Source organism: Dapis purpurea BLCC-M126 (assembly GCF_050015975.1).
Lineage (GTDB): Bacteria > Cyanobacteriota > Cyanobacteriia > Cyanobacteriales > Microcoleaceae > Trichodesmium.
Genome location: NZ_JBNHER010000087.1, coordinates 1 through 57456, shown reverse-complemented (window position 1 = coordinate 57456; position 57456 = coordinate 1). Strand labels below are relative to the sequence as shown.

At 34.3% G+C, this 57456-nt stretch carries 34 protein-coding genes; 12 read left to right on the top strand and 22 right to left on the bottom strand.

Going from position 1 to position 57456, the window contains the following annotated elements; all coding sequences use genetic code 11:
- Positions 1–199: hypothetical protein (locus ACP6PL_RS08285; RefSeq protein ID WP_426544433.1), on the top strand; the 199-nt coding region annotated here is incomplete at its 5' end.
- Positions 200–220: 21 nt separating this feature from the next.
- Here ACP6PL_RS08285 and ACP6PL_RS08280 read toward each other — a convergent pair.
- Positions 221–394 carry a hypothetical protein gene (locus ACP6PL_RS08280; RefSeq protein ID WP_426544432.1) on the bottom strand — a complete coding sequence of 58 codons (174 nt, stop codon included), beginning with the start codon at positions 392–394 and terminating at the stop codon, positions 221–223.
- Positions 391–3591 (bottom strand): leucine-rich repeat domain-containing protein, encoded by a 3201-nt coding sequence (locus ACP6PL_RS08275; protein WP_426544430.1) that lies wholly within the window; start codon positions 3589–3591, stop codon positions 391–393. The genes ACP6PL_RS08280 and ACP6PL_RS08275 overlap by 4 nt, the downstream gene beginning before the upstream one ends.
- Positions 3592–3812: 221 nt before the next feature.
- Between ACP6PL_RS08275 and ACP6PL_RS08270 the strand changes: the two genes are divergently transcribed.
- Complete coding sequence (locus ACP6PL_RS08270; protein WP_426544428.1) at positions 3813–4286, top strand: hypothetical protein; 474 nt, start codon at positions 3813–3815, stop codon at positions 4284–4286.
- Between the two features lie 232 nt (positions 4287–4518).
- Positions 4519–5379: a class I SAM-dependent methyltransferase gene (locus ACP6PL_RS08265; RefSeq protein WP_426544426.1), complete on the top strand. Its 861-nt coding sequence runs from the start codon at positions 4519–4521 to the stop codon at positions 5377–5379.
- A gap of 233 nt (positions 5380–5612) precedes the next feature.
- Here ACP6PL_RS08265 and ACP6PL_RS08260 read toward each other — a convergent pair whose 3' ends face one another.
- The 3 genes from ACP6PL_RS08260 to ACP6PL_RS08250 all read right to left on the bottom strand — a co-directional run bounded on the left by ACP6PL_RS08260 (position 5613) and on the right by ACP6PL_RS08250 (position 12699).
- Positions 5613–9509, bottom strand: coding sequence for a DUF4347 domain-containing protein (locus ACP6PL_RS08260; protein WP_426544424.1), 3897 nt, complete (start codon positions 9507–9509; stop codon positions 5613–5615).
- 1254 nt (positions 9510–10763) lie between these two features.
- On the bottom strand, positions 10764–11666 hold the full coding sequence (locus ACP6PL_RS08255; protein WP_426544422.1) for a sulfotransferase family protein: 903 nt from the start codon (positions 11664–11666) through the stop codon (positions 10764–10766).
- Between the two features lie 418 nt (positions 11667–12084).
- Positions 12085–12699: a CBS domain-containing protein gene (locus ACP6PL_RS08250; protein ID WP_426544420.1), complete on the bottom strand. Its 615-nt coding sequence runs from the start codon at positions 12697–12699 to the stop codon at positions 12085–12087.
- 155 nt (positions 12700–12854) lie between these two features.
- Here ACP6PL_RS08250 and ACP6PL_RS08245 point away from each other — a divergent pair, with 155 nt between their 5' ends.
- Complete coding sequence (locus ACP6PL_RS08245) at positions 12855–15452, top strand: hybrid sensor histidine kinase/response regulator (protein ID WP_426544418.1); 2598 nt, start codon at positions 12855–12857, stop codon at positions 15450–15452.
- 228 nt (positions 15453–15680) lie between these two features.
- On the opposite strand, the gene ACP6PL_RS08240 is transcribed toward ACP6PL_RS08245, so the two are convergent.
- Positions 15681–15923 (bottom strand): hypothetical protein, encoded by a 243-nt coding sequence (locus ACP6PL_RS08240; protein WP_426544416.1) that lies wholly within the window; start codon positions 15921–15923, stop codon positions 15681–15683.
- Between the two features lie 113 nt (positions 15924–16036).
- Here ACP6PL_RS08240 and ACP6PL_RS08235 point away from each other — a divergent pair, with 113 nt between their 5' ends.
- On the top strand, positions 16037–16723 hold the full coding sequence (locus ACP6PL_RS08235; protein WP_426544414.1) for an N-acetylmannosamine-6-phosphate 2-epimerase: 687 nt from the start codon (positions 16037–16039) through the stop codon (positions 16721–16723).
- Between the two features lie 1673 nt (positions 16724–18396).
- On the top strand, positions 18397–20190 hold the full coding sequence (gene mrdA, locus ACP6PL_RS08230) for a penicillin-binding protein 2 (RefSeq protein ID WP_426544412.1): 1794 nt from the start codon (positions 18397–18399) through the stop codon (positions 20188–20190).
- Positions 20191–21564: 1374 nt separating this feature from the next.
- Here the strand turns inward: mrdA and ACP6PL_RS08225 are convergent.
- Complete coding sequence (locus tag ACP6PL_RS08225) at positions 21565–21912, bottom strand: hypothetical protein (RefSeq protein ID WP_293093285.1); 348 nt, start codon at positions 21910–21912, stop codon at positions 21565–21567.
- A gap of 343 nt (positions 21913–22255) precedes the next feature.
- Positions 22256–22918: a hypothetical protein gene (locus tag ACP6PL_RS08220; RefSeq protein ID WP_426544410.1), complete on the bottom strand. Its 663-nt coding sequence runs from the start codon at positions 22916–22918 to the stop codon at positions 22256–22258.
- 170 nt (positions 22919–23088) lie between these two features.
- Here ACP6PL_RS08220 and ACP6PL_RS08215 point away from each other — a divergent pair, with 170 nt between their 5' ends.
- Both ACP6PL_RS08215 and ACP6PL_RS08210 read left to right on the top strand, forming a co-directional pair.
- Entirely contained in the window at positions 23089–27360 is a 4272-nt protein-coding gene (locus tag ACP6PL_RS08215) for an NACHT domain-containing protein (protein ID WP_426544408.1), read from the top strand.
- An 86-nt stretch (positions 27361–27446) separates the two neighbouring features.
- Positions 27447–27800: a Dethiobiotin synthetase gene (locus tag ACP6PL_RS08210; RefSeq protein ID WP_426544406.1), complete on the top strand. Its 354-nt coding sequence runs from the start codon at positions 27447–27449 to the stop codon at positions 27798–27800.
- Between the two features lie 445 nt (positions 27801–28245).
- Here ACP6PL_RS08210 and ACP6PL_RS08205 read toward each other — a convergent pair whose 3' ends face one another.
- The 4 genes from ACP6PL_RS08205 to ACP6PL_RS08190 all read right to left on the bottom strand — a co-directional run bounded on the left by ACP6PL_RS08205 (position 28246) and on the right by ACP6PL_RS08190 (position 32245).
- Positions 28246–28458: a hypothetical protein gene (locus ACP6PL_RS08205; protein WP_426544404.1), complete on the bottom strand. Its 213-nt coding sequence runs from the start codon at positions 28456–28458 to the stop codon at positions 28246–28248.
- Between the two features lie 741 nt (positions 28459–29199).
- Positions 29200–30372 (bottom strand): molybdopterin-synthase adenylyltransferase MoeB, encoded by a 1173-nt coding sequence (gene moeB, locus ACP6PL_RS08200; RefSeq protein ID WP_426544402.1) that lies wholly within the window; start codon positions 30370–30372, stop codon positions 29200–29202.
- Positions 30373–30630: 258 nt separating this feature from the next.
- Positions 30631–31086, bottom strand: a complete 456-nt coding sequence (locus tag ACP6PL_RS08195; protein ID WP_426544400.1) for a M67 family metallopeptidase — start codon at positions 31084–31086, stop codon at positions 30631–30633.
- A 118-nt stretch (positions 31087–31204) separates the two neighbouring features.
- Positions 31205–32245: a hypothetical protein gene (locus tag ACP6PL_RS08190; RefSeq protein WP_426544398.1), complete on the bottom strand. Its 1041-nt coding sequence runs from the start codon at positions 32243–32245 to the stop codon at positions 31205–31207.
- A gap of 276 nt (positions 32246–32521) precedes the next feature.
- Here ACP6PL_RS08190 and ACP6PL_RS08185 point away from each other — a divergent pair, with 276 nt between their 5' ends.
- On the top strand, positions 32522–33034 hold the full coding sequence (locus ACP6PL_RS08185) for a hypothetical protein (protein WP_426544396.1): 513 nt from the start codon (positions 32522–32524) through the stop codon (positions 33032–33034).
- Between the two features lie 242 nt (positions 33035–33276).
- Here the strand turns inward: ACP6PL_RS08185 and ACP6PL_RS08180 are convergent, their stop codons facing one another.
- Positions 33277–34665 (bottom strand): DNA cytosine methyltransferase, encoded by a 1389-nt coding sequence (locus tag ACP6PL_RS08180; RefSeq protein ID WP_426544394.1) that lies wholly within the window; start codon positions 34663–34665, stop codon positions 33277–33279.
- A 752-nt stretch (positions 34666–35417) separates the two neighbouring features.
- Between ACP6PL_RS08180 and ACP6PL_RS08175 the strand changes: the two genes are divergently transcribed.
- A complete protein-coding gene (locus tag ACP6PL_RS08175; RefSeq protein WP_426544392.1) occupies positions 35418–37685 on the top strand; it encodes a TRAFs-binding domain-containing protein in 2268 nt (755 codons plus the stop codon).
- A gap of 335 nt (positions 37686–38020) precedes the next feature.
- Here ACP6PL_RS08175 and ACP6PL_RS08170 read toward each other — a convergent pair whose 3' ends face one another.
- From ACP6PL_RS08170 to ACP6PL_RS08150, 5 genes are all read right to left on the bottom strand, one after another.
- Positions 38021–41278, bottom strand: a complete 3258-nt coding sequence (locus ACP6PL_RS08170; RefSeq protein WP_426544390.1) for a TIR domain-containing protein — start codon at positions 41276–41278, stop codon at positions 38021–38023.
- A gap of 90 nt (positions 41279–41368) precedes the next feature.
- The gene (locus tag ACP6PL_RS08165; RefSeq protein WP_426544388.1) at positions 41369–43432 is read right to left on the bottom strand and encodes a toll/interleukin-1 receptor domain-containing protein; all 2064 of its coding nucleotides are present in this window, start codon (positions 43430–43432) and stop codon (positions 41369–41371) included.
- Positions 43433–43527: 95 nt separating this feature from the next.
- Complete coding sequence (locus ACP6PL_RS08160; protein ID WP_426544386.1) at positions 43528–47685, bottom strand: TIR domain-containing protein; 4158 nt, start codon at positions 47683–47685, stop codon at positions 43528–43530.
- Between the two features lie 1515 nt (positions 47686–49200).
- Positions 49201–50358, bottom strand: a complete 1158-nt coding sequence (locus ACP6PL_RS08155; protein WP_426544384.1) for a glycoside hydrolase family 24 protein — start codon at positions 50356–50358, stop codon at positions 49201–49203.
- A gap of 216 nt (positions 50359–50574) precedes the next feature.
- The gene (locus ACP6PL_RS08150) at positions 50575–51234 is read right to left on the bottom strand and encodes an NAD(P)H-binding protein (RefSeq protein WP_426544382.1); all 660 of its coding nucleotides are present in this window, start codon (positions 51232–51234) and stop codon (positions 50575–50577) included.
- A gap of 986 nt (positions 51235–52220) precedes the next feature.
- On the opposite strand from ACP6PL_RS08150, the gene ACP6PL_RS08145 reads away from it, so the two are divergent.
- Positions 52221–52919 (top strand): DUF1997 domain-containing protein, encoded by a 699-nt coding sequence (locus tag ACP6PL_RS08145; protein WP_426544380.1) that lies wholly within the window; start codon positions 52221–52223, stop codon positions 52917–52919.
- Positions 52920–53391: 472 nt separating this feature from the next.
- Here ACP6PL_RS08145 and ACP6PL_RS08140 read toward each other — a convergent pair whose 3' ends face one another.
- From ACP6PL_RS08140 to ACP6PL_RS08130, 3 genes are all read right to left on the bottom strand, one after another.
- Complete coding sequence (locus tag ACP6PL_RS08140; RefSeq protein WP_426544437.1) at positions 53392–53547, bottom strand: zinc ribbon domain-containing protein; 156 nt, start codon at positions 53545–53547, stop codon at positions 53392–53394.
- A gap of 158 nt (positions 53548–53705) precedes the next feature.
- Complete coding sequence (locus ACP6PL_RS08135) at positions 53706–53951, bottom strand: hypothetical protein (protein ID WP_426544378.1); 246 nt, start codon at positions 53949–53951, stop codon at positions 53706–53708.
- Between the two features lie 99 nt (positions 53952–54050).
- The gene (locus ACP6PL_RS08130) at positions 54051–54518 is read right to left on the bottom strand and encodes a DUF4079 domain-containing protein (protein ID WP_426544376.1); all 468 of its coding nucleotides are present in this window, start codon (positions 54516–54518) and stop codon (positions 54051–54053) included.
- Between the two features lie 243 nt (positions 54519–54761).
- Here ACP6PL_RS08130 and ACP6PL_RS08125 point away from each other — a divergent pair, with 243 nt between their 5' ends.
- On the top strand, positions 54762–56240 hold the full coding sequence (locus tag ACP6PL_RS08125) for an ankyrin repeat domain-containing protein (protein WP_426544374.1): 1479 nt from the start codon (positions 54762–54764) through the stop codon (positions 56238–56240).
- Between the two features lie 344 nt (positions 56241–56584).
- Here ACP6PL_RS08125 and ACP6PL_RS08120 read toward each other — a convergent pair whose 3' ends face one another.
- Positions 56585–56698: a zinc ribbon domain-containing protein gene (locus ACP6PL_RS08120; protein ID WP_426544435.1), complete on the bottom strand. Its 114-nt coding sequence runs from the start codon at positions 56696–56698 to the stop codon at positions 56585–56587.
- Positions 56699–57456: the final 758 nt, after the last annotated feature.

Here is a 57456-nt window from a genome sequence, read left to right as displayed (position 1 = left end):
TTTCACGATTCATCTGTTCTGCCAGGGTGCTTCAGAAAAAGTATTAACTCTGGCTCCAGAAGTAATAGTCAGAAAATTTCACGATTCATCTCTTCTGGCGGGGTGCTTGAGAAAAAGTATTAACTCTGGCTCCAGAAATAATAGTCAGAAAATTTCACGATTCATCTGTTCTGCCAGGGTGCTTGAGAAAAAGTATTAACTCTGGCTCCAGAAGCAATAGTCAGAAAATTTCACGATTCATCTCTTCTGGCGGGGTTTCAGGAAATGTATTGACTCTGGCTCCAGAAGCAATAGTCGAAATTTTTGACGATTCATCTCTTCTGGCGGGATGCTTCAGGAAATGTATTGACTCTGGCTCCAGAAGCAATAGTCGAAATTTTTGACGATTCATCATTTTTGATCAGATTCTTTTTCTACTTGCGGAGCTGGAAATATATCTAGAATTTTCTCTACCCAATTAGGAGACCCATTTGGATATAGCTTCGGATAGATTAACCCTATAGCAATGCCAATAACAGCAAAGATTGTACATAACGAATAGAAAATAATTTGCCCATTCTGCATCCAAGTTAAAGAATCTAAGAATCCAAATTTCTTAGGTTTTTCTATTTCTGGTTCAGCAGAATTTGCTGTTACTGTACCTTGAATTTTACTCTCGTCACCAACTACATTACCCATAACATTTCCGTCTCGATTTTTGATTGTCCTACTTTTGTCGTTGAGAATTTTTTTAGTCATGGTTTTATTGCCGATAATATTATTATTAGTGTCTATTACAAAATCTCTACTATCAATTATATAGATGTCATTTGGCTCATGCTTAGATTGTAAAAATTCCCTAGCTTTATCCCTGTCTATCACATCATCAATTAAACTCCTTATATTAACTTCATCATAAGGATAATTATCGCAGTTAGTTTCTAGTCTGCCATTGCTAATCCATTCGTTTAATTTCTCAAATTTGTAGAAATGTGGATTCTGATTATTATTACAAGTCAGACAATTACAAGGAATTAATTTATTATATTTAAGTCGATTATTGTAGGAACTATGAATTTTATCTAATTCGTGAGTCACAATAGTCATAAAATCCCGTTTTTGTTGCCCAGAAATCCGAATTTTTATTTCTCTCTTACCGTAATATTCAATCACCTCTGCTTTTGCTTCATCTTTCTTGAGAATAACTCCGCTTTTCCAGACATATTTCTGTTCTTCAATGTACTCGTTCATTACTACAATAAACTGAGTAATAATTCCCTTCGGCATAAATTCATAAGTGTAACGTAAAATCAAATTATTATTTTCATCCCAGTGATATTCTGGTTGATCTTCCGTTAGAAGTTGAGGTGCAATATAGGTCTGAGAAGTACCAGGAATTTTATAGCATAGTTTAAATTTAATCATTAATTGCAGTAGCTCGTCGTGCATATTGAGATATTTTGATTCATGCCAAATTTTGGTTAAATCATCCTTGGTAAATTTGCCAAAGTTATCGTAAACTTTTGGATTATCTAAGGCTTTATAAACTGCTGCTGTTACCCATTCTGGTTTGATAATAACTGTTTTATTTAACAAGGGGTCATCTTGAAAATGTAGACAAACTCCTAAATCGTGTAAATACCCAATTAACTGTAATTTATCCTCATGTTTCTTAAACCTATTTTGTTCGCAAATAGATAAATATTCTGTCAAAGTAATATAGTTACGACCATCTGTTTCTAATGCTTCGCGCACTTTTTTCCAAGTCTTAGGTAGACCATGACCAATGTGGGGTAATTTACTAATGTGATGTTGGATTTCTGTTCTAATTTCCTCTAAACCTCGATTAGTTTTAAGATTAGTAGCTAAGATTTCTTTGATGTTAGTAAATTGCCCTTGCAATACCCGTTGATTAATTTCTCGTTTTCGTTCTTGTTTCTCATTTTTGATAATTAATAAAGGGCTATTATCGCTCAATAATTCTGCTACATTTAACCAATAATAAAAGTCTGTATCTTCTTTACGGGTATCTGCAACCAGGATATATAAGGAGCGTTTAGTCAAGAAAAATTGGTGAGTAGCGTGATAAATTTCTTGTCCGCCAAAATCCCAAATATTCATCTGAAAGTTGTGTTGGTTTTTTGTCTGAAAATTCCACTGATAAACTTCAATTCCTTTAGTTGTATCTTCATCTCGTAGTTGATAGTTTTGGTTTTGAATTTTATTAGCTAGAGTAGTTTTACCTGCTCCACCTTCTCCAACAATTAATAATTTTGCTTCATAGATATAATCTATTCCTTCTTCTTTTTCTTGTCGGATATATTCTCTAATTGCTTCTATCCCTTTTTTAGCAATTTCAATTGGTGGAGTTTCGAGTGGATTATCTACTAAATAAATAAAAGTTAAATTAGTGAGTTTAGTTATTGATTCTGGGATAGTTGTTAATTGATTATCATGTAAATAAAGATGAGTTAAATTGGTAAGTTGAGAAATTGACTCTGGAAAAATTTTTAATTGATTATCACTTAAATCAAGATGAGTTAAATTGTTGAACTTAGTTATTGACTCTGGGATACTTTTTAATTGATTTCTCTTGAGACGAAGCTCAGTTAAATTGCTGATTTTAGTTATTGACTCTGGAAAAATTTTTAATTGATTTTCTCCGAGATAGATCTCAGTTAAATGAATAAGTTTTGAGATTGATTCTGGGATAGTTGTTAATTGATTACTTATTAAATCAAGCTTAGTTAAATTTGCGAGTTTTGTGATTAATTCTGGAAAATTTTTGAATTGATTAAAACCTAAATCAAGCTCAGTTAAATTGGTGAGTTGAGAAATTGATTCTGGGATACTTTGGAGTTGATTTCCACCTAAATCAAGCTTAGTTAAATTGGTGAGTTGAGAAATTGATTCCGGAATGCTTTTAAATTGGTTACTACCTAAACTAAGCACGGTTAAATTGGTAAGTTGAGAAATTGATTCCGGAATACTTTTAAATTGGTTGCTTCTTAAACCAAGTACGGTTAAATTGGTGAGTTGAGAAATTGATTTCGGAATGCTTTTAAATTGATTTCTACTTAAACCAATTTCAGTTAAATTGGTGAGTTGAAAAATTGATTGTGGGATATTTTTTAATTGATTACCACTTAAACCAAGTTTAGTTAAATTGGAGAGTCTACTGATTGATTGTGGGATATTTTTTAATTCATTACCATTTAAATCAAGCTCAGTTAAATTGGTGAGTCTACTGATTGATTCTGGGATATCTGTTAATTGATTATAACTTAAGCCAAGCCCAGTTAAATTAGTGAGTTTAGTTATTGATTCCGGGATAGTCGTTAATTGATTACCAATTAAATTAAGCCTAGTTAAATTGATTAATTTCGTGATTGATTCTGGAATAGTTGTTAATTGATTACCACTTAAATTTAATACTTCTAGCTGCTCTAACTCCCAAACTTCAGTAGGAATTTCAGTTAATTTTTCATCATCTCTGATAAATAAATCATTACTTAAATCTAATTTCTTCAGCTTTTTATCTTTAGCTTCTTGTATTCTTTCTTGAAAATGCTGTGGTATATAATTCCGCCGATTTGTTTTAGGAGAAGTCATAGCTCAATAAAATAATTTTTACCATAATTTTATAAGCTATAGCTACAAAGGCAAACTTCGACTTTCCGTAACCATTTCTCCGAAAAACAATAGACATCTCTAGAAAAATAGCTAGACAAAAGCAATAATTTCATCTAATATTTGTTTTTAGGTAACTTACTCAAAATTATTTATACTACTTAAGTAAATTTAACTATTGTCCAACAGTTGAAAAAAAAATCATGGGTACTAAACGCGCATCTTTTTTATTAGGTATCTCCCGTCAACGTTTATTAGTTTTACTAGCTCAAGGAAGAGTCAAAGGAGCTAAGAAAAATGGTAGATTCTGGGAAATTCCAGTATCTTCGAGTGGAATGCCTAGAATAATTCCCGCTCGGCGCGGTCCGAAAGGTATCTGGCGCAAGCAGAAATCTACCAAGCCTAAAATGATTCATGTTAATCAAAGCAATATTAAAGACAATATGGGTAAGCCTCCAGAGCAATTCAAACCAGTAGTGTCAGTCAAGGACGGCAAGCGTAACGATTATGGTTATGACTTATATATTCCCGGTCCTTGCCAAATCGTCTATCGACCTTATGAACCCGCAGATTGTGGTGCTCATCTGTGGATTAATACTTATCATCCGGTGGAATTTATAGATACTCAATTTAATCCAGCTACTGCAAGGCAACCTAGCAAACAAATTTATATATAGTCTGGTTTCAAAGGCAGAATATCATCACAAAAAAATATTTATTCGCTCAGATAGCTTAACTGACAATAACTTCAGCTAATTTATCCTGTTTATTTTTGGGAAATAGTCACAGTATAAAGGTAGAAAATTTTGATCTTCCTACTTGTGCTAGAATAACCCTTATCCATATTCAATTTTTAACTTCTGACTTCTGACTTCTAACTTCTAACTTCTAACTTCTAACTTCAAAATTATGCCCGATCGCTCTCCTAAAAATAACTGGTATCAAAACCTAAACCTAGAACAAAAATCTAAATGGTATGGTCAAATAGCAGATGCTTACAACAGAACTAGACCTCGTTATCCCGAACAATTAGTCAAACGTGCCGTAGAAATAGCTCAACTTTCTACCAATGCCAAAATTTTAGAAATAGGTTGTGCTACCGGAACAGCAACAACTACCTTTGCCGAGCTAGGTTTTTCTTTGGTGTGCATCGAACCCAATGCAGAATTTTGTCAAATACTTATGAGAAACTGCGCTGCTTATGAAAAAGTTAAAATCATCAACACTACTTTTGAGGAATGGGAATTAGAAAAAAGCCAGTTTGATGCAGTGCTTGCTGCTACTTCTTTTCACTGGGTATCCTCCGAAGTTGGTTATGTCAAAACTGCTGAAACATTAAAAACTGATGGATATTTAATATTGCTCTGGAATACTCCACCCCAACCAACTCAAGAAATTTATCAGAAATTATTAGACCCAATTTATCAGACTTATGCACCAGATATAAAAGGATATGAAGCGATCGCCACTCATCAAAAAAATATTAATGGTATGGGTAATAAAGTTATCGACTCTGGTAAGTTTCAAAACTTGGTTTCCGAAGAGTTAATCTGTGAAGTAACTTATAAAGTTGATGATTATATAGCACTTTTAAGTACCTTATCGCCCTACATCGCAATGGACTCAGAACAACGTCATACTTTATTTGCAAATTTGAGGACAAGTTTGCACAATTATCATGGAAAAACCATTAACCTTTCTTTCTTGTCTGCGCTTCAGGTTGCTCAGAAAAACTTTTCTACACTTTCTTTAGGGAGAGTGAGGGAGTAGGGGAGAATTCAAGAATTTAGAATTTAGAATTTAGAATTACCTCTCCTCGAAAATAAGAGGATTGACGAACAGGAAAATTTTTATTTATTATCCCCTTAAAAGGGGAGGCTTTAAACCACAATATTTCGGTAAATATCAGAATAATTAAGACCCTATCGTAGGGTTTTGGTCACCAAAATCCTACTAAACTTGTATTTTTTGCCAATACTAACCGATCTAATTTATAGAAATGTCTATCTAATTTGAAAATCAGAACTTTCCAACGCAGGAGTATTAGTAACATTAGCAAATAAACCTCCCTCTCCAAAACCATTTGCTACACCATCTGAGTTGTAGAACAAATTACCATTTGTCTGATTATAAACAATAACTCCTACTGCTGTTTCTGCTTGTGCATCACTACTAACAACTTCAAACTCTTCAACAAGACTAAAACCTTCACCTGCCAAACTATTAATAGCTGTAAATGTATCCTTGTCTAACAAAATTTTATCGCTATCTTGACGGAAGTCAGTAATAGTATCTGTACCAATATCCTCTGCTTGATAAGGTTGGTTAGTATTAAAAATGAACTTATCTTTACTAGCACCTCCAGTCAGAGTATCGTTACCAGCACCACCATTCAAGCGATCTCGACCTAACCGCCCTTGTAAAATATCGTCACCTGCTCCTCCTAACAAAATATCGTGACCAATACCTCCAATAAGTGTATCTGCTCCACCAACTCCTAAAAGGGTATCGTTACCTCTAGCTCCTCCTAATTTATTGTTACTGTCATTACCAGCAATATAATTATTTCGGGAATTTCCTGTACCGTTAATATTTTCTCCTTCTCCAGTAAAAATGAGGTTTTCAACGTTGCTAGGCAAACTATAAGTAATACTAGATTCAGCAGTATCAATACCAGCATTAGGATCTTCAATAATTATATCTGCAGTGTTATTAATAATATAAGTATCGTTACCCTCAAAACCTGTAAGGGTGTCACTACCATTTGTTCCGGTGAGGCGATCACCACCTGGAGTACCAACAGTATTGTCATTGTTTGCTGGAGTCTCATCCACATCAGTCAGATTAATAGTTAGTTGTTCCTCAAAACTTTCTGCGGGTTCTCCACCATCGGTTGTCCGAACAGTAATAGTATGAGCTGTATTATTTTCAAAATCTAGAAGAGAACCATTTGCTACTAATATTCGGTCTCCATCCACAACAAAACGACCATCCCCATCATCTAATAATGTATAAGTATGAGTATCATCAACATCAGAGTCGGTTGTAGTCAAAGTACCTACTACTGTTCCATTACCACTATTTTCTGTAATGTTATTGTTATCTATAGATATATCTGTAGGTGAGTTATTGCTTGGAGTCGGAGTCTCATCCACATCAGTCAGATTAATAGTTAGTTGTTCCTCAAAACTTTCTGCGGGTTCTCCACCATCGGTTGTCCGAACAGTAATAGTATGAGCTGTATTATTTTCAAAATCTAGAAGAGAACCATTTGCTACTAATATTCGGTCTCCATCCACAACAAAACGACCATCCCCATCATCTAATAATGTATAAGTATGAGTATCATCAACATCAGAGTCGGTTGTAGTCAAAGTACCTACTACTGTTCCATTACCACTATTTTCTGTAATGTTATTGTTATCTATAGATATATCTGTAGGTGAGTTATTGCTTGGAGTCGGAGTCTCATCCACATCAGTCAGATTAATAGTTAGTTGTTCCTCAAAACTTTCTGCGGGTTCTCCACCATCGGTTGTCCGAACAGTAATAGTATGAGCTGTATTATTTTCAAAATCTAGAAGAGAACCATTTGCTACTAATATTCGGTCTCCATCCACAACAAAACGACCATCCCCATCATCTAATAATGTATAAGTATGAGTATCATCAACATCAGAGTCAGTTGTAGTTAGAGTACCTATCACTGTTCCATTCTCACTATTTTCTGCCACAGTATTGTTATCTAGAGATATATCTGTAGGTGGGTTATTTACAACTTCAGGTTCTAGAGATACAGCAACAAACTCAAAAGCACCAATATCAATAATACTACTACCATTATGATCGCCATCAACAGGACGAGTTTGACCTATTTGGTCGGTATCTGCTGCGCCCCCACTAACACCTGAATCAATAGCAGGACTATTTTCTAATAGGGGATGTATTAAAATATTATCTACTCGTTGTAACTCATCCAATAATGGGTCAGCTAGTGTTACTCCTGCTGTTACTTTGGTGTCATCAGGATTAAGTTCATTAGATTGAATATTTCCGCCACCATCACTAAATTGATTTCCTGTGTGATGATTAATATTCCAATCATTACCACCATTGTTAGCTAAATTATAGGCAACAACAGTATTTTTTAGAGTAGTATTTGAGTTACCGCCCCAAAATCCTCCACCTTGAAATCCGGCATAATTATTAGCAATAGTTGTGTTAGTAATATTAGTAGTATTGGAGTTATTTGTTAAAAGTATTGCTCCTCCTAAACCACTATTACCATCTTCACTTTCTGCCCTATTTCCAGAGAAGGTACTATTAATAATTTCTGTAGGTGCATTTTCTCCTACCCATAAACCGCCACCTTGACTTAAAGCTAAATTATTAGCAATGGTAGTATTAGTAATAGTTAATTCTCCATTTCCTACCCTCAGTCCACCACCTAAAGCATCTCCCGCTGAGTTAGAAATTACCTGATTATTAATAATTTCACTGTTTTCTACAATAATTTGATCGGGAGAATAGGCAAATAGAAATAATCCTCCACCTTGACCAGCGCCTTTGTTACCTTCAAAGCTACTATTACTAATTTTAATTGTTCCAGAAGTTACGCCATCATTATTACTAGCACCATCAGTATAAATTGCTCCGCCATAACCATGATTAGTATTTTTTCCAGGAGTTGAGTCATTATTAATAAACTGGGAATTTTCTATTGTTAAGTTACTCAGGAGATTATTAATTGCTCCACCATTTACACCTTGATTATTTATAAATTCACTATCTGTTACTGTGAGATTACTTTCACTCCAAATTAAAATTGCACCTCCAGCGTGTTCGCTCAATTGACCAGAAGTATCTCGAAGTGCTTGACTTGCATCATTATTTTCAAATTGACTATTAATAATAGTCGCATTACTTTGAAATCCACTATAAATTGCACCTCCCCCCAAACCTCCCGCTGTATTGTTAATAAATTTACTATTTTCAACAATTAAAGTGCTTTTTTGTTCAGTACGAATTCCTGCTCCAGCTCCCTCTTTATCTACAGCAGTAGTTCTACCATCAGCAATAGTTATATTTTTAATGGTCAGATTGGTAGCTTGAAATTCTGGAGTAAATTGTAAGTCTATTACCCGTGAATTATTATTCCCACTAATGGTTAAATTTTGAGCATTTATTCCATCAATAATTAAGTCTTTATCTATTTCTAATTGACCAGAAGTTAGGGTAATAGTTTGATTAGATAAATTGGGGGTAAATTCAATTGTGTCTCCTGATTGAGCGGTGGCGACCGCTTCTCTTAAGGAACCTGCTCCATCATCATTATTATTAGTTACTGTTAAAGTAGCAAATACACTGTTATAACTTTCCATTACTTCTGGTTGTAATGGATTTTCTGCAATAATTTTTCCTGTAGTAAATCCTAAATTCCAATTTCCTCCTAGAAGTTTGTTTCCTGTTATATCAACTGATGCTGCAATATTTATTCCTAGTATTTGACTTAGTTGATGTACAAATTCTCCACCTATATTAGCTGCTAAATTACAACCATAAAGTAAAATATTAGCTGTTTTACTTAGTGTTTTTTTCCACTGTTGTATTTGCTGTTTTGCAGATATTAAAGTGTCTAGATTAAGAAAAGTATTGCCTAATTGTAAGTTGCCAGGACAGGCATGAGAAAATATATGAATTGCTTCTATTTTATTTTGGGTAGTTATTTTTTTTTGTAATGTCTCAGTAATTTTATCTATGCCATTTTCTGTAGGGTCCAGAATAATTACTTCTACATCATCTACTACTCCTGTAGCTAGAAATTGATAATTATCTAGATGAGCATCTATAAAAACTAAAGATGTAGATTGAGGCTGAATTTTACTATCAGGATATAACATTTTTATTGCCTATTATCTTGTATTTTTGGTATCTTTCCCTAAATACAACCTGATAGTAATTAAATCAGAAAAATTTTGACATCAAGTTTTATATTTTATCAAAGTATATTTTTGTTATATTAATATTAGTAATTATGCTTATTTTGAGGACAAATCAATATTTAAGCTTGGCAAAAATACGGTTATTATATATTGAAATTTGGTAGTGGTAACGAAGTAATAATAAGCATTAGAGAACAGGGAACAAGGGAGTCACTGAATAGTTATGATATTTTTATCCTACTCTAGGACTACTTAAAATTTAATTGCTGATTATAAATATTGATTCTGGATAAGAAGCTTAAACTGTAAATTCTCAAATTGGGAAGGAAATTATCCACATTTATTTCCAATTAGTGGGAGTAAAATAGAGGAAGTTTGTGAGGTCAAATTATATCTCTGATTTTTCCGATATTCTTGGTAGCTTATACTAATTCAGTAAAATTTAAGTCTCAAGAAAACATCCCCTCTCTTTAGAGTCTTACCCCTCAAAGTACACAAATATTTGTGTACTTCTTATACCAATTTCATCAACTTAGATTACACTGCTTATCTCCTGCCAGATTATATAATTTCATTCTTGAAACATTATGTGATGTGTAACCATACTTAATAAAATTAGTATTAATTGGTTCTATAGGTTGAGAATTTTAGAGTAAGCTTCTTGCTTGCTGTTGAGTACATCTATATGTTGCTTATTGCTCCCTGATATTGCTGCTTCAGAAAAACGTTGAATGTACCTGTAGATTATTTTATCGTAGTATCCAGGGCTTTAGCATCAGTAATTTTACAGATTTTGAATAATTAGATTAGTAGAAAAAATATATTATCATTTGGATAATTGAAGAATATTTGGTTAGTACAAAGGTAAAAGCATTTATGCCAATTACAAAAAATAGTGATAGACTTAATTGATAAGGTGGTATGCTCTCTGTGTTTTTAGTTAAATTATTCCCATTAATCCAATTTTTTTCAACTGTTCAAATCTCGAAAAAATGTATTGTATATATAATCACTGAGAGAGAAAAATCAAATCTAATATTATAATTTATCAGGAGTATGAATATAGGAAATTAATGAGTAATTTCCTACATTCATAGCATTCTATCTATTACAAAAGATTGAGTTATTAACGTGGTACAACTGACGGGGTAAATGTTTTTGGCTTCTGCCCTATCCTCTAACACATCTTCCCTAATCTCTATAATTTAATATTTAAACTACTAACCAGGATGAAAGGTCTCTTTGAATCAAATCTTGTAGCTTGAGAATATCTTCACGGTAGAAGTCAGTTAATAGTTGACGCTCTTCTGAAGAAAGAGGTTTAAATTCTTTACCTGCTGAATTGAATTTAACTAAGCTAGAGCGTATTTTCTGTCGCATTTCCAAAGGCATTGCTACCTTGAGAGTTGATGAAATAGCTGTTCTGATTGGATTCTTTGTTTGTAATAAATTATTTAATGTTTTATTCTTTGGCACAGCAGCAGCTTGTCGGCGCTGTGATGTATCAGGATTAAATGTATCATCTACTCCTATAAATCTATAAATCTCTTGCATCATTTTTAAAGAATCTTTGGTTAAATCATCATAGAGAAAAATTTTAAATTTTTCCTGACCAAAGGTATCAAAATAATGTTTTACTGGAGTGTAATATAATCCCTTCTTGATTGTTGAAGAACTCTCGGCACGAAATTTAACTTGTTCGCTTAAAGAACTAACTTTTCCTGCATTTATTCCATCACGAAGGTGCATTAAATAATCAGAATAAGCTCTATCCGCCGGATTTCTTAGTATAGCAATCATTTTTACATCGGGAACATAACGTTGAATCATTTCCGATGAAGTTTCGTAGTTTGCAAGATAGTTAGGAGATGCTTCTCCTATAGCAATTTCATCCTTGACATCTATAAACAGTTCACAGTATCTTTCCCAGCTATTAATTCTTTTTCTTGTGCCAGTATCTGGTTTTTTTTCTATCTGTTTTTCCCAATCCGTAGCAAAAAAATTTGTTTCCTTAATTGGACTCATATAAACTTGGGGATGTTCTTTTAAATATCCATAGATAGATGTAGTTCCTGCTTTTTGTACTCCTACTATCAGAAAATTTGGTAACTTCATTCTCTTTCTCCTAAGTTTAATTGATTCAGATATAAATTTATGATTAAAGCTATGAGGCTAGTAATTTTTAGTTTAAGGAATAGTTGACTTACTTATTATGCTTAAATTGTAATTTATCAGAGGGATCTTCTACATATTCCAATAACCTAGCACCTCTTCATATTCAGTTATACCCTAATTTTAGTCTACTGTATTTATAAACTAATGTAAATACCTGAGTTCTGATTTTGGTTATGAATAAAATAACTTTTAATTACCAAGCTACCATAATAATTTCCGAGTTTTGATGTATGTTGGTATTTTTGATAAATTTTAGATACAGGTTACATCTTTGCAATTTATAACTATTGCTTAATTTAAGTTGATTCGGAAGTTAATTGAAAAAAAAATAAATTAGAAGCTATAAATGAAGCATTTGTTATGGTTGCTTGTTTGATTTATTTTTTTGCTGTTTGAGTTTCTGTTCAATTTTTTTGATCAGGGGTTTTGACTCTAAGAGAAAACCAGTAGGTTCATCATCATCATTTTCTTCTGGATATAATTCTGAGGTTCCTGATTGAGATTTCTCTGTTTGCTCTTGTAGCTTTTTATCTAAGTTTAGTAAGATTTCTGATTGTGCTAATAGTAAATCATGTAAATCTATCAATCTCAAGTTGCCATTAGATAAAACTATAATTATAGGTTCATAAACATACTGTTTTGGCCTATTCAGTGCCGTGAGAGCTGCTGCATTAATTTGAAAATTTTCAGAAAGAACTAGGGGAGGAGTATTGAGAAAATCTAACAATTCACGAACAGGACATCTATAATAAACTTTTTTCTTTTCAGGTAATTTCATATATTCCAGGAATCTGATTTGGGAAATCATACCCAACATTTGTGTACTTTGAGTAATAATAACTCCCGGTAATTCTGGTTTTAGTCTAAATTTTTCAGCTACTATCCGTCCTAAAGTAGCAGAATTAACTTGGAAATCGTGGGAAGGCAAGTTTCCAATAGTAGAATTAAGTGTAAGCTGAGTTAGGTTAATCATTGAAACTAATCAGTAATAAGCTGTATGAAAAATATTTTATGAGGATATGTTAGCTTGGATTAATTTACGGTTAGGTGCAAAAATCTAAAATCTAATCGGTGTTTGATGATTGCACAAACAATACTCTTTGTCCTGTCCTGCTCCGGAATAGTATTATGGCCATTTCATACAAGACAACTAGGGAAATGCCCAGTTTTCCACCTGCAAAACCAAGCTTAACTTTGCCTTTGAATACACTTGAGCTATTGAGTCAGCTATTACAACAGACATCTCAAGGTCTAGAAAGCATAGTTATTACAGAAGATATATTTGCCACTACTCAATACCTGATGTTCCCAGGGGTAAAGTTCACAGCAGTTATTTCAAAGGAGTTTAATGGACTTTTGTGGGGCAAAGTAGTTAAGGAGTTATCAAACAATCAAAGCCAGAGAAGAGAACAAAAACAAAAAAATTATAATTTCCAATCTAACTCTTTTAGCTTTCCCTTGAAAAGGGGAAATGTGGAAAATTTACAATTCAATGTGGGTTTAACTTTTGACCCAAAAGCAATTAAAGTTTTTGTATCCCAAATTATTAATCGACTAGAGAAAGACAAAAGTCAATCAATAATTATATCTCAACTTAAATCTAGAATAAATAATCTCAAAGTCAATAATGCTAATCTTCAGAGCGAATTCACCTTAAAATTACTTAAACTATTGACTTCTAGGGAAAATATGGATTCTATTTTACAGCTAGAAAATCCTAAAAAAAATAAACAAAAAAAAGATTATTCTAATCTATCAAATTTACTATCAATAAATGATTCAACCGTTAATATTCATGGTATATATACTCCTAATAATGAATTAGTCACAAAAACTAATTTACTACAAAATAATCAATTATCATCATCAGATTCAGGGCTGAATAATCAACATTATCCATCAGTATGTAAACCTATTGAGACAGCTCTACACCAACAAATAGAACAAGAAAAACTCCTAAATCAAGTTACAACTCAAATTCGCCAAACTTTAGAATTACCAGAAATTTTATCAACTGCTGTGGAACAGGTGAGAAACTTTCTCAAAGTTGATAGATTATTGATTTACCAATTTAATCATCCTTTATTCTTAACAAATAATATTACAGTAGTAAATCAAGAAAAAGGCTCGGTAAAGTATGAAGCTTTGGCATCCAATGAAATTTCTTCTGTATTAGGTTTAAGTGAGGCAGAAAACTGCTTTTTTCCTCCTAAAAGTTCTAGAATGAAATATAGTAAAAGCTCTGTTCATGCCATACCTGATGTCGAAATAGCTTATGCTAAATTTCCTTGTCTACTAGAATTGATGCGACAACATCACATCAAAGCAAAATTAGTAGTACCAATTATAGTTGATGAAAAATTGTGGGGATTATTAATTGCCCATCAAAGTTCTGAGCGAGATTGGCAAGACAATGAAAAGAGATTTTTCAAAGAAATTGCAGAACATCTAGCGATCGCTATTTATCAAGTTCAATTATATGCAGAATTGCAAAGGCAAAAACAAACTTTAGAAAAACGTGTAGTTGAGCGAACCCAAGACCTTTATGATGCACTTCAAAGTGCCGAATCAGCTAATCGTGCTAAGAGTGAATTTTTAGCGACAATGAGCCATGAATTACGCACCCCTCTTACCTGTGTTATTGGTATTTCTTCAACTCTTTTACAATGGTCTTATGGTAATAGGGGAGCAAAAATCATGCCAATACAAAAGCAAAGAAACTATTTACAAACAATCCATGATAGTGGAGAACATCTCCTAGAATTAATCAATGATATTCTAGATTTATCTCAAGTAGAAGCAGGCAAAACAGTCTTAAAAATTAGTGAATTTTCTTTGTCTAAACTAACTTATGAACTTTGGCAAAATTTTAGAGAAAAAGCCAAACAAAATGAAGTAAAATTAATTGTTGAACAGAATGTAAGTCCAGAGCTAGATAAATTTACAGCTGACCAAAGAAGAGTTAAACAAATTCTATTTAATCTTCTCAGCAATGCAATTAAATTTACTCCTAGTGGGGGAAATGTTAGACTGAAAGTGATGAGAGATCGAGAAACAGCAATTTTTCAAGTAGAAGATACTGGGATGGGAATTTCTCAAGAGCAAAAACCACTATTATTTAAGAAATTTCAACAACTAGATTCTCCTTATAATCGTCAACAAGGTGGTACTGGTTTAGGTCTAGCTTTAACCAAGCAATTAGTTGAACTTCATAGTGGAATTATTGAAGTAGAATCTACTGTAAATATTGGCTCTACTTTTACAGTCAAACTGCCAGCACAACCCCTGAAATTAGCAAATGAAAAACTTAAACAAAAAGGAGAAAGTACATCAAATATTTTATCCTTACAAGGTACGGTAGTATTGATTGAACAAGAAGAAGATATTGCCACAATTATTTGTGATATTTTGACAGCAGCAGGATTAAAAGTTGTTTGGATAATAGAAGGCTCTACTGCTGTGGAGCAAATTATTTTGTTGCAGCCTGTTGCTGTGATTTTAGATATGCACTTGCCAGGAATTGATGGTGTAGATATTATTCAGCAGTTATGCACAACAAGCAGCACTAAAAATATTAAAATTTTGGCATTAACTAATTTAAATACAGAAATAAATCGGGAATATTATTATGCTGCGGGTGTGGATGAATGTTTGACTAAACCAATTAATCTCGAATATTTATTGAGTAAAATGATAGCATTACTAACTAATTCAAACAGATGCTAGAAGACAGAATATAACAGATATAATTCAGCGGAGGTTACAGAAGTAAAAATATTTTGACATACAGACTACCACCAATTAATAGTCGATTAATAAAAGCCAGGAGGGAAGGGAGAGATAATACTAAATTTATGCTTATGCAGTGACATCTTAATTTATGATTTATTCTTACAATAAAATATAAATCCCCGAAATTCTAAAATATTGAAGTAGCAGTCAGTTATCAGCACTTCAGCAGTCAGCATTTTCAAGGTGTATAATTAGACTAAAGAGAAGTCGCTCCGCATCTACAAATCCCCATAAAAAGCGCACCACTAATTTTTTTGCTCTATAGTGGGGGACTGTTATTCTTGAATTTTTAGCGCTCCAGCTAAATTCTGTTTGCGTAGCATTCCAAAGGAAAAGCTCATAGCTAGTTAAACATTTTTTTCTCTTTTTTATTATGTTTTTATTTCCCTGTTGCTTATTACCCATCTCGTGAGTTTAGCAATTCTAATTAGAATAAAAATATCCTAAAAACTATTTTATTGTACTTCAAATAGCTCTAAAATTATCAATATTAATTACTACAAAATAATTCTTTGATTATGACTAATAAAAATCCTAATCTACTATTACCCAAAGGTTTAATAGTTTCTTGTCAAGCTCCCACTGACTCCCCTTTACATCATCCAGAAGTTATTGCTGCAATGGCACAAACATCTATAAATCAAGGTGCGGTGGGAGTTAGAATAGATACCCCATCCCATATTCGGGCAGTGCGACAGAGAATTACTCAGCCCATTATTGGTTTGTGGAAACAACAAATACCAGGATGTGAAGTTTATATTACCCCTCGTTTTTCGGATGCAGTAGCGATCGCCGAAGCTGGAGCAGATATTATTGCTATTGATGCTACTCTCAGAGAACGTCCTGGAGAAGAAACTTTAGCCACATTAATTACCCAAATTCATCAAGAGTTAGGAAAAGCTGTAATGGCAGATGTAGATACTATAGAAGCAGCAAAACTAGCAGCAGGAACAGGTGCGGATTTTGTTGCGACTACTCTGTATGGTTATACTGAGCTAACAAAAACAGAAATTCCCCCTGGTTTTCAACTGTTAAAACAGATAGTAGAAAATTTGGAAACGCCAGCAATTTGTGAAGGGGGTATTGCTTCTCCAACAATGGCAAAAAAAGCTATGAATTTAGGAGCTTATGCTGTTGTTGTAGGAACTGATATTACAGGAATTGATAGTAAAGTTAAAGCCTACAAAATTGAGATAATCTCTTAAGTAGTTATATCATGTCCGGTTGAATAGTTATAAATAAGAAGGGAGAAGGGAGGAGTCAGGAGTCAGGAGTCAGGAGTCAGGAGGCAAGAGGGGAGAAAGAAAGTATAAAAAGGAGAACATTTTTTTATCACTAATTATCCGGACATGATATTATGCAAAATTAATTACACACACTCTAGGTGCTGAACAAACTGATTTTGTAAAAATCACAGGTAATAAAATTAAGTAATTAATTTTGCCTAGTCACTTAAAAGGTATATTTAGCATTTGCTGAAAAAGTTTTATAGGTGAGGCTAGTCGCCAGGAGTAGTAAGGGCGATTCACGTTTTGCATTCTGCAAAGCTTTCCTATCGGAATTCTATGCAAACGCTTTTCATGTCGCGTTTGTGTTGGCATTCCGTAGGAAATCGCTCGTACAGAAGTCAGGAATAATGGGGAATTTAGATAAAGTATCAGAAAGAATTATCCCTTAATTTTTTTTGCCTCACGTTAACCCAAAATACTAAATTTATAAGCTATTTAGAACTAATTTATTGTATTTTTAAATAGTCAAAAAAGCTAAAATTTTATCTGTAAATGCTTGAACATTTGATCTTTAAACCCTATTTATAGCCATTTTCGTATAGATAAATGATAGTGGACATCTACAACTTCAAAACATTTCCTATAAGAGTTCATTAATTGATAATGGATAATTGATAATTACCTCTGGTTAAAACCGCTCTTGATTGAATATAAGGAAATATTATTTCTTCTCAAGGGGAGATTGGATATGGCGTTTAGCTGGCGCACAACTTCGCACTTCGGCTGTCGCCGACATGAAAAGCGTTAGCGGCTCTGCAAGAGCGGGAAACCTAGCCATCTTTCGACCCCTTTTTTCCTCTTGAAAGAGGAGGCTTTGAACCTGAATTATTTAATTAATAATTAATAATTAATTATTATTCGGTAAGATATTTTCACATAATTGGTATTAAGCATGAAAAAAGATTAATAATGTGAGTTTATAAACAGCTTTAATTTAGTTGTAATATCTCTCAGGTATTTTAAGAAAAAACTTATTTATTTTCTGTAGACATCTAAATACCAGACTTGATAAATTTTTGTTATAAATATTTAGGCGACTGCTTATAAGTCAGGAGTTAGTCGGACTAAGTTAGCAGAAATAAAAGTTAAGTATTGTCTTGTCTTCATTTTCTATTTTTAGTCAAATAAAAATTAAAATAAAACCATTTTTACTCAAGCTTATTGATAGAGATAATTATAGGTTTATGATGTACAGTAGCACTAGATTTTTAAATAGTTATTGAAGTATAGAATAAAGTTTTAATTCTTGTTGAGGCAATTTACTAGAATCACTGTAGCAAACTTACATGAAATAGCCTGTAACATTCTTGTTGAAGTATGCATTTAATGGTTTTATCGTAGTTGAATAAATTTAATTTTCTGTCAAACTTGCTCTCAGAAAAAGTTTGTTTTTGTTAAAATATTGAGTAACTATACACTTTTAGTTAATGTGAAAATGTCGTAATCTATACTACGAACTATGAGGCAAAAATATATAATTAAATAATTGGTAATTCACCACATAAAAAATATACACAAAAAGTGGTTAATCTTCCGGAGGAAAAGCAGGGTGCAAAGAAAAATAAAGATAAAACACTCATACAGTAAAAATGACTCAAGATTTTGGCTTATATTCCAAATTTCCCTACCTTGGCAGAGGCACAGTAGAACAAACTAGATCGAAACATCATAGGTTAGTGCAAGCATTCATCATGATGCTAGTGATTACCAACTTTATTGGAATCAATGCTTATCGTATAGTGCAATTACAATTAGTTCAGGGAGAATATAACCGGGAACGTGCAGAAAACAACCGCATTCGCCTAATGCCAGTAGCAGCCAGTCGTGGTACAATTTACGATCGCAAAGGCAGAATATTAGCAAGTAACCGTCTCTCTCGTTCTGTATATTTATGGCCTCAAGAATACACACCCACAAAATGGTTGGAGATGGCAACGGAACTTAGTCTAATCTTAGACATTCCAGCTACTGATATTATCAACAAATTAGAGGCAACTGGCTATAACTCCCCCTTACCAGTCAGAATCACCTCAAATATAGATCGTTCTACTTTTGTAGCATTAGCAGAAAAAGCTGGTGAGACAAGAGGAGTAGAACTTCGTACTGAAAACTTTCGTCACTATCCTCATGGCAGTCTAGCAGCTCATTTAATTGGATACACTGGCGAAGCAACCAAAGAAGAATTAATCGCTAACCCCAAATACCCAATGGGAATGATCGTGGGAAAAATGGGAATCGAACGTTCAGCAAATTCTGCATTGGAAGGTGTTTGGGGTAATCGTTTGATTGAAGTTGATGCTAAAGGTAACGAAATTCAAGAGTTGGGAGTAGAAAACCCCACATCAGGCAAACCAGTAAAATTAACTATCGATCTCGATATCCAAAAAGCTGCAGAAAAAGCACTGGGAAATCGCAGGGGTGCTGCAGTTGCCATTAACCCTAAAACAGGGGAAGTCTTAGCAATGGCAAGCGGACCTACATTTAACCCCAGTATATTCGCTGGCCAAATGACAAGGGAAAAATGGCAACGTCTCCAAGGTGCAAGCAAACCTTTTCTGAATCGTGCTCTCCAGGGTTATCCACCAGGCAGCACTTTCAAAGCTGTTACTTCTGTGGCAGCACTCCAGTCTGGTAAATATTCTCCTAACTCCAAAGTTGGAACTTACAATGCTGTCACTATTGGTGGTATCACCTTTAATGAGCATAGTGGCGGTTATGGAGTAATTGGTTTTCGGGATGCTTTAGCTTACAGTAGCAATACATTTTACTATCAAGTGGGTGTAAAAACTGGTCCAGAACAAATTTCTAAGTGGGGGCGAGAGTTAGGTATTGGTGGCAGTATTGACTTAAAACTATTCGGATTAGATGGTAATCATGGTCAAATCCCTACTCCCAAGGAAAAAGAAGAAATGTACGGGGAACCTTGGCATATTGCTGATATTGTGACGATGGGAATAGGACAGGGTTTGGTTTTAGTGACACCTTTAGAATCTTCAGTCATGGTAAGTACGATCGCTAATGGTGGGTATCGAGTACAGCCTCATTTATTGGCTTCTCAAACTAATACTGCTGCTACTAAATCAATCAAGACTGGGTTAAAACCTGCAACTATTAATACAGTGCGGGAAGGATTAATTGATGTAGTCAGGAAGGGTACTGCTCGGCGGTTAAATGATGGTACTATTCCATTATCTGGGGGTAAGACAGGTACAGTGGAACTTCCCGGGCAACCTGATAATGCAATGTATATAGGTTTTGCACCTGCTTATAATCCTGAAATTGCTGTAGCGGTTGCAGTTGAAGGTGGTGGTTATGGTTCGGTAGGAGCTGCTCCTATTGCCAAAGCAATTTTTGATACCTATTTTGCTAATAAAGGAAAATAGTAAATCAAACCTTGATCTTAAGTGTGGAGTTTTAACATCTTTCCTCCAACTGGATAATTATTTTTCGTTCTCTGGTAGCACTAGAGAACGAATTTTTATCATAACTAATACCAATTTAAAAAAAATTACTGCTATGCTATACTTATACCAAATCTCAAAAAGTTTGCTATATATCCTTGAGATGGGGAGTGGGGAGATGGCAATCAAATATAGCATTATATTATGTGCCCCCTTCGGGGGAGCTACGCTAACGGTTAAATAGTTATTATAATTACAGTTCGTAGTAGGGCTTCAGCCCTATTTACAGTTCTGGCTGAAGCTCTACTACAAACAAAAACTTTATTATAAGTGATTATCCGTTAGCGTAGCTCCCCCGGAGGGGGCACATCATATTACTATGCCTCTTACAGAGGACCTACGCTATCAGAAATGGTATTAGAATATAAAAAAAATAACGTTCATTCCTAACAAAAGTTACCAAATACCCAGCATTCACTCCAACAGATAGTATTTAGAAAGAGAAAATAAAAATATAGCAAAGTTTCTGGTAATTAATATAAATCGGTTGCGATCAATTTAGATTGCCGATACTAGAAAACCCTGATATCATCTCCGGTAGCATCGTTTGTTTATAATAGAGGAGGAAGAAAAATAATTACCCGGAGTGATATTGCTACGCAACGCTACTCTTCAAGCACTTGACAAATCATCAGTAGGCCATCAACGAAAGCAAGTGATATCATGTCCGCTGTTATCGTTTGCGTAAAAGCTAGGGTGAATATCTACAGGAAATTTAAGTTTTTCCAAGCTTTTAAACCTTTTTTCCTTCTTCCTTCTTCCTTCTTCCTTACCTTACAATACCGATGCTACCTGAATTAATGAAACACTTTGTCAGACTGTATGGCTCACATCAAATTAGCGTAGGTAAACAATTTTGTAATGGTGCTTAATTAGTTATTCTATGATAAGGTTATGCAGTTTTTTATTTATTACTTTAATTTATTACCGAAAAATCAAGGTATCAATCCTCTACATTCATGGAGAAAAAAATTCTTTTTAGCCCAATCCTATTCTTTATAAGAAGAGATAAGAATTAATTATTAATTGTTGAAAATCTTAAATTTTAGAGTCTATTTTTCTTCCATAACACCTACCAGCTAAAAGCTTTTTTTAGGAAATGTAGCAAATATTGTGGAAGATTTAGTATTATACCGCAAATTCACCAAGATAATATTACAATATGGTACTCGCAAAAGTGGTGCATGGTAGAATTTGTATTTTGCCAAATTATTTTTAACTAACACCATTTAAGCGAGTTTTACCAAATCATCAAATTTACCCAATTTTTTACTCAATAAATTACAGTATAGATAGCTATCTGTGAACTTTTCGCTTAGTTTTATTATGCCAATAAGCGGTCATAATTTTAGGATTTGGTAACCCATTAACACAGACAACTCTCAATCCCCGCAGTACATCTATAAATCTGCTATAAGGAGTTCTGCGTAAATTTTTATCCGTCAAAGTATAAGTCACAGCTCCATAACTAAATTGTCTACTTCCATAAACTATAGCAACTTTAATCATGGGTAAACTAATAGCACGTTGTTGTTGTCGGCGTTCTAAATGATTAGTATCTTTAGGATTATGTACTGCGGAAATAGAACCTAATTTTTCAATGTTTAGGTCATTTTGAAGCACTAGACTGAGTTGGTGATTCATATTCATTATCCTTGTTCAGTAAATTTACTAAGAAAATCACAAGCAAAAATTTAACCATAGTTGAATTTAATGGGGGTCTAGAAATAGACTAATTTTTCTGCAAAAAAAAACAGTAGCTGGAACAGCTTATTAAAATCTCTAGAGAGAGAGGTAACTGTTCCTAATAATGTTCTAAATAAATTTTCAGAAGGATGAAAAATAAATCCTGATAAAACCCACAGATAGAATAAATAGACTTTTTTATCCTTTAATGGGCAAAAGGATTAATTAATTTTTCTTCAGAAATACTTAGACTACTAAATCCAGCTTAACAAAGATGACAAAAGGATACAAAAGTGGTAAATCATGCTACACCCTGTAATTGCCAAAAATCCGCTACTCGTTGTTGCCACTGGTGCCAATATTTCATAACTTCATCTGGTTCAAACCAAGTGGCGTTAGTTTCTTGGGGAGTGGTCACTATTAGTAAAGCGTTGTTGAGTCTGAGGCCATATTGACGATTAATTGCCCCACAATAAGCTGCCAGTTGTAACGGTTCGTCAGCAAGAGGTTTGATTCGATTAGCAGATTGAAATTCTATGACGCACGGAATATTGTAGAAACTGGCAACACAGTCCACCCTGCCGGAGTAACCCTCATAATAATGGAAAACGTGGCCTTCTAGGAGTTTAATTTCGTGAATGTTTTCTAAGAAAGGTAAAATTTTATCCCAATATGTTTCGATAGTGGGGGGACAGGATATGGGTTTATTTTGGAGATAATTTTGGATTTGTTTATGGATGAGAATGCCACGTTTTCTAGCAGTTTGAGAAATTTGGTTAGCTTGAGTTTTGCCTACTTTTTTTTGCCAGTTAATTAGGCGTTGTTTTTCTGTTTTGGGTTTGGTAGTTTCCAGGATGCTTGTAATTCCTGGGAGACGATTTCCACGAGAATCTACGAGATATCCGATGTTATTTTCCCATGTTGGTTTTGCGTAATAATGTGGTAGTTGTTTGGTTTGTTGCATAAAATTTGTTGTTTTTGAACTCTATGATTTGAGAATATAGAGATTAAATATTTTTGAACAGGGATAGTAAGTACGAAAATTGAATCACTTATTTGCACTTATCTGCACTTTTCACTATTTTTAAATTTAGTTAAAATATTAGTAGTCTGAATTAAATTAATTAGAAAATAATGAATCAAGAAAAAAGAAGGCGTGGCTTTTTAGCTAGTGGAGAAGGAGTTAAAAAACTAAAACAAGCTAAGACTAATAAAGGTTTTACTAATTATGAACAAATTGCTGAAAAAGCTTATGTAGATACTGATATAGTCAAACGATTTTTTAATCCTCATTGGGGCAATGGTAAATATAAAATTGGAGAAGAAAAAGTTGAAGCGATCGCTAATGTTTTAGACTTATATCCTGCGGATATTGTTGAGGGTTGGTATCCACCTACTGATACATTTCAATCAAAGATTAATGACTCTGAAGCTGTTGAAAAACTGCTCAATAATTCTCGCCAAGTTTGCCAAGAAATATTAATCTCTGCTCAAAAACAACGCTTAACAACTAACCCTCTTACAAATATAGACGGCACAACATTCGAGTACAAAGATGTTTGTATCAGTCTCGGATTAATGGAAAGGAAAAAACAACAAAAAATCAATAAAAATTTTCCCACAGATGGAGAATCTAACGAATACGAAGTTACTAGAGAGTTTGAGCAAAGTGAGTTTTTTACAGAAGTTCTCGCTCAAGGAAATAGTCCGAAAAGTCAAGGTAGAAAAATTGCAATTATTGGAGAACCTGGTGCTGGAAAAACTACCAAGTTACAGACAATAGCTGATTGGATATTTGCACAAACTGAAGATGTGGCGATTTGGATTTCTCTGGCAGATTTGCAGGAGAAAAGTATAGAAGATTATTTGTCAAAAGTCTGGTTAAAAAATGCTTTGAAAGTAGGGCGAGTTACTCCCGATCTGGAAGATGCTTTAGTTGAATTATTTAACCAAGGGCGAGTCTGGTTACTGTTAGATGGTGTTGATGAAATGGGAGTGAAAAATCCTTTGCAATTTATCAACTATCAAATATCTGGTTGGGTTGCTTCAGCACGAATAATATTGACTTGTCGTTTGAATGTTTGGGATGTTGGTAAAAATTATTTGGAAAGTTTTGATGCTTATCGTAATTTAGATTTTAATTCAGAGCAGGTTAAGGAATTTATTTGTAAATGGTTTATTAAAAATTTGGAGTTAGGGGAAAACATACAAAATGAGTTAGAAAAATCAGGAAAAGAAAGGATTCGAGACTTAATCAAAAATCCTTTGCGGTTGACATTATTATGTTGGTTTTGGCAAAAAAGGCAAGGGAGTTTGCCTGAGACAAAAGCAGGATTATATAAAAGATTTGTTGAAGTTTTTTATGAGTGGAAAGAATGGGAACCCTATCCTTTTGCTACTAAGTCAGAGGCAAGGGAAAAATTGGAAGTTGCTTTAGGAGAATTAGCAGTTAAGGCAATAGATAAAAATTCTTCTAGATTTCGGTTAACTCATCGGGAAGTTTGTAAGGTCTTAGGTAATGTTGATACTCCACTATTTAAGTTGGTAATGAAGTTAGGTTGGTTAAATAAAGTAGGGGTAGCTGAAGAAAATCCTGATGAAGAGGTTTATGCTTTTTTCCATCCTACATTTCAAGAATATTTTGCAGCGATAAATATAGACGATCGCTATTTTTTCTTAAATCATATTCCTGAAAATCCCGATAGGGGAACTTATCGGATTTTTGAGTCACAGTGGAAGGAAGTATTTTTGTTATGGTTAGGGCGAGATGATTGTGATGTGGAAAAAGATGAGAAAGAAGAGTTGATTAAAGCATTAGTTGAGTTTGATGATGGTTGTGGAAATTTTTATTGGTATAGAGCTTATTTCTTAGGAGCATTAGGTATTGCTGAATTTCAAAATTATTCCAAGGTTGAGGAAATTGTTAGACAACTTATTAAATGGACTTATGGTTGCTTTGATAATAAAACTCACTCTTGGGTTAATTTCAACAAACCCATCTTTGAAGCAGCAAAAATAGCACTTTTAAATATAAATTTTGCTAAAGAAGGTGAATTTTTGATGGAATTAGCTACTGAATATAAACATTTATATGAAAAGTATCAATTTCCAAATAGGCGGGGAGGAAATTTGATTACATCACGGTTGATTCAAATTGATAAGTACAATCATAATTATCTGAAGATTGTAGCAATGTTAATTAAATTAGAATTTTATGATGGTAGAAATGATATAATTTATATGATTAATTTTTTCAACACAAACAATGTATTAATAGAAATAAATAGTATTGATATCACAAATTGTTTATTAGAATTATTGTCTAAAAATGAGGACAGGGCATTGATTGAGCTTATGGGATATTTTTCTGTAGGTAATCAATTAGCTATAAAATTTTTAATAGAGTTCATTAAAAATAACTCCGATATTTATCTTGTGATAACTGCCGTAGAAGCTTTGGCAAAAATTGACAAACATAATCCTATAATTATTCCTAAAATTATTTCCATTTTTTTATATGCTGATATTCATAACTATATAGAAGATCTATTAAAAGTTTTGCTAAGAATGTGTAAATATAATCCATTAGCTATCACAGCTTTGACTAATGTACTTCAAACAGATCCTAATGTTCTTTTGTGCATAGCACAAATGTTAACCGATGAAGAATGGTTTTTTCCTGACGATAAAGAGTTATCATCTGAGTTTAAAAATTATTCTTCTCTAATTATTATAGAATTAAGTAATTTAATTGAAAAAACACATGATTCAAATTTACGCTTTGATGCTGCTTTAGAATTAAATAAACTAGATCAAGATAAGACTTTTACTCTTCCTGTTATCGCTGATTTCTTTCAAAAGGTTGTAGAAAATCCAAATTCTCTCCAAAATTCTTTGTATATATCTAGGGTCTGTGAAATATCAGAAATTTTAATAGGAACACCTCAATATTATCAGTTAGTTGTTTCAGGTTTAATTAAGATCATTAACATCCCTGAAGAATTAGGTTCACCGTTTAGCAATGAATCTTACACAACTAAGTATACTGACAAATCTAGGATTGCTCAAGTTTTATGTAAAATTGCTAAGAATGATAATCTTGTCTTCAAAGCAATAGAAAAATTTATCCAAAACCCTAGTAATAAGAAAGAATTCTCTAACAAATCATTTGCTGATAGCTTAATTGAGCTTGGTAAATCCTATCGAAGATTAATAGAGACTCTTGTTCAACTAACTAACTCCTCTAATGATGAGCAAACTATAATTATAATCGCACAAATACTTAGTCAAATACCAGAAGGTAAACCTATAGGAATTAATACTTTAATAAAATCAATTGAAGCTATAGAGACTCTTGTTCAACTAATTAACTCCTCTAATGATGAGAAAACCATCATTATACTTGCACAAATACTTAGTCAAATACCAGAAGGTAAACCTATAGAATGTAATACTTTAATAAAATCAATTGAAGCTATAGAAAATAAGTTTTCTAATCAAGAAATAATTATTCAACAAGAAATAATTATTCAAATAGCAGAGGTACTTGCTGAAATACCAGAAGGTAAACCTATAGCAATCAAGATTTTAATCAGATGCCTTGATTCTTCTATTTCTTCTGGATGTCGAGAAATTAGTAAAGCAATTAAAATTTTAGGAAAGATTGACAAAGGTAATTCCATACAAGTTGACACTTTAGTTAAAATTTTTAATAACAATTTCGTACATGATTACATAGAGATTTTGACTCATTCTAAAATGAGAGAAGTTGTCACTTATTTACAAGGTAGTTTTTTAGATAAGAATCCTAGTGATTATGAATATGATCATATGTATCTATGTCATATTAATCCTGATATTAATACATTCTTAAAATCATCCACAATAGAATCAAAATTTAAACTTCTCTGGCACTGTTCCCAAAATATGACCTACCCAGACTTTTACCACGCCTGGCACTCCAATAATTCCATCATCCAAAACCTAGAAAACCAAATCATCGACATTTCCAAACAACTCCAACCAACCACCAAAACCCACCCCATTTTTATCAACGCCTCTCCTTTAAAAGACGAAACCGACACACAAGCGATCGCTCAAGAAATCTACAATCAAATCCATCAAACCATTTATCCCAAAGACGATAACATTCCAGAAATAAAAAATGCTCCCCAACTCAAACGCCTTATCCCCAAAATCAAAAACCACCTCCACACCAAACACCTCTCCCTTATCCTCTACAAAAGGGACCCCTACCCAGAAACAGTTGCCTTTTGTCACAAACTAACTAACGCTATCCATATTGCCTGGTTAACCGACTCACCCCTGGAACCCCCCCTTAGAGGTTTCCCACCAAATCAATCCAATCTCAAAAGTGCCCTGGAAACCTGGTTAAATGAAATATAGCAATCCTAAATTGGTTGTGAAAATTTTTATCAGAGTAAATCAGAAACTACTAAAATTAATATTATCAAGACAACTCTAGTTTTAATATGGATTATGAAACCGCCCGTCAATTTCTCATTGACCAAGGAACTGCCCTAGAAACTAAAATTAACCCAGATGCCTTTCTCATGCGTCTCGACCAAGGTAAACCTCCTATTCCCGGTCAAGTAACTAATATTTTGTTAGCTCTAAAAATTTCTTTTGAAACATTACAAGGCGACCCTCTTCTAGACCGAGAATTAGTTGCCGGATTATATTTATTGGCAATGGAAAGCTTGAAATTATTTGAAGTAGGCAGACGAAAAGGAGTTATGTGGCCACCACTTTTAAAAGAAGATATTGAACGAATTTCAATTGCTGTGAAAAATATATTTTCTGGAGTTTGGTCTGAACCCAAATAATAATTGATCGGTAAGAATTCAGCTATTAGCATTCAACAAAAAGCATTGAACTAGAGTATCAGAATTAGGAGATGGGAAATAGGAATAATTTTCAGGGATCTGTGGTCAGATAATTCTCTCAATGTTTTTATAATAATTCCTCTGAAAAAGGTAATTAGCTGATAGCTGATATCTAAATGCTTACCTCGATCGGGTTGATTTATTTTCACTTCAGAAGAGAGCCAAAAATCAACAGGCAAAATTTAATCTGGACTGTAGATAGGCAAGAGCCACCTGCCATATCTATTACAAAATACAGAAATACCAGACTTTTCAAAGATTCACAATTTTCTCAGAAAATCTGGTAATTTATTGGGATTAATGTTGACTCTATATTGCAAAATAACTTTGATCAAAAATAAATTTTATCTCGTTCTTTACTCACAGTTATTCACATTAATTGACATTATCTCCTGAAATCCCTTTTCTCAGAAATACTTTCTAGAGATGCTAAAACTACAGGTAGTTCTGCTAAGAAACTTGCCACTATTACCTCATCTTGGCAAGCTCTATGCTTATTTATGGTAGCCTCTTTCTCTGAAACTTGATCACTCATAAGTTGTTGATTAAAATTGTAAGTTAATTTTGATTGTTTAGCCTGTGGTGCAATTAAAACCATGACTTTCACCTCCAGTCGATTCATTTAGGGAAGCCTTACCTTTTCTCCCTGCTTCCATAATTACCGATTTTGAGTCTAATATTATAAAAATGTAAAATACCTTTACAATTGCTAGGGATCAACAATAAATTGAATTTTGCTTGGGAAGAAAATACTTAAGATTCTCCTACTCAAAAATTAAATTCTCAGACTTTACCTTATATTATATATGTCTCTTTGAATACCCAGAATAGAAACTTTCGGGAACAGGCAGTAGGGATTAGGGAGTAGGGAGTAGGGAGTAGGGAGTAGGGAGTAGGGAGTAGGGAGTAGGGAGTAGGGAGCAGGGAGTAGGGAGCAGGGGAAAATTAAATTTGTTTGACAGCATTTCCTCTGAAAAGATACTCTCTTGAAAGAGAAGAAAATTGTTGTTATGACTAATTAATTCAGACTTGATATTAATCAATATTGAGTCAAAATACTAGAGACTATTAAAAAGATAGTAGAGTAGGGAAGCCGACTGATTCACAATGTAAGGAATCAGGGAATATTAAAAACCATCAAATGTAATTTTCCTGCATTGCCAAACCAAGATATCCCCTAATTACCAAAAATAAGAGTAATTTTTGAAACTGTTATTCAAAATCGATTAGTAGATCAGGGTGAGAAGGAAGAAGATTTTTTCTAACTAATTTAATTATCGCAATTGATATAACTTTTAGCTTTTTTATTCCTTCTACCTTCTTCCTTCCTACTTATAAATTAATACTGAGGCACAGAAGAATCTATTTCCTGACTCCAGGCAGTAATTCCACCTTTGAGATTAGTACCCTCAATACCATTTTCCTTCAGAATACCTAAAGCTTTAGCCGATCGCCCACCCATCTTACAATGAGCAATTAAACGATGACCATTCATTAATTCCTTAACCTTTTCCACACCAGAACCCTGCTCAATATCTGGCAATGGTACTAAAACAGACCCAGGAATTTTGGCAATTTCATATTCATTGGGGTTCCGCACATCAACTAAGACAAAATCATCTGCCTCACTATCCAATAATTGCTTCAAATCTTGAACTGTCATTTCTGGAATAGCCATCTTACTTTCTGCCTCCTGTGCTTTAGCTTGAGGAATGCCACAAAACTGCTCATAATCAATCAACTTTTCAATAACTGGTCGTACTGGATTAGGACGCAGTTTCAATTCCCGGAAAGTCATGTCTAAGGAATTATAAAGTAATAATCTACCACTCAAAGTCGTACCTTGACCTAAAACAATTTTGATAGTTTCCGTCGCTTGAATAACTCCAATCATTCCTGGCAAAATTCCTAACACACCACCCTCTGCACAGGAAGGTACCATTCCTGGGGGCGGGGGTTCGGGGTAAAGGTCGCGGTAGTTCGGTCCACCTTCATAATTAAAGACCGTTGCCTGACCCTCAAAACGGAAAATAGAACCGTAGACATTAGGTTTATTCAGCAGAACACAAGCATCATTAACCAAATAACGAGTCGGGAAATTATCAGTACCATCGACAACCACATCATAAGACTTGAGAATGTCTAGAGCATTTTCAGAACTTATCCTAGTTTCGTAAAGGTCAACCTGACAATGAGGGTTAATTTCGTGAATCCGATTTTTAGCAGATTCAATTTTGGGCTTACCCACCCAAGAAGTACCATGAATTACCTGTCGTTGTAAATTGGAATGATCAACAATATCGAAATCTACAATTCCAATATTTCCAATTCCTGCTGCTGCTAGATATAACAATAGTGGAGAACCAAGACCGCCCGTACCGATACATAGAACTTTAGCTGCCTTAAGACGTTTTTGACCATCCAATCCTACTTCTGGTAGGATTAGGTGGCGCGAATAACGTTGATACTCTTCTGTATTTAACTGGATTTGTTCCAGATTCGGATTTAACATGACAATTTAGGTCTAAAAATTTCTTAGATAAATTATGTGAGGTTTTCTACTGTACAAAATGTAAACAATTCCAGCAAAGTTAGGTCAAACCTGGTAATGCTAGTCTTGATGTTTATTTCTTGCTTCAAACTGGGAGTCTTCCAGTTCACAAGCGTAATTTCAGGTGCAGCCCACTCTAGTAAATTGATTCACTTTCCCATATTGGGATAATACAACTCCTAAAATTATCTACATTAAACCTGCTACATACCTTATTGCTTATCTTTTAATAATTTCTTCTGGTTGAAATTGATGATTATCGTCAAGAGACCAACTTAGAAAGTCAACAGTTTTACCTTTTTCCACTGAGAGGATAATGTAGGAATATTCTGGCCAGGCGTAGGTACGGTCAAATTCTGAGGGGATGGCTGGATAGTCTGGGTGGGAATGATAGATGCCAATGATGGAGATGTGGCGTTCTCTTGCGGATTTCATTGCTTTGAGCATTAGTTCTGGGGATACAGCATATCTTTTTTCTTCCGTAAATTCTTTTTGTTCCGGCCAATATTCATCTGCTTCTGTTTCCCAGGCATTTTCAGCAGGCCAGACTTCGATGATTGTTTTTGTCTGTTGCTTTTGCTGACCTAATAGTAAACCACAACATTCATTAGGGTAGGCTGTTTCGGCATGGGTGGAAATTTTTTGGAAGTGGGAGAGGGGGAGTATTAGGGGCATTTGTTTTGATCAGTAGGCAATAGTAAAGTAAGAAGAAAAAAAAAGGAAAAAAGAAGCCATAACTAAAATTTAGTTTTAAGTTTCATCGTTGTTAAATACAATAAAATAATAGGATTTATTATCCTTTTTTAGATTCATCAAGTGCCCACTTTTTAAGGTCGTAAGCCTCTAACAATCTTAGAGATTCTCTGCCATCCAGAAGGCAATAATACCTTGGATTGGAAGGCTGTGTTGCAAAAACTTTCAACATTTCGATAACTGAGGATGTAATGTCGTGACAGTGTTGAACAATTAATATGTCAACTGGTTCTTTTGCCAGCCTAATAATTTGGTCTCCATTCTTACCCAAGTGTTTAATGGTCATTGGAGTGAACTTAGCGGGTCCTTTTAGTAAAAAGGCTGCTCTAAGACGTTTCCCTTGGTAGTGTAGATGGGAAGTTGTAAAGTCTGAAGTTTCGCCACCCCAGTCTTTAGGGGTAGACTCGGAGAGAATTTTCCCCAAAGTGACTTTAAAAACATTTTCTTTGATATACTTCATTTCCTCAAAGTCCTCAGGCATATCTTGTTCTTTTACTTTCGAGAATTCATCAAAGTCTTCAATATAAAGATTGTAAAAGTCGCTGTATAAAGTCCAAGACAGTTCCCCTGTTTCAGTATCCTCCATGTAAGGAAAGCCTATTACTAAAGGATGAAATATCAATTTATTATCTTTTGAAGCAAAATATTGAGCTATTACGGCAAAATTACCACCGCGTCCGAGTTCTGCTTTTAATGTACTTCCAGTTACGCGACCTACAGTTATATGTAATTCTATAACTAATTCACTTCCTTCAAATGCTTCATGCTCTAAAACAATACGGTCATTTTCAGTCTTTTTATATATTTCCTGACAAGGTTTAAGCTGAACGATTGAGCAGAAAAGCCTACCACGTTTTTCTAGAAGAATCTCTTCAAGAGTCTTAACTTCATTTACCCTACAGAATTCGATCAATATTCTTGTGTATATCTGGTCAATTAATACTCTTTTATGCCATTCAGGGGTGGTTGGTGGTATCGACCTAATTTCTTGATTAATAATTGAACCTTGTTCTTGTAAAATTGTTAGTATCTTTCGGTGATGCACAAAACCTGGGTCTACAATTAACTTTTCCCTTGACATCTAAATCTCTTCCCATATAAATCAATACTAGAAAATCAAAAATTATTTGCCAAATTAAATCCTCTATGGTTTGATGGTAAATAATTATCCAAGTTTATCCTTAATCTACTCCAAAACAGTATCGCTATTATCTTAAAGTTGAGATTCTGGGTAATTGTAAAATCTCCTACTACTATTAAAGTCAACGCTGGAAAATCAAATATTGGCAAATTACATCCTTTGTGATTTGATGAAAAATACTTACTTTCTCTACGTTTAATATGTTCCGAAATAGTTATGAAAGATATAGATACTGAAACTAAACCAGATAAAGTTGGTACAACAGAAGCAGCTTTTCTTCTAAATATTTCTACCGCTAGACTCAGGTTACTTCTTAGGCAAGGTCGCCTGAAAGGAGCCGAAAAAGTTAAACGGTTCTGGGTAATTCCTTTAAATAATAGAGGAATGCCAGAAATTACACCAGGTCGTCGAGGTCCTCAAGGAACTTGGAATAAAGGATTCCGTACAGGCAATACTTTTATCCATGTACTGCGAAGAGAAATTGACCATAACCGGGACCACGGCACTTCTCTTCCAGCCATTTCTGTAAAACAAGGAGACAGAAATGATCGCTGCCACGAAGTAGAAATTTTGGGAAACTGTAAAATCATCTATCGACCTCATAAACCTAACAGAAGTCAAGCAGGTGGCGCCCGTCTGTGGATTGAGGTAGAGCCTGATGTTGAAATTATTCGTAAGTTTTTCCGAGATGTAGAACTGCAGGAAGACAAACCTCAAGACTTTGGTTAGCTTTGACTATGATTTTTTAGCTTAACTAGATTTTTCTCTAGTGTTCGGTGTTGGCTTCTTTGACTTTTGGGCTGACATTGTTAGGTTGTTATGGAAATAATTCTGATATTTCTAGCACTGCCAACCTTTCTAAAAATTCTCTCTCTTTTTAGGGTGAGCGAGCGATCGCCTCTATAATATCTGCTTGGGCAAATTTTCACTCCCACTCTGTAAGTAAAAAAATCTTTCATCTAAGGTTGCACCTAGTCAGCAAAACCAAGAGACCTAACTAAAGACTTAGCTAAATAATAAACAACAGGAATAGATACAGCATTGCCAAATTGTTTCTTAGCAATATTTTCCCTACTATGTGCTCTAAAGCAAGTAGGAAAACCTTGTAACTTGCCACAGTCTTTTGCAGTTATATAACGATATTTTTTCTTCCGATAAATTTCCTTGATAAATAAAGATTTATACTCCTCTGGAGTTTCCCCATTAATAGATACCGTAGCTATACAATCTTTTGTACCTGTAGCAGTTAAAGTCGGCACAATTTCTGAATGAGGTAAAAATATTCTATATATGCCATTAATTCCTGATGAATTTTTAGAATTGACAAATTCATAACCCTGTTCCCCAACATAACGAATAATTTTCTTCTCCACCAAATTATTTAACTCTTGAATTTGCAAATTATCTATTAATTCAGATAAATCGGCAAAAGATAAAGGATTACCATCCTTAGTGCCGTATTTTTTTCTCCGTCTATTTTTGAGAATAGTTTCACAAATCAACTTTTCCCTTTTAGTTGTCTTGATAAGATCCCAAGAATGAATAGTTGTATGACCATTTCTCGTATCACAAAAAACAAAAAAATCATTCAACTCATCATTTTTCTGAAATCTATTTCTAGATACTGGAACATTACCATTAAACAAAATATCTGGTGATAATTTTGCCTTTTGAATATCAAAATTATCCTGGAGACCGTCAATAACTTGAAAAAGTTTAGCTTGAAAATTCAATGGTTCGGGAAAACAGAAATTATCTATATCTAAATCCTTCCTAATTCCTACAATAAAAACTCGTTCTCTATTTTGAGGCAATCCAAAATCAGCAGAATTAAGTAACTTGTAATAGACACGATAACAAATATTTTTAAACTTCTGAATAATTAATTCAAACGACCTTTGATTAGCTGGACTAATTAACCCTCTAACATTTTCGAAGATAAAAGCTTCAGGTTGATTTTCCTCCACAACTCTTATCGTATCAAACCAAAGTTTTCCTCTAGAATCATCAAAACCCCGTAATTTTCCAGCCACAGACCAAGGTTGACAAGGAACTCCACCAACTATCAGATTTACTTGCCAAGGTAACTTAGAAATTTTAGTAATATCTCCTAGATATTTTTCATCATTATTGATATATCTATTCAAAAAATTTTGCTGATAAACCTTTATTGCATCAGAGTCGATTTCGGAATACCCTAAACATTTACCTCCTAATTCTTCTAGAGGAATTCTAAATCCACCAATACCCGCAAATAAATCTATAAAAGTGAACCGATGTTCATATATTTGTAAATTAATAGGTTTCTCAAGATTAAAAAAGCTTAATTGGGTTGGGGAATTAATGATATGACCAGACATTAGTCAATTTTTCTGATTATTACTAGGATTAGCATTATAGCAATCTCTTTCCGTTTTTTTGATTGATTAAGGAAAAATATGGATGTATTTGCCTCTGAAAAAGAGAGTAGTGCCTCTATTTGGGCTAAACAATTGTGTAAGTCGCAATAGTAGTTATCTTCACTATTTTCCTTTAAATGTAGAATCCAAATAGAAGCTCGTTCAGATATTTTACTCTCTTGATTCTATCCTTTTGAATTTAGATAGATAGAAACATATTTGGGATTAATTTATTTCAGAAATTTGAAAAAACTTTTAAACAGTAATTTTTTTTGCTTCTGAGTCCTATAAAAACATGGTTATTCTTATTTTTCTAGTAATTAGATCGATAAATAAATTAATTATTTACAAAAAAACCATGTTAAAATGTCTTCTAGGGTAAGCATTCAGCTCTCAGCTTTTTGAATAAATTAGGCAAATAAATGAGTTAATAAATTATCAGCTGTTGTGTATCTAGATTTTATATTCTCTATATTACCTTTGAGAAAAATTGAATATATAGTCTAAATACTAAATACCTTAGCTGATAGCTGTTAGCGTTAGCTCCTCTGTTTTGCTGACGCAAAGCTCCGCTAACGCTACGCGACATGAAAAGCGTACCTCCTCCGGAGGAGGCAAGAGGCTACCTGACGGCTGAATGCTTAACTTCTAGGTAAACAAAAAATTTGCTTTCCGTGAAACGGTATAGCTATTATTTCCGGAAGGAGAGGATTTTGAACTACAAACCAGACCCAATAGATACTTCCAAGGTAAATCTCACAACAGAACATTTAAAAATAACAGAATTACTGGCGAAAAATACCCATGAAATTTGGTCAAGTCAGCGACTTTCTGAGGGTTGGAAATACGGAAAAAATAGAGATGATAGCAAAAAATTACATCCTGGTTTAGTGCCTTATGAAGAATTATCAGAGTCAGAAAAAGACTATGACCGGATTATTTCTGTGGGAGTAATTAAAACCCTTTTAGCTATGGGTTATCGAATCGAAGGGTGTGAAAAAACTAACAAAAAAAATGTTGAATTTGATGATAATAATTTGTGTTTAATTTTAGAAAGTTTAAAAAAATCATCTCAACTAAATTTAAAAAGTTTACAAACAATTCGTAGAGAAACTATTAATCTACATTTGCGTTACCCAGAAATTTTTCGGATTTTAGGTGAACATATCCTGAAACTAGGGGAGCCATTAATGGCTTATGATATTTTATCAGAGGGGTTAAGAAAGTGGCCTAATGATACCCGTTTACAACAACTTTTAGCTTTAAGTTTGGCTCGGAGTGGGGCAACTCAAAGGGCGAATAATTTATTATTAGAATTAGTAAATTCAGGTAAAAATGATGAAGAAACTATTAGTTTGTTAGCTCGGACTCATAAAGATTTGTGGAAGCAAGCGATGGTTCCAGAGGAAGGAAGTAAACAAATAGCATTAGCAGCACAAAGATATCAACAAGCTTATCAAATCAGGAGAAGTTATTATCCAGGGGTAAATGCTGCCACAATGACAATGTTGATGGGAGATAATGAAATAGCACTGGCGATCGCTGTTGAAGTACGGGAAAAATGTCTGGCTAAACTCCCACCAGTTTCCCAGAGGAGTGAGGATAACTATTGGTTACTAGCAACCTTGGGAGAAGTAGCTTTGATTTTAGGAGAAAACTTAGAGGCAGAAGATTGGTATAATCAAGGGGTGGAGTTAGCTAAGGGGAAATTGGGGGATTTAAGATCGACTCGTCGTAATGCTACTTTAATTGTACAATATCGCCAGGGGGATATGGAATTGATTAAGCGCTGCTTTCAGATTCCTAGAGTGGTAGTATTTAGCGGTCACATGATTGATGAACCGGGCCGCACACCGCCGAGGTTTCCACCAGAAATAGAGTTACAGGTTTATCAGGCAATTCGCGATCGCCTGATTCAGTTAGATGCTCGATTGGGTTATGCAGCAGCAGCTTGTGGTAGTGATATTTTATTTTTGGAAGCGTTATATGAACTTCAAGGAGAGGCTCATATTGTCTTACCCCATGAGCGAGAACAATTTATCAAAAATTCTATTGATATTATTCCTAATAGCAATTGGCTAGAACGGTTTGATGAAGTTTTGGAAAAAGCCACAGAAGTGATTATTCCCACTCATTATAATCTTGAAAACAGCAATATTTCGTATGAATACACTAATAGTATTCTCTACGGGATGGCAAAAATGCGGGCGGAACAGTTGGATACAGAACTTATACCAATGGCTGTTTGGAATCAACAAATTGGTGGGATAGGTGGTACAGCAAGGGCTGTAGAATTTTGGCGACAATGGAATGATAATGTAGAAATAATTGATATTCAGCAGATTTTACAATCTGTGATGACAAAGAAAGTAGAGATATTGAATACACTATCCACACCACCAACTCCCATACAACCAACTTCTGCCGCAGAGGACGAAAATCGGTTAATTATGGCGTTGTTATTTGCAGATGTTAAGAGTTATTCTAAGTTGAAGGAAAACCAGATTAGTCTATTTGTCAAACATTTTCTCGGTGGAGTGGCAGAGTTTGAGGGTAAATCTCCTTATAAAGCAGTGATGAAAAATACTTGGGGAGATGCTTTATATTATGTATTCTCTCATGTAAGGGATGCGGGTTTATTTGCCTTGGAAGTATGCGATCTTGTTCAGAGTACAGATTGGGAAAAAGTAGGGTTGCCCGCAAGTTTGAATTTACGGGTAGCGTTACATACAGGGGTGGTTTATAAATATACTAATCCCATCACTGGGGATACAACCTACAGTGGTACTCATGTAAATTATGCTGCCAGAATTGAACCTATTACTCCACCAGGAAAAGTTTATTCGAGTCAAGAGTTTGCTGCAATGGTGGCTTCGGAGGGGGTGAAGGAATTTACTTGTGATTATGTGGGAAAAACTCCTTTGGCAAAGAGTTATGGTACATTTCCTACTTATCATGTGCGACGTTGTGGGGGTGGTTAACTAAGTCAGAAGCCAGAAGTCAGAAGTTAGAAGTTAGTTGTAGGTTGGGTTGCACTACCGCTTAACCCAACTATCCCGAATACAACCATTATCAAACTGTTACAGTGCTTTAGTCTGTTGCTAGCAGTATTAATCTTAATACTGTAGCAACCTTTTTTGAATTTGGTATTATTTGATTACTGCCTCGCAATAACAAGACTAAACTCTACTGTCCGCACCGAGGGGGCTGAAAAAACAATGATTTGATTTTACCCCAATTATTACTCCCCGTGACAATCTCAACTATAGTAGTCAAATTTTGAGATTGCTAGCTTTAGGGAAGGCTTGCTCTACAGCTAAGTTAATGCTTTTTTAATTGTTGATTTGGGTTTGACTAAATAGAAAAATATACAAACCCAAAATGTTAAACTAGGCAAGAACAAAGGCAATAAAATTGCACCGGTAATATAAATTTGTAGACTAGTTAAACCATAAATTATATTTAATAAAAATAGTAATAAAAAAATACTTTTTTGTTTGTGCCCTATAGAGTAATTTTCTAATATTAATACTATTCCTTTTCCTAACAAAATAGCTATGCCAATTAACCATAAATCAGTAATAGGTATAACTAATCTTTGGTTGAGGAAATGATGAACCATATAACCATGAATTTCTCCCCCTGTCAATGCCCTACTTAGGTTAGGAGGATTTTTTTGAGAACGCCAGTAACGAACAGCATTAGGTAAAGGAAAATTGCTTTTTCCAGGAGTTAATCCTGCATCTTTATATCCAGGAGCAATAATCACTATCGACGGAAGTTTTTCTACCTTAGTTGTTGCTAATAATTGCTCTTTACTACTTTCCAAAAGTTGCCAAGCTGGTAAACGAAGAAAAACTGCTTCTGGAGGAATAGAAAAATCTATAATTGGATGCAGCCACATTTGCCCTAGTCCATAAGAAAAGTTAGTTAAAGGTTGTAAGCGAGATGAGCTAGAAAATAATTCCAAAAAATGTTTACCTGTGGTTTGATTAATATGATTTTTGACTTGAGATAACCAATCAATTGAAGAATTAATCTGAGGTTGCAGCAAATTATCAGATTGTTGCACGTTTAACAAATGAGCAACTGCTAATAAATAAGCAAAGGACAATAGTGTCTTAGTAGAATAGTTTCTTGGTAGCAGTGTTACATGAGTAACGTAACGATCATAACCTACTACACTAACATTTCCCTGTAGTCTCCAGTTAGAGGAAGCTAACTCTGGTAATGTTTCAAACCAACCACCTGCTGGATTGCGGGATGTGGCAAATACAAACCAAGTGTTTTGCTTTTCTATGGATGAGCGTAGAGTCTGGGCAAATTTTTTGTCATTTTCTGGTTGATGGCGGTCAAAAAGATAGTCAAGACCAATAATTTTGGTATTGATGGTTGTCAGTTTATCAATAATTTTGGCGATATAACTACGATCCATTGGTACAGGATCGGATATTTTTGCTTTTCTAATAGAATCTTCGTCAATTTCTACTAACAGTACAGGTGGTGAATTTTGTCTATCAACTTGATTAGTAAATTGACGATACATAGCTTGAACTAATACTCGCTTCTCAATCAAAAAACGTTGAGTTGGCAATTGCCAACTATATAAAATTAATATAGTTAGAGAGATTGCTTCTAAAGGTCTAAAAATGATTTTTTTTGTTTTCTTCCGCAACTTTTGTAAACGTTCGACTGACTTACTCTGAAGAATAAATTCCTTCATATTTTCAGTTACTGGAGGTTGCTTAGATTTTGTTATTGTTAACTGCAACCACTCATAAGCTCTCGTATATTCACTTCCCCGCAACAGTAAATCTATAGTTTTATTTCTTTGCTTCCATTCCAATGCCTTATGCAACATTTTCGTATGTTCCCGCACATATTCCCTATCTATATTTAACGTCCGCATCAACTCACTAAAATTAGCATAAAAATCTCCCTCATACCTATTAAAATCTAACCATTGCACTTTTGCCAATTCTGGATGTAATTCCGCAAGATTAACTTTTCTATGCAATACTGTCACAAAACGTTTATTTAAACTTTTGGCATATTCGACTTCATCAGCACAATAAGGAGAATTTACCGACTCTGGGGAAATAATAAATAAGAAGTTATCCGACTGTTCAATACCTCGATAAATTTCCTGTTGAAAATCTGTTGCTGTAGCAATACTTTCCTGGTCAAACCAAGTAGTTTTTCCCTGAGTTTGTAAAGCATCATTTAACTGTCTAGCAAAATCCGAGTCTGCCCGTGAATAAGAAACAAAAACATCTAAAGCTAAATCAGGTGGTTCTTTAGCACTTTCAGCAATAAATTCTCTTTGTAAATTTGTGGGTAAATTAGCGGTGATATTTCCAGCTAATTCTAGCCAACTTTGATATTGTTCAAGATTATAACCCCGCAATAAAATACTAGGGTTACGATTTTGTTCGAGCCATTTCAAAGCTTTGACTAATAAAATTTTATGTCGTTGATAATAAACAGCTTCTGATTTTAACTCTTTAATAAGTTTGTCTATTCCTTCTGGCTCTGATGGAGTCAAATCTATTAATTGTAAATTACTTATTCCTGGAGAAATTTCTGTTAAATCTGTGGGAGAAATTAAAAGAGGAATCATTCGTTTATTCAGACTCAAAGCATAGGTTAATGTTTGTTGACAAGATTCTGATTTTATCGCTTCAGGAGACAATAAATAAATAATATTATCAGCTGCAGCAATACCTTGATTAATTTCTTGCTGAAAATTTTTTCCAGTCTGAATATCAGTATGATAACTCCAAACAGTAATCCCTTCCCTTATCAAACTTTTTCTAATTTGCTCCATGATCTGTTGATCTGCTTCAGCAAAAGCCAAGAAAACTTGAGTCATTAAATTATTAGCATTTTTCTGACTTTCACAGATAAATTCACAATGTAAATCTGTGGGAATACAAGGAGGTTGTTCTTCTGTAAATTTAATTTTTAACCATTTTTCTGCTTCTAGACGTTCTTTAGCAGTTAACAGATAACGAGTTTGTTTTTGATTTTTTTCCCAGTCTAAGGCTTTAATTAAGATATTAGTATGTTGTTTGACATGATCTTCGTGACGTTTGAATAATTCAATCAAATCCCTAAAACTTTTGTCAAAATCATCAATATCTTCCCGAAAATAAACCCAGTTAATTCTGCCTATTTCTGGGTGCATATTAGAGAAACAAGAATGGTTACCTTGTTGTTGATAAATTTCCCATTCTTCTAGAGTACCTTGAGGATTTCTTTGTTGCCAAATTTCACAAGTAATTTGTTCAACATGAAGTAGTGGAATAATTCGTTTGTTGTATTTAATGGCATGATTAATTTCTTTGAGGCAGTAGGGAGAATTAATAGAGTGAGGGGCAATTATAAACAGAAAATTATCAGCTTTTGTAATCCCATCATCAATTTGATTTTGAAAGTCTACAGCGAGGGGAATATCATTTTGATCAAACCAGATTTTCAGACCATTTTCTGTGAGTTTTTCATAGAGTTTTATCGCAAAATATTTGCTATCTGCCCGTCCATAAGAAATAAAAGCATTGTAATATTCAGTCATAGATTTTTACCATAATGGAAATTATTAAGCTAATAATAAACAATTGCTCCAATAAATTTACAGTTAATACAAATAGATGTGATAATTTCTTCACCTACTATTGCTCTCAGACGGAGTAACGGGGTATTCTTCCGATTGGCTGTTTGCTTGAACATATAGTAATATAAAAAATCCAGTCATAAACAGCAAAAAGGCAAATAAAATCAGCTTTGCCCTTTTTTGTTGTAACTCTAGTTCTTGAAGTACAAATTCTTTGTTTTTTAGTTCTAATTCTACTTTTGTAGTCAAAATATATTCTTTTAACAACCCACTTAATAGAGGTTTTTTTCCCTTTTGTTCTGCTGCTCGCAACCACTCATAAGCCTTGACAGCCTCCTTCCCTTGCAACAATAAATCAACATTTTTCCCATTTTTTTCCCACTCTAAGGCTTTCTGCGAAATTTTCGTATGTTCGCGTACATATTTTCTGTCTGTATCCAACGTCCGCACTAACTCACTAAAGTTTGCATAAAAGTCTCCCCCATACCGATTAAAATCTAACCATTGTACTTTTGCCAACTCTGGATGTAATTCGGCAGTATTAACTTTTCGATGCAATACTGTGATGAAACGTTTATTTAGACTTTTGGCATATTCGACTTCATCAGCACAATAAGGAGAATTTACCGACTCTGGGGAAATAATAAATAAGAAGTTATCCGACTTTTCAATACCCCGATAAATTTCCTGTTGAAAATCTGTTCCTGTCGCAATACTTTCTTGGTCAAAACAAGTAGTTTTACCATAAGTTTGTAGAGCATCATTTAAGCGTCTAGCAAAATCTGCATCTGCCCGTGAATAAGAAACAAAAACATCTAATGCTAAATTAGGTGGTTGTTTAGCACTTTCAGCAATAAATTCTATTTGTAAATCTGTGGCTAAATTCACTGCTCGACTTCTAGCCAGTTCAAGCCAACTTTGATATTTTTCTAGATTATAACCCCGCAATAAAATATTAAGGTTACGATTTTGTTCCACCCATTTTAAAGCTTTGACTAATAAAATTTTATGTTGCTGATAATAAACAGCTTCTTGTTTTAATTCTTTGATAAGTTTGTCTATTCCTTGGGATTCTGATTTAGTCAAATCAATAAATTGTAAATTGTTGATTTTTGAAGAAATTTGTGTAACATCTGTGGGAGATATTAATAGAGAGATAATTCGTTTATTCATACTCAAAGTATAGGTTAATTCTTGTTGGCAATATTCTGACTTTATCGCTTCAGGAGACAATAAATAAATTACATTATCAGCTCCGGCAATACCTCGCCGAATTTCTTGTTGAAAATTTTTTCTAGTTTGAATATCAGTATTATAACTCCAGACAGTAATTCCTTCTCTTATCAAACTTTTCCTGATTTGCTCCATCATATTTTTATCTGCTTCAGCAAAAGTCAGAAAAACTTGAGTCATTAAATTATTAGCATTTTTTTCACTCTCACAGATAAATTCACAATGTAAGTCTGTAGGGATACAGGGCGGTTGTTCTTCGGCAAATTTAGTTTTCAACCATTGTGCTGCTGCTTGGCGTTCTTGACTAATTAACAAATAACGAGTTTGTTTTTGATTTTTTTTCCAGTCTAAGGCTTTAACTAAGATATTTGTATGTTGTTTGACGTAATCTTGATGACGATTAAATAATTCGATTAAGTCAGTCAAACTTTTATCAAAATCATCAATATTTTCCCGAAAATAAATCCAGTTAATTCTGCCTATTTCTGGATGCATATTCGGGAAACAGGAATGCTTACCTTGTTGTCGATAAATTTCCCATTGTTCTAAAGTGCATTGAGGGTTTCGTTGTTGCCATATTTCATAAGTAATTTGTTCGACGTGGAGTAGTGGGATGATACGTTTATTGTATTTAATGGCGTGATTAATTTCTTTGAGGCAGTAATGATAATTAACGGAGTGAGGAGTAATTATAAACAGAAAATTATCAGCTTTTGCAATACGATCGTCAATTTGATTTTGAAAGTCTACTTCCAGGGGAATATCATTTTGATCAAACCAGATTTTCAGACCATTTTCTGTAAGTTTTTCATAGAGTTTTGTAGCAAAAGATTTGCTATCTGCCCGTCCATAGGAAATGAAGGCATTATAATATTCAGGCATAGGTTTTTGGGCTTAGTAATTAGGTCTTGGAGGCAATTAGATTATATAATAATATTAGTTATAATCTTTACTAGCTCCCCTATACCCCATTTGATTTAACCAATATCATCGCACAAGTTCCTATCATCATCTTCCACATAAGGATTATGCTGCAAATAACCACGCACCCAATTACAACTCCGGAGCATTAAGTCGTTTAAATCTATATCTAAATCTAGTTCTTCTACATCCCAAAGTCTAATTGTTTTATCATCACTACCAGATACTAACACTTTGCCATCAGGACTAAAACTGACACTATTAACTGAATCTTCATGTCCGTGAAACGTCAAAATAGTATTTCCCTGTTTCGGGTTCCAAAGTTTAATTGTTTTGTCAGAACTTCCAGAAGCTAAAATCTTGCCATCTGGACTAAAACTAATGCTGTTGATGGAATTACTATGGCCTTTGAAAGTGAAAACTTTTTCTCTTTTTTCTACATCCCACAGAGTAACAATATTCCGATCGCCTCCAGCAGCTAAAGTCTTGCCATCTGGACTGAAACTGATACTAAAATTAGAACTTTGATTATCGTTCGTCAGAGGTTCCATTTTTTCCATTGTTTCTATATTCCAGAGATTAATTATATTATCCTTACTACCAGAAGCTAAGGTCTTGCCATCCGGACTAAAACTCATTGTCATTACCGTGCTTTCGTGACCTTTGAGATTACCTATTTCTTTTTTTGTTCTCCAATTCCAAAGTTTGATAGTGGTATCTTTACTCCCAGAAGCTAAGATGTTGCCATCCGGACTAAAACTAATTGCCTTGATGGCATCGGTATGACCTTTGAGCCGATGAATCTCTTGTTTTGTTTCTACATCCCATAAAATAATGGTGCTATCTTCACCAGCAGAAGCAATGGTTTTACCATCGGGACTCACACTAATTTTCATTACCGAGTCATCATGTCCCTTCAAAGTATATTGAGTTGTAGTCTTCAAATCCCATATCTTGACAGTTTTATCAGCGCCACCAGAAACAAATATCATCTCTTTCTCAGATGTGACATTTTTATCAGCGCCACTAGAAACAAATATCATCTCTTTCTCAGACTCATCTATCTGAGAAGATGAACTTAGAGGAAAACTTAAATGTTGAATAGAATCATCATGTCCTTTAAGTGTACTAAGTTCTCTTCTCGTTTCTAAATTCCAGAGTCTGATGGTTTTGTCGCCACTACCCGATGCTAATATCTTGCCATCAGGGCTAAAACTTACCCGAAATGCCCAAGCATCGTGACCGTGAAAAGAGCGAATTTCATTTCCTGTTTCTATATCCCACAACTTAACTATTCGGTCTTTACTACCAGTCGCTAAATGTTTACCATTGGGACTAAAACTCACACTCATAATTGAACTAAAATGCCCTGCCAAAGTCCGAATTTCCTCACCTGTTTCTAAATCCCAAAGTTTAACCGTTTTATCATAACTACCTGATGCTAATATCTTGCCATCCGGACTAAAACGGACGCTACTCACCAAACCATTATGTCCGAATAGGGTGTAAATTTCTCTACCTGTCTCTACATCCCAGAATTTAATTGTTTTGTCTTTGCTCCCCGATACTAAAGTCTTGCCGTCAGGACTAAAACTGATACTAATCACACTACCCTCGTGCCCGAAGAGAGTATAAATTTCTTTGCCTGTCTCTACATTCCAGAGTTTAATGGTATTATCCTTACTCCCTGATATTAAAATCTTACCATCCCGACTAAAACTCATGCTATTTATCCAGTCAGTATGTCCGGAGAAGGTGCCAATTTCTTTGCCTGTTTCTACATTCCAGAGCTTTATCTTCTTATCTTTTCCTGCCGACGCTAAAATTTTACCATCTCCACTAAAGCAGACACTAATAACAGAGCGATCGTGTCCAGACAAAGTTCGTATTTCTGCCCCCGTTTCCATATTCCACAGCTTAATCTGTTTATCATCACTCCCTGATGCCAATATTTTGCCATCTGGACTAAAACTCAGAGATCTAATGGAATTTTTGTGTCCTTGTAATCTGTTGCTTTCACTGCCACTATAAACAGACTGCTGCAATGCGTCGATCACTTCTGGATCTTTCGCCTTGTATGTTTGCAAATTTTTTCCCGCTTTAATCACTTCGATCAAAGCCTCCAATTCTTTGTTACCAATAAATAGAGACAAAGAAGAGCGAGCAAGAGACTGTGCTAAATTAAGTTGGGCAACTTTATGCTCATGTCTAGAATTCTGCCACAACCCAGTGCTAATGATAACTGCCAATAGGGAACCCACTGTAATTCCCCAAGCAGTTGTAATATCACGTTTTCTGCGTTTTGCTGTTGCTCGTTGAATACTAGTATGTAGCTTTTCACTAGCTCCAATAAATTTCTTTTGCAATTTGGTAAGTGGGGGTTGTTTGTTACTATTAAGAGCTTCCTGTAACCAATTTTTAGCTATCGCCAATTCACTTCCTCGTAGTAACAAATCTTCACTAGCTTTTTCCTGCCAGTCCAACGCTTGTTGTGAGAATTTTGTATGGTTTCTGACATAATCTCTATCAGTATCCAAAAAACGTACTAGCTCGCTAAAGTTAGCATAAAATTCTCCTCCACAGCGATTAAAATCTAACCATTGTACTTTCGCCAACTCTGGATGCAACTCTTCAGAATCAACCTTTCGATGCAACACTGTCACAAACCGTTTATTTAAACTTTTTGCATATTCCACCTCATCAGCACAATAAGAAGAATTTACCGAATCTGGGGAAATAATAAATAAGAAGTTATCCGACTGTTCAATACCCCGATAAATTTCCTGTTGAAAATCTGTGCCTGTCGCAATACTTTCTTGGTCAAACCAAGTTGTTTTTCCCTGAGTTAATAAAGCATCATTTAACTGCCTAGCAAAATCTGAATCCGCACGGGAATAAGAAATAAAAACATCTAAAACTAAATTAGGTGGTTGTTTTGTACTTTCAGTAATAAATTCTCTTTGCAAAGTAATGGGTAAATTAATAGTTCTGCTTTGGGTTAGCTCCAACCAACTTTGATATTGTTCTAGATTATAACCACGCAGTAAAATACTAGGGTTACGATTTTGTTCGAGCCATTTCAAAGCTTTGGCTAATAGAATTTTATGTTGTTGATAATAAACCGCATCTTCTTGTAATTCTTTAATTAATTTATCAACCCCTTCCTGATAGAATTCACCACTCAGATCTATAAATTGTAAATTGCTAATTTCTGTAGGAATTTGTGCTAGATCGATAGGTTCTATTATTATCGAAATAATCCGTTTATTTAGACTCAAAGCATAGGCTAATTCTTGCTGACAGTATTCTGATTTGAGGGCTGCTGGAGACAATAAATAAATCAAATTATCAGCCCCAGCAATTCCTTGATTAATTTCAGTCTGAAAATCTTTGCCTGTTTTAATATCAGTATGATAACTCCAAACAGTAATTCCTTCTCGAATTAAACTTTTTCTAATTTTCTCCACCATATGTTTATTTTCTTCAGCAAAAGCTAAGAAAACTTGAGTCATTAAATTATTAGCATTTTTCTCACTTTCACAGATAAGTTCGCAATGTAAATCGGTGGGAAGACAAGGAGGCTGTTCTTCTGTAAATTTAATTTTCAACCATTTTTCTGCTTCTAGGCGTTCTTTACCAATTAACAAATAACGAGTTTGTTTTTGATACTGTTCCCATTCTAAGGCTTTAATTAAGATATTAGTATGTTGTTTGACATAGTCTTCGTTACGTTTGAATAACTCAATCAAATCGGTAAAACTTTTATCAAAATCATCAATATCTTCCCGAAAATAAACCCAGTTAATTCTACCTATTTCTGGGTGCATATTTGGGAAACTGGAATGCTTACCCTGTTCTTGATAAAATTCCCATTCTTCTAGAGTACCTTGAGGATTTCTTTGTTGCCAAATTTTATAAGTAATTTGCTCAACATGGAGTATAGGAATAATTCTCTTATTGTATTTAATAGCGTGATTAATTTCTTTGAGACAATATGGAGAATTGACAGAATGAGGCGCAATAATAAACAGAAAATTATCAGCTTTTGTAATCCCATCATCAATTTGATTTTGAAAGTCTACTCCCAGAGGAATATCATTTTGATCAAACCAGATTTTTAGACCGTTTTCTGTGAGTTTTTCATAGAGTTTTGTAGCAAATGTTTTGCTGTCAGCACGTCCGTAGGAAATAAAGGCATTGTAAGATTCATTCATGGTTTTTTATGTTTAGTAATTATATCTTGTATCGTCAAAAAATAATTTTTTTCGGTTAAATATTGATAATAAAAATAATATATAGCAATATGATTTAAGTCGTGAGATATTCGATAATTTTAGGTAAAAGGTAACAAATAAAAATAAAAAAATGTGTCTTCTTCATATGTGTCTTCTTCATAAGATGACTACTATATTTTCTACTTTTAAGGAATAGTCAAATTCTCACATCTAATTCCTGATTTCTATATTAACCAATATCCTTAAATCTTTAGAACTACCTAGTAGTTTCGTCCTTAATATATTTTTATATAAAAATTCTCATTGTCTAACTCCTAAGTTTTTAATATAGAGTTGGTTTTATTATATAAGCTAATATATTTCTGAGTTGGTAAAGGTTATGCAGATTTTGAAATAGGTAAGCAGGTACACAATATTAATTACACAGTTAGCAAAGCTGAATTCATTGCCTTGTAAAGATTAGATAGAATTGGAATAGGTAAATAATTTTGTTTAGGTACTTAGCACTATTACCTACTAGGACTTATACTAATTATTAACAGGAATGCTATGTTTGACAACTGATAACTGATAACTGAAATGAATTTGCTCTAAATTTCTATCTAAGAGCAAATTTATTGATATATAGTTATACCACTTTGAAAAAAGAATGCTACGAAAATGTAGCCCCTGATCGGATGTGCTGAAAAATAGCTACTCTAATTCATGTGAGATAGTTATATCTATTATTTCCCCCCTTTTTTTCAATATTTACTCATTCTTCCTTCTTGCTTCTTCCTTCTTCCTTACTTCTACCATTTGTAGCAAACATTTATCAAATTGGTATTACTGAATAATTAAGAATTAAATAGCAGACATGAAAATTGTTATACCAATTAACTTTAAAGATATCACAAATAGTTTCAAAGTTTTAGATGTAAAATAATTTCCTGAAATCATTGTAGCCTCAAAGTTTTGAGCCGATAAAATCTTATTTTTTACTTTTTACTTCCGTAAAACAGTATGAATTGCCATACAAATTATTACTATATTACTCACATTTGTATATAATACCAATTTAATAAAATATTGCTACAGTGCCTTTGTTTTTATAAGTCAGTAGTCAGAATTCAAGAGATAATAATTTATAATATTTACTTCAATCACACTCACTAACTTATATTGTTTTTTATGTCAGCGGGAGAACTTAATTTATACCTTCTACATCATTAGTAAATTTACTACCCGTTTTGTTGTAATTTTACTGTAACTATATTTTTTAAATTTGCTATAAGCTGAGGCTTGAATTAATCAAAACTAAAATTAGCAATGACACTCACTAACTTATGATGTCTTGCTGCCCGTTCCCTTCCGACTATCGTCGTCGCGGGGTCCCACCGCTTTTTTAGAATTCCTGATATGTTCACATCTTAAAATTATGATAGTTTTGTAGTTTTTAGTTAATGCTAGTCTTTGTCTATTTTTTTATCTTGCCAAGATTATCTAAATTTTTCGCTAATTTTTTTGAGAGTATAAGAGACTATTAACCTCTCTATTCAAAAATATATCACCTCTAGAAAAACTAGATTTGCTACGAACTTCCTCTAAGGTTAAAGACGGTATATTTTCTATTTCTGGATCGGCTCCAACTTGAATTAATAGATCCGCAAATTCTACTTTTTTATTAAAAGGTCGAATCGCCCTAATCTTGACACCTGCACTAATTAATGTTTCTGCAACTAACTTAACGTGTTCTATATTTACTTTTGAACCAAACCAAATTGAATTGCTAGGCACATCTACTGTAAAAGTTGGTAAAAGTATAACTTGATAATCTAAACTTCTTAAAGCTTTTTCAACTACTCCATTATCAACATCTTTAGGAAAATATTCAACCACCACAGAATTTTCTTGTTTCTGAGAAAAATTATCTCCTAACAAACTTAATTCATCCTGCAAAACTTCCTGATATACTGTTGGTAAATGCCTACTCATAGAATTAGTTTCAATTCCATATCCTAAACTCGTCCATGTACCGGATAATAACCGCAGAACTTGATTTAATTTTCCCTTTCTTAACAACCCAGGAATATCTTTCTTCCAATATTTGCGATCGCTTAACCAACCATGTACAACAGCATCCTGATATTTTGGCTCAAAACTGTAAGATGCCCAAAATAAAGACCAACTAGGTTGAGGATGATAACGTTTTGCCATAAGATACCAAGTATTGCTTAACATTTGATATCTTCCTGCTGCAGTGCTACAGTTTCCTTGATTTGGACCAGAAACTATCGTTATACACCAGTCTGGATGTTTTCTCAGGTCAGATACCTTTTTACCTGTATAAACAACATGATAAGGTTGAGCATAATTAGACTCACTCGCTGAAATAGTTCGCATTAACGCCCGAATATAAGGATCTCCACCTTTCATTGCTAGTCGAGGCCATTTTTCTCCATCATCATAATCATAATCATAATTATATTGATTAGGGGCATTTAATTTGGTTAATTGCTGTTTATTTAGATTGAATTTTCCCTTAAAAATCTGGAAAAAAGATATAAAAGAGACGATAAGTATAGATATAAAAATTAGGCGTTTGAAAAGCATAAAACGGACTTGAGAAGGCTTTCGTACCTTTCTTCTAATTTTCGGTTTAACAGAACGCATCTAAATCGTCAAGGGTGATTTTCTAAATATTATTCTGAGAGCTTCATACAATGAATTACATTTTATAAAGTCTCTAATAAACATATATTTTAACTCAACTCACCCAAACTTGCACCTCCTTTTTAATAGGTAAAATAGCTGTGATTTTTTTACAACAATTACTGTATTGAAATAATTCTAAAATGTGGTATGCGATAAATCAATTTAAAACTACAGTCAAGAGACAGAAATAAATAATTCTGCCAAAGATTTTTCAGGTGCTTCTGCCTGAGTAACAATCTCAACAATTTTATTGCAAGCTGCTGGTTGAAATATTGCCTCCACAGAAACTTGTGCTACTTTAGTCCGGGCAATACTACCCTCAAATAACCGATCAGCAGATTCCATAACAATAGGAAATTGGTTATCATCATTTTTCAGACCGCCAGGGCGAACAATAGTATAATTAAGACCACTTTTCTCAATATATTCTTCAGCTTGTTTCTTCCAGAATAAAACTAGCCAGAACAAATTTAGAGGGTGAAAAAATTGAGACACACACAAAGATGAAACTAAAACAAAATGTTCAATACCCTTCTGTTTGGCAACATCTACTAAATTTTTAGTTCCTAAATAATCAACTTTATATGGGTTAGTCAGGTCTAAATTAGGTTTAGCATCTGTAGCACATATCACTACAGTGCTATCCCCAATAGCACTGTAGAGACTACTAGAATTAAGGACATCCCCCATTACTAACTCTGCTTCTGGGGGGATAATTTCTCTCGCTGTTTCTAAGTTACGAACTAAAGCCTTAACAGGAATATCTCGCCTCACCAACTCTTGTACAATCCGACGACCTGTTTGGCCAGTTGCTCCAGGAACAAATGCTTTCATATCTAAATTTATATAAACTTATACATCTTAACAACCTTTTGCTCAAAGTCCCGACCTAGATCATATCTGCTTGAAGGCCCACAAATATAGAGGAAAATCTTTCCTACTAGGACACCTAGCTTAAAAATGTGGCTTGAAAAAACCAAACCCTGACAACCCCCTTACCTACTGGGGCTATCCCTTACCGAATAATTAAGGTATAAAGCCTCTCCTTCTAAAGGAGAAACAAGAAAAAATGTTCCCTACCGCGTCAATCCTCTTCCTTTTAGGGCTATCCATTACCCACATAATTATTTACAATCTTGAAAGCATTATTGGTTAAGAGTTTGGGGATTTAATAACAGCAGATAGCTTGACTTTTACGAGTATCTATGCAGCCTACTTGATAGCGCCCTTTCCCTGCTCTCTACTACCCACTCCCTGCTATTTGAGAAATGTTAAGAAAGATGTGGGTAAAGCATAGCTTGTAGGGAGAGGTAATTATCAATTATTCATTATCAATTATCAATTATTGAACCATAAGTCTTATAAGCATTGGAGGGTGGGGAATGTGGGGAATTTGGAGAGATGGTTTAAGTAGCTAGTCAGAGTTGGCAAATGGTGAAATTGCCTTATTCACTTTTAGTCACCTCTGTCCTAGATATGAGAAATGGCAGGTTTGTCTTCTTTTCCCCTATCCCCTATCCTGTCAGGAATTCGATCTTATGTGGGTCAAGCATAGACCTACTGGGGAAGGAGGAGTTTCTCTGGCCTCTAGGGGTCAGGGGACAGGTCTAAGTTACCCACAAAATAAATCTAGACACCCTACTAATGTGGTCTACCAAAATGAAAACTGCTATAAATACCTCTAAACAAATATTAATTTTAACTCCATGAGTCCTTCTTCATAAGGATAAAGATATCTCCTGGGATAAATTAAATTTTCAATTTGGCAATCCTCAAATTATTGAGTATAGTGTATATATATATACACGAGAGGACTAATCATGCACCAAAATTTTTCAGCAGATCAAACCTTAGAAATGGACAAAAACTTGATTAGTGATTTTTACTTAAGTACAACAGAAATAGACACACCAGAAACTAGCAAAACTACTTGGTTTAAGACTAAATATAGTGATTGTATGAAACTGTATGTAGATGTTGAAACAGTAGCAAAGCACTTTGCATCTCATAGAAGTTGGTTTTGTCGATGTGCTCATCCCATGAAAGTTGAGCCTCTTGGAGAAAATGGCTATGATTTGTTGGTTGGAAAAATGGGTGCTTTGGGATACCAGGTAGAAGCCAGAGTTGGTTTGGAGCTAGTGCCACCAGATTCCGCAGGAATATATAGAATTAGGAATATTGAAGTGCCAAATTATACTCCTCCTGGATATGAAATTAAATTTCAATCAGAAATGAAATTAGTAGAGTTACCCACGGAGGAATTCTGTAGTCACAAAGAGATTCAAAAATTGGGACTCCCTACTGTGATTACTGGGGCAAAATGGGATTTAGATTTAACTGTAGGTGTCAAGTTTCCTCAGTTTATTCAGAAAATGTCCCCTGGTTTGATTCAGAAGACTGGCAATGGGTTATTACTTAAAGTAGTACGCCAGGTATCCCAGTGTTTGAGCTACAAAACTCAAATGGATTTTCATGCTACTTATAATTTGCCATTTCCCAAAGAAAGAAAAAGACATTAGGGGCTTGGTCAACAAACCCTTACAATGTTTAAATATTTATAGTAGTAACCATTACTTTTAGGAAACTATCAAATCCTAAAACTTAGTCATAGCAAAAATTTATTACTTCAACTTTAATATCTGAAGAGCTGATTTATAAACTAAATATTCAAGGAGCTTATCAACACTAGTGGGGATTCAAAGATCAATCCTAAATGGTTTACCCCAATTACTACTGTTCCTAGAAACCTACAACTATCTGTAAAAATCTATGATTTTCTGTATAGTCTGTTCTATTTTTACTTCGAGCTGGCAACGTCAGCGTTATCCAGTCCACAGGCTGTGACGGTCGTTTGCTGTTGCTTCGCAAAACTGGTGTAACGCAACGCTACAGTGAAACACAGAACACGGAGCGTAGCTCTCACTGACCGCCATAGCTAGATTTAAACTAGCATTCAAATCCATGTCACAATTAAAGCCAAAGTTAGAGCAATTAAATGTACACTCTAATTAAAGATAAAGACTCTTTAAAGTTTCCACAGTTAGAGAATTTTTTATAACTAGGAAACCATCTATCAACAATAACTAGTCGAGAGCCGTATAGTTCACACTTGTATTCTAACTGTCTACAAAACTGATAAAAACTCATATTAGTAACAGCCTTGGCTAGTTTGTTGTTAGCCATCCCATAGGGATATATTTAAGTCTTATACTGATACTTGACTGTGGTTTTTAGCCAGGTGAGTAGTTAGTTTGTATAATCCATCTTTCCCAATATTGGCTATCGTGTTGTGTAACTCAGCTATCTTAAGTTGAGTTTTTGTCCAATTGGCGGGAAAACCTGACTTTATGTCGGTTGAAATATTGCAGCCGAGATAATTTATACTCCAACTTTCTTTTCGATTTAGTACCTTCAAATACCTCGCTAGTTGATAATGTTGCTAAGGTTTTTACTCCTAAATCTACACCAACTACATCTACTAACTTCTCACTAATTCGAGATTGCGTGGGCTGAAAATATTCTTTCACCAGTAGATTAACTTGTTTAATCACCGCGTCGCTTTAGAAAATATCCACTATCTTTGAATATCATCTTTATAAATTAGCTCTCAAGAATCCACGCGGATTGCTCCGGTGGAGTGTCACAATGTTTTACATATTGCTAATAATCCTCAACAGAATTTCTACACCTGTTACTGCTTGCCAACTAAAAAGGCCCACGATTGAAACGTTTAGAACTATATGGCTGTATCGCGCCCAATCTTGACCTTTCTGCATAAAAGGAGTTAAAGAAGCAGAAAGAGCGATCGCTCCTGTCATGCCTAACCCTGCGAGGAGGTGGGGACCAAAAAACAATTTACTATTATTAATATAAGTGACGGCCATTCCACCAAGAGACCCCAAAACCATAAAAGCTAGGAGTAGGGAACCAACTTGGTGATGTTTGACTTTAAATTTAGCAAATTCTTTTTTCTTTTCTGTTTCTGTGGCAGTTCTACTGTTGCGAACTTTAATACCGAGATATAAGGCATAAATTGTCAAGGCCAAAAGTACCCACATAATAGCAGGATGGAAAAAGTTGAGCCAAGGCTTAATAGATTCAGGAATTGGCAGATCCATAAATTAATCTTCTCTCTAGGATTCGTAAAAAAACTTTATAAAACTTAGTATAACAGGTAGTTGATCATATAGAGTCGCCATTACTATCGCGGAAATTATCGCTCTTCTCAAATATAGTCACAGCAAGAATTTAACTTCTAACTTTTGACTTTTGACTTCAAAAATTATCTTCCATGGTATGAGAACATGGGACTTCTCCCAAAATCAGTTAAAATCTGAAAAATATAGATTATAGTTGTTGGTATGGCTTCGCAAAAAGAAGAAACAGCCTTGGTACAGGCTGTTAAAAATGGTAATCTTGCTCAAGTATCTGTCCTTCTTGCTCAAAATATTGATGCTAATGCTCAAGCTCTAGATGGTACAACGGCTTTAATGGTGGCCACAGAAAAGGGCTACCGTCAAATAGCCTCTGCATTACTGGATAAAGGCGCTGATATAAACTATACGAGAAAAAAGTTTGGTGCTACAGCTTTAATGTTGGCTGTAGGTCATGGGCGAGCTGAAATAGTAGAAGTTTTGCTCAGTAGAGGTGCTGATGTCAATGCCAAAAATGATCGTGGTGCTTCCCCCCTAATGGTCGCCTCAATGAATGGTTATATTGTAGTAGTCAATCAACTCATAGCTGCTGGAGCAGATGTTAATGTGCAAGACAAAGACCATGATACGGCCTTAGGTTTAGCGACGGCTCAAGGTTATCAAGATGTAGTTAAAGTCTTGCTAAATGCTGGAGCTAGGGTAGATGAGTCTACTTTATCCGTAGTTGCTAATAGTAATTATGCAGAAATGAGAGAAATTTTTATTAATCATGGTGTCGATGTAAATACTAGAAATTTGCAAAGTAAAACATGGTTAATGCAAGCAGCAGAAGCAGGTGATTTATCTACTGTAAATACACTATTAAAAGCTGGTGCAGATGTTAATTTTAGAGATAAAGATGGAGAAACTGCCCTAATTTTATCTGCCGATTTAGGTTATTTAGAAATTGTCAAGGCTTTATTAGAATCAGGGGCAGATGTAAATATTAAAAGTAGAAATGGCGGTACAGCTTTGATGGCTGCTGCTGCTGAAGGAAATGTAGCGATCGCTTCTACTTTATTAGATGCTGATGCTGATGTTAATACTCAAGATTTAGAAGGAGAAACAGCACTAAGTTTTGCCATAGTAGAACATCATACTGAAATAGTAAAACTGCTGCTAAACTATGGAGCTGAAATTGTTACTAAAAATCAAGCCGGTGATACACCTTTGTTGGGTGCAATTTTTCATGGTTATACAGATATCGTATTAATTTTATTAGACAAAATAGAAAAGCAAAATCTGACATCTGTATTAAATAGTAAACATCTTGGAGAGACAGCTTTAACTTTAGCAATATGGCACAAACATCAAGAGATTATTAATATTTTGCTAGATATTGGTGTAGATGTAAATATTCCTGCCCAGGGAGGTTCCACTCCGATGATGAAAGCAGCATATCAAGGAGATATTGAAACATTAAAGGTACTTTTAGAAAGGGGAGCAGATATTAATCTTCGAGATGATAATCAGGCGACGGCTTTAATGTGGGCAGCATATCAAGGTCATGCTGAAGCTGTAAAATTGTTAATTGATTCTGGGGCTAATTTAACCTATAAAAATCGAGGCGGTTGTACAGCTTTAATGTTAGCGGAATTTAATGGTTATCAAGATATTATCAGGTTACTGAATAATGCTGGAGCTTGAAGAAGGTTGTAGATTTTGATATATTCCCAACGTTGGGCTTACTTGAGAACATGGGATTCTTCAGCCAAGGCAACCCTAGCCGCAGTTTTAACAGAAGTGATGTCCTCCTCCCGTGTTGACAACAATCCTATTTTCTGTATTAGAAGTGCTGAGTTATAGTCCCTATCTATAGCAATCCTATTTTATTCGTGGCAAAAATCTTACTGCTTTTTAGGGAACACTTAACTGGCAACAGCCAACAGGTAAGAGTTTCAACTTTTTTATTTACTTTTTAATCTGTCACAACCTATTTAGGATTGCTATAATTCCTGTCCACAGTTACTACAAGAATGTCAGTAGTTTGATCAACTTTTAGAGACTTTATTCAAGCATTCCCAACAATGTTGAGATGTACCTTTTGGATCTACTTTGATAACTCGCTTACCTAGTTTCGAGATTACAGACTCTAAAACATCAATAAATTGATAATGGCTGCATTATGCAAAGACTTGTTCAATCCTGATTTAGCTGATTCATTGGGAAAGAATTGACCATTGTCGCCTAATTTAGCTTTACAACGTCGGATTCATTAATTGATAATGGATAATTACCTCTGGTTAAAACCTGAACGGAATTGAAAATAAGGAAATTTTGTTTCTTTATCTCTTATATGTTTCTTTATCTCTTATATTAGTTGATTGGATATGGCGTTTAGCGCTCCGCACAACGAGCGTTTTGCTAGCGCACAACGCACGTTAACGCTGCGCGACATATAAAGCGGAGCTTTGCGCTAGCAAAACGACTACTTTTTCTCTTGAAATGGAAGGCTTTAAACCGAATTGATTAATTATCAATTATTCATTGGTAACTAGTACCGCTACGCGGAAGTCAGAATTCATAATTCATAAATTTTGATTGGTAAGGCTTTGAGTATTTTGTTACTGGTAACATATTTCCGTCATCCTGAACTAGGAGAAGACTTAGAGTGAAATTTCCGGAACAAATCAAACAGGTTTACTTCAAAGCTGTTTTTTTGGAGTGAATCTTACTTTATTGCTAGTTGTGGTGGTGTGAGTATTTCAGTGCTAAAAAAGTAGATCCAAAATCAGGAAGAACCACAAACATAACGCCTAGCTTCTACCGCAGCGCTGAATTAAAAATTACAGCGGGGGACTTGCTGGCTTCATTAATTGATAATTGATAATGGATAATTGATAATTACAAGAAGGTTAAAACC

Bases quoted from the DNA above. Each gene is read 5' to 3' on its own strand.
- ACP6PL_RS08210 (WP_426544406.1), top strand. From the start codon at position 27,447: ATGGATTATGAAACCGCCCGTCAATTTCTCATTGACCAAGGAACTGCC.
- ACP6PL_RS08145 (WP_426544380.1), top strand. From the start codon at position 52,221: ATGCACCAAAATTTTTCAGCAGATCAAACCTTAGAAATGGACAAAAAC.
- ACP6PL_RS08260 (WP_426544424.1), bottom strand. From the start codon at position 9,509: ATGTTATATCCTGATAGTAAAATTCAGCCTCAATCTACATCTTTAGTT.
- ACP6PL_RS08125 (WP_426544374.1), top strand. From the start codon at position 54,762: ATGGCTTCGCAAAAAGAAGAAACAGCCTTGGTACAGGCTGTTAAAAAT.
- ACP6PL_RS08150 (WP_426544382.1), bottom strand. From the start codon at position 51,234: ATGAAAGCATTTGTTCCTGGAGCAACTGGCCAAACAGGTCGTCGGATT.
- ACP6PL_RS08170 (WP_426544390.1), bottom strand. From the start codon at position 41,278: ATGACTGAATATTACAATGCTTTTATTTCTTATGGACGGGCAGATAGC.
- ACP6PL_RS08235 (WP_426544414.1), top strand. From the start codon at position 16,037: ATGACTAATAAAAATCCTAATCTACTATTACCCAAAGGTTTAATAGTT.
- ACP6PL_RS08205 (WP_426544404.1), bottom strand. From the start codon at position 28,458: ATGGTTTTAATTGCACCACAGGCTAAACAATCAAAATTAACTTACAAT.
- ACP6PL_RS08215 (WP_426544408.1), top strand. From the start codon at position 23,089: ATGAATCAAGAAAAAAGAAGGCGTGGCTTTTTAGCTAGTGGAGAAGGA.
- ACP6PL_RS08160 (WP_426544386.1), bottom strand. From the start codon at position 47,685: ATGAATGAATCTTACAATGCCTTTATTTCCTACGGACGTGCTGACAGC.
- ACP6PL_RS08240 (WP_426544416.1), bottom strand. From the start codon at position 15,923: ATGGGTAATAAGCAACAGGGAAATAAAAACATAATAAAAAAGAGAAAA.
- ACP6PL_RS08165 (WP_426544388.1), bottom strand. From the start codon at position 43,432: ATGCCTGAATATTATAATGCCTTCATTTCCTATGGACGGGCAGATAGC.
- ACP6PL_RS08255 (WP_426544422.1), bottom strand. From the start codon at position 11,666: ATGAAGTTACCAAATTTTCTGATAGTAGGAGTACAAAAAGCAGGAACT.
- ACP6PL_RS08270 (WP_426544428.1), top strand. From the start codon at position 3,813: ATGGGTACTAAACGCGCATCTTTTTTATTAGGTATCTCCCGTCAACGT.
- ACP6PL_RS08220 (WP_426544410.1), bottom strand. From the start codon at position 22,918: ATGCAACAAACCAAACAACTACCACATTATTACGCAAAACCAACATGG.
- ACP6PL_RS08140 (WP_426544437.1), bottom strand. From the start codon at position 53,547: ATGAGTTTTTATCAGTTTTGTAGACAGTTAGAATACAAGTGTGAACTA.
- ACP6PL_RS08275 (WP_426544430.1), bottom strand. From the start codon at position 3,591: ATGACTTCTCCTAAAACAAATCGGCGGAATTATATACCACAGCATTTT.
- mrdA (WP_426544412.1), top strand. From the start codon at position 18,397: ATGACTCAAGATTTTGGCTTATATTCCAAATTTCCCTACCTTGGCAGA.
- ACP6PL_RS08250 (WP_426544420.1), bottom strand. From the start codon at position 12,699: ATGATTAACCTAACTCAGCTTACACTTAATTCTACTATTGGAAACTTG.
- ACP6PL_RS08280 (WP_426544432.1), bottom strand. From the start codon at position 394: ATGATGAATCGTCAAAAATTTCGACTATTGCTTCTGGAGCCAGAGTCA.
- ACP6PL_RS08245 (WP_426544418.1), top strand. From the start codon at position 12,855: ATGGCCATTTCATACAAGACAACTAGGGAAATGCCCAGTTTTCCACCT.
- ACP6PL_RS08225 (WP_293093285.1), bottom strand. From the start codon at position 21,912: ATGAATCACCAACTCAGTCTAGTGCTTCAAAATGACCTAAACATTGAA.
- ACP6PL_RS08265 (WP_426544426.1), top strand. From the start codon at position 4,519: ATGCCCGATCGCTCTCCTAAAAATAACTGGTATCAAAACCTAAACCTA.
- ACP6PL_RS08130 (WP_426544376.1), bottom strand. From the start codon at position 54,518: ATGGATCTGCCAATTCCTGAATCTATTAAGCCTTGGCTCAACTTTTTC.
- ACP6PL_RS08195 (WP_426544400.1), bottom strand. From the start codon at position 31,086: ATGCCCCTAATACTCCCCCTCTCCCACTTCCAAAAAATTTCCACCCAT.
- moeB (WP_426544402.1), bottom strand. From the start codon at position 30,372: ATGTTAAATCCGAATCTGGAACAAATCCAGTTAAATACAGAAGAGTAT.
- ACP6PL_RS08180 (WP_426544394.1), bottom strand. From the start codon at position 34,665: ATGTCTGGTCATATCATTAATTCCCCAACCCAATTAAGCTTTTTTAAT.
- ACP6PL_RS08190 (WP_426544398.1), bottom strand. From the start codon at position 32,245: ATGTCAAGGGAAAAGTTAATTGTAGACCCAGGTTTTGTGCATCACCGA.
- ACP6PL_RS08185 (WP_426544396.1), top strand. From the start codon at position 32,522: ATGAAAGATATAGATACTGAAACTAAACCAGATAAAGTTGGTACAACA.
- ACP6PL_RS08155 (WP_426544384.1), bottom strand. From the start codon at position 50,358: ATGCGTTCTGTTAAACCGAAAATTAGAAGAAAGGTACGAAAGCCTTCT.